Origin of the sequence: Fibrobacter sp. UWB11, assembly GCF_900143015.1 — a bacterium.
Classification (GTDB): domain Bacteria; phylum Fibrobacterota; class Fibrobacteria; order Fibrobacterales; family Fibrobacteraceae; genus Fibrobacter.
In genome coordinates, this window is the sequence record NZ_FSRT01000001.1 from 1,845,490 (window position 1) to 1,903,160 (window position 57,671).

Annotated in this window: 49 protein-coding genes (2 of these 49 only partly in view); 21 read left to right on the forward strand and 28 right to left on the reverse strand. The window is 47.4% G+C overall.

The genetic code is table 11. The features are described 5' to 3' along the window. Positions 1 to 527 carry the 5' end (the start) of an AMP-binding protein gene (locus tag BUQ91_RS07675; RefSeq protein ID WP_254842282.1) on the reverse strand. It extends 2,398 nt beyond the left edge of the window, so the window shows 527 of its 2,925 coding nt (coding positions 1–527); it begins with the start codon at positions 525 to 527; its stop codon lies beyond the left edge, outside the window. A 110-nt stretch (positions 528 to 637) separates the two neighbouring features. Continuing rightward, the gene (locus tag BUQ91_RS07680; protein ID WP_074208763.1) at positions 638 to 3,769 is read right to left on the reverse strand and encodes an FtsK/SpoIIIE family DNA translocase; all 3,132 of its coding nucleotides are present in this window, start codon (positions 3,767 to 3,769) and stop codon (positions 638 to 640) included. A gap of 102 nt (positions 3,770 to 3,871) precedes the next feature. On the opposite strand from BUQ91_RS07680, the gene BUQ91_RS07685 reads away from it, so the two are divergent. Continuing rightward, positions 3,872 to 6,991, forward strand: a complete 3,120-nt coding sequence (locus tag BUQ91_RS07685; protein WP_074208764.1) for a CHASE2 domain-containing protein — start codon at positions 3,872 to 3,874, stop codon at positions 6,989 to 6,991. On the opposite strand, the gene panC is transcribed toward BUQ91_RS07685, so the two are convergent. The 3 genes from panC to folK are packed head-to-tail and all read right to left on the reverse strand — an operon-like array spanning position 6,992 to position 9,002. Continuing rightward, the gene (gene panC, locus BUQ91_RS07690; RefSeq protein WP_072826959.1) at positions 6,992 to 7,840 is read right to left on the reverse strand and encodes a pantoate--beta-alanine ligase; all 849 of its coding nucleotides are present in this window, start codon (positions 7,838 to 7,840) and stop codon (positions 6,992 to 6,994) included. 2 nt (positions 7,841 to 7,842) lie between these two features. Beyond that, on the reverse strand, positions 7,843 to 8,493 hold the full coding sequence (locus BUQ91_RS07695) for a deoxynucleoside kinase (protein ID WP_072826958.1): 651 nt from the start codon (positions 8,491 to 8,493) through the stop codon (positions 7,843 to 7,845). After that, positions 8,493 to 9,002, reverse strand: a complete 510-nt coding sequence (folK, locus tag BUQ91_RS07700) for a 2-amino-4-hydroxy-6-hydroxymethyldihydropteridine diphosphokinase (RefSeq protein WP_074208765.1) — start codon at positions 9,000 to 9,002, stop codon at positions 8,493 to 8,495. Before folK ends, BUQ91_RS07695 begins: the two co-directional genes overlap by 1 nt. Before the next feature lie 309 nt (positions 9,003 to 9,311). Here folK and rho point away from each other — a divergent pair, with 309 nt between their 5' ends. From rho to BUQ91_RS07715, 3 genes are all read left to right on the forward strand, one after another. Then, positions 9,312 to 11,366 (forward strand): transcription termination factor Rho, encoded by a 2,055-nt coding sequence (gene rho / locus BUQ91_RS07705; protein ID WP_371590733.1) that lies wholly within the window; start codon positions 9,312 to 9,314, stop codon positions 11,364 to 11,366. Positions 11,367 to 11,663: 297 nt separating this feature from the next. Further along, positions 11,664 to 12,470 carry a pyrroline-5-carboxylate reductase gene (gene proC, locus BUQ91_RS07710; protein ID WP_072826956.1) on the forward strand — a complete coding sequence of 269 codons (807 nt, stop codon included), beginning with the start codon at positions 11,664 to 11,666 and terminating at the stop codon, positions 12,468 to 12,470. 3 nt (positions 12,471 to 12,473) lie between these two features. Continuing rightward, on the forward strand, positions 12,474 to 13,841 hold the full coding sequence (locus tag BUQ91_RS07715; protein WP_074208766.1) for a sigma-54 interaction domain-containing protein: 1,368 nt from the start codon (positions 12,474 to 12,476) through the stop codon (positions 13,839 to 13,841). Here the strand turns inward: BUQ91_RS07715 and BUQ91_RS07720 are convergent. The 5 genes from BUQ91_RS07720 to BUQ91_RS07740 form a co-directional block, all read right to left on the reverse strand. Beyond that, entirely contained in the window at positions 13,822 to 14,775 is a 954-nt protein-coding gene (locus BUQ91_RS07720) for a TraB/GumN family protein (RefSeq protein WP_074208767.1), read from the reverse strand. The two genes, BUQ91_RS07715 and BUQ91_RS07720, sit on opposite strands and share 20 nt — an antisense overlap. Positions 14,776 to 14,810: 35 nt before the next feature. After that, a complete protein-coding gene (locus BUQ91_RS07725; protein WP_083601177.1) occupies positions 14,811 to 15,773 on the reverse strand; it encodes a TraB/GumN family protein in 963 nt (320 codons plus the stop codon). A 34-nt stretch (positions 15,774 to 15,807) separates the two neighbouring features. Continuing rightward, positions 15,808 to 16,554: an ABC transporter ATP-binding protein gene (locus BUQ91_RS07730; RefSeq protein ID WP_254842283.1), complete on the reverse strand. Its 747-nt coding sequence runs from the start codon at positions 16,552 to 16,554 to the stop codon at positions 15,808 to 15,810. A gap of 8 nt (positions 16,555 to 16,562) precedes the next feature. After that, entirely contained in the window at positions 16,563 to 17,522 is a 960-nt protein-coding gene (locus tag BUQ91_RS07735; protein ID WP_254794268.1) for a FecCD family ABC transporter permease, read from the reverse strand. 66 nt (positions 17,523 to 17,588) lie between these two features. After that, positions 17,589 to 18,116: a hypothetical protein gene (locus BUQ91_RS07740; protein ID WP_074208769.1), complete on the reverse strand. Its 528-nt coding sequence runs from the start codon at positions 18,114 to 18,116 to the stop codon at positions 17,589 to 17,591. A 123-nt stretch (positions 18,117 to 18,239) separates the two neighbouring features. Between BUQ91_RS07740 and nspC the strand changes: the two genes are divergently transcribed. Beyond that, positions 18,240 to 19,367, forward strand: a complete 1,128-nt coding sequence (nspC, locus tag BUQ91_RS07745; protein WP_074208770.1) for a carboxynorspermidine decarboxylase — start codon at positions 18,240 to 18,242, stop codon at positions 19,365 to 19,367. 106 nt (positions 19,368 to 19,473) lie between these two features. After that, complete coding sequence (gene tsaE / locus BUQ91_RS07750) at positions 19,474 to 19,890, forward strand: tRNA (adenosine(37)-N6)-threonylcarbamoyltransferase complex ATPase subunit type 1 TsaE (protein WP_074208771.1); 417 nt, start codon at positions 19,474 to 19,476, stop codon at positions 19,888 to 19,890. 90 nt (positions 19,891 to 19,980) lie between these two features. On the opposite strand, the gene BUQ91_RS07755 is transcribed toward tsaE, so the two are convergent. The 3 genes from BUQ91_RS07755 to BUQ91_RS07765 are packed head-to-tail and all read right to left on the reverse strand — an operon-like array spanning position 19,981 to position 22,330. Then, positions 19,981 to 20,670, reverse strand: coding sequence for a hypothetical protein (locus tag BUQ91_RS07755; protein ID WP_074208772.1), 690 nt, complete (start codon positions 20,668 to 20,670; stop codon positions 19,981 to 19,983). Between the two features lie 9 nt (positions 20,671 to 20,679). After that, on the reverse strand, positions 20,680 to 21,126 hold the full coding sequence (locus tag BUQ91_RS07760; RefSeq protein ID WP_072827180.1) for a SufE family protein: 447 nt from the start codon (positions 21,124 to 21,126) through the stop codon (positions 20,680 to 20,682). 7 nt (positions 21,127 to 21,133) lie between these two features. Continuing rightward, on the reverse strand, positions 21,134 to 22,330 hold the full coding sequence (locus tag BUQ91_RS07765) for an NAD(P)/FAD-dependent oxidoreductase (protein ID WP_072826947.1): 1,197 nt from the start codon (positions 22,328 to 22,330) through the stop codon (positions 21,134 to 21,136). Positions 22,331 to 22,452: 122 nt separating this feature from the next. Here BUQ91_RS07765 and BUQ91_RS07770 point away from each other — a divergent pair, with 122 nt between their 5' ends. Next, positions 22,453 to 23,766 (forward strand): pentapeptide repeat-containing protein, encoded by a 1,314-nt coding sequence (locus tag BUQ91_RS07770; protein ID WP_072826946.1) that lies wholly within the window; start codon positions 22,453 to 22,455, stop codon positions 23,764 to 23,766. Between the two features lie 77 nt (positions 23,767 to 23,843). On the opposite strand, the gene radA is transcribed toward BUQ91_RS07770, so the two are convergent. Then, positions 23,844 to 25,232, reverse strand: coding sequence for a DNA repair protein RadA (gene radA / locus BUQ91_RS07775; RefSeq protein WP_074208957.1), 1,389 nt, complete (start codon positions 25,230 to 25,232; stop codon positions 23,844 to 23,846). Positions 25,233 to 25,723: 491 nt separating this feature from the next. On the opposite strand from radA, the gene BUQ91_RS07780 reads away from it, so the two are divergent. Then, positions 25,724 to 26,503, forward strand: a complete 780-nt coding sequence (locus tag BUQ91_RS07780; protein ID WP_074208773.1) for a hypothetical protein — start codon at positions 25,724 to 25,726, stop codon at positions 26,501 to 26,503. Positions 26,504 to 26,795: 292 nt separating this feature from the next. Here the strand turns inward: BUQ91_RS07780 and BUQ91_RS07785 are convergent, their stop codons facing one another. Together BUQ91_RS07785 and BUQ91_RS07790 are read right to left on the reverse strand one after the other, a co-directional pair. Then, positions 26,796 to 30,356 (reverse strand): EAL domain-containing protein, encoded by a 3,561-nt coding sequence (locus BUQ91_RS07785; RefSeq protein ID WP_254794267.1) that lies wholly within the window; start codon positions 30,354 to 30,356, stop codon positions 26,796 to 26,798. Between the two features lie 241 nt (positions 30,357 to 30,597). Then, positions 30,598 to 31,335 carry an SDR family NAD(P)-dependent oxidoreductase gene (locus BUQ91_RS07790; protein ID WP_074208774.1) on the reverse strand — a complete coding sequence of 246 codons (738 nt, stop codon included), beginning with the start codon at positions 31,333 to 31,335 and terminating at the stop codon, positions 30,598 to 30,600. 188 nt (positions 31,336 to 31,523) lie between these two features. On the opposite strand from BUQ91_RS07790, the gene BUQ91_RS07795 reads away from it, so the two are divergent. The 5 genes from BUQ91_RS07795 to argC all read left to right on the forward strand — a co-directional run bounded on the left by BUQ91_RS07795 (position 31,524) and on the right by argC (position 35,342). Further along, the gene (locus tag BUQ91_RS07795) at positions 31,524 to 31,889 is read left to right on the forward strand and encodes a helix-turn-helix domain-containing protein (protein ID WP_074208958.1); all 366 of its coding nucleotides are present in this window, start codon (positions 31,524 to 31,526) and stop codon (positions 31,887 to 31,889) included. A gap of 40 nt (positions 31,890 to 31,929) precedes the next feature. After that, entirely contained in the window at positions 31,930 to 33,003 is a 1,074-nt protein-coding gene (rlmN, locus tag BUQ91_RS07800) for a dual-specificity RNA methyltransferase RlmN (RefSeq protein ID WP_072826943.1), read from the forward strand. Then, positions 32,997 to 33,617 carry a methyltransferase gene (locus tag BUQ91_RS07805; protein ID WP_074208775.1) on the forward strand — a complete coding sequence of 207 codons (621 nt, stop codon included), beginning with the start codon at positions 32,997 to 32,999 and terminating at the stop codon, positions 33,615 to 33,617. Before rlmN ends, BUQ91_RS07805 begins: the two co-directional genes overlap by 7 nt. Before the next feature lie 149 nt (positions 33,618 to 33,766). Next, the gene (locus BUQ91_RS07810) at positions 33,767 to 34,264 is read left to right on the forward strand and encodes a YchJ family protein (RefSeq protein ID WP_072826941.1); all 498 of its coding nucleotides are present in this window, start codon (positions 33,767 to 33,769) and stop codon (positions 34,262 to 34,264) included. 112 nt (positions 34,265 to 34,376) lie between these two features. Continuing rightward, positions 34,377 to 35,342, forward strand: a complete 966-nt coding sequence (gene argC, locus BUQ91_RS07815) for an N-acetyl-gamma-glutamyl-phosphate reductase (RefSeq protein ID WP_072826940.1) — start codon at positions 34,377 to 34,379, stop codon at positions 35,340 to 35,342. An 81-nt stretch (positions 35,343 to 35,423) separates the two neighbouring features. Here argC and BUQ91_RS07820 read toward each other — a convergent pair whose 3' ends face one another. Beyond that, a complete protein-coding gene (locus BUQ91_RS07820; protein ID WP_074208776.1) occupies positions 35,424 to 35,975 on the reverse strand; it encodes a GNAT family N-acetyltransferase in 552 nt (183 codons plus the stop codon). After that, complete coding sequence (locus BUQ91_RS07825; RefSeq protein WP_074208777.1) at positions 35,957 to 36,175, reverse strand: hypothetical protein; 219 nt, start codon at positions 36,173 to 36,175, stop codon at positions 35,957 to 35,959. The genes BUQ91_RS07820 and BUQ91_RS07825 overlap by 19 nt, the downstream gene beginning before the upstream one ends. A gap of 299 nt (positions 36,176 to 36,474) precedes the next feature. Here BUQ91_RS07825 and obgE point away from each other — a divergent pair, with 299 nt between their 5' ends. Genes obgE through BUQ91_RS07845 form a run of 4 tightly spaced genes read left to right on the forward strand, consistent with a single transcriptional unit; the run spans position 36,475 to position 39,461 of the window. Then, complete coding sequence (obgE, locus tag BUQ91_RS07830; protein WP_012820189.1) at positions 36,475 to 37,476, forward strand: GTPase ObgE; 1,002 nt, start codon at positions 36,475 to 36,477, stop codon at positions 37,474 to 37,476. A 32-nt stretch (positions 37,477 to 37,508) separates the two neighbouring features. Beyond that, on the forward strand, positions 37,509 to 37,862 hold the full coding sequence (locus BUQ91_RS07835; protein WP_072826937.1) for an HU family DNA-binding protein: 354 nt from the start codon (positions 37,509 to 37,511) through the stop codon (positions 37,860 to 37,862). After that, positions 37,843 to 38,313, forward strand: a complete 471-nt coding sequence (gene smpB / locus BUQ91_RS07840; protein ID WP_072826936.1) for an SsrA-binding protein SmpB — start codon at positions 37,843 to 37,845, stop codon at positions 38,311 to 38,313. Before BUQ91_RS07835 ends, smpB begins: the two co-directional genes overlap by 20 nt. 59 nt (positions 38,314 to 38,372) lie before the next feature. Continuing rightward, positions 38,373 to 39,461 (forward strand): N-acetylmuramoyl-L-alanine amidase, encoded by a 1,089-nt coding sequence (locus tag BUQ91_RS07845; RefSeq protein WP_074208778.1) that lies wholly within the window; start codon positions 38,373 to 38,375, stop codon positions 39,459 to 39,461. Here BUQ91_RS07845 and BUQ91_RS07850 read toward each other — a convergent pair. The 6 genes from BUQ91_RS07850 to BUQ91_RS07875 form a co-directional block, all read right to left on the reverse strand. Then, a complete protein-coding gene (locus BUQ91_RS07850) occupies positions 39,437 to 40,243 on the reverse strand; it encodes a hypothetical protein (RefSeq protein ID WP_072827177.1) in 807 nt (268 codons plus the stop codon). The genes BUQ91_RS07845 and BUQ91_RS07850 overlap by 25 nt on opposite strands. Before the next feature lie 103 nt (positions 40,244 to 40,346). Beyond that, complete coding sequence (locus BUQ91_RS07855) at positions 40,347 to 41,336, reverse strand: hypothetical protein (RefSeq protein WP_254842284.1); 990 nt, start codon at positions 41,334 to 41,336, stop codon at positions 40,347 to 40,349. 199 nt (positions 41,337 to 41,535) lie between these two features. Then, entirely contained in the window at positions 41,536 to 42,576 is a 1,041-nt protein-coding gene (locus tag BUQ91_RS07860) for a hypothetical protein (RefSeq protein ID WP_074208780.1), read from the reverse strand. A gap of 172 nt (positions 42,577 to 42,748) precedes the next feature. After that, positions 42,749 to 43,492: a YebC/PmpR family DNA-binding transcriptional regulator gene (locus BUQ91_RS07865; RefSeq protein WP_072826933.1), complete on the reverse strand. Its 744-nt coding sequence runs from the start codon at positions 43,490 to 43,492 to the stop codon at positions 42,749 to 42,751. Between the two features lie 42 nt (positions 43,493 to 43,534). Further along, complete coding sequence (locus BUQ91_RS07870) at positions 43,535 to 44,257, reverse strand: hypothetical protein (RefSeq protein ID WP_074208781.1); 723 nt, start codon at positions 44,255 to 44,257, stop codon at positions 43,535 to 43,537. Between the two features lie 29 nt (positions 44,258 to 44,286). Further along, on the reverse strand, positions 44,287 to 45,900 hold the full coding sequence (locus tag BUQ91_RS07875) for a phosphohexomutase domain-containing protein (RefSeq protein WP_072826931.1): 1,614 nt from the start codon (positions 45,898 to 45,900) through the stop codon (positions 44,287 to 44,289). Between the two features lie 340 nt (positions 45,901 to 46,240). Here BUQ91_RS07875 and dapA point away from each other — a divergent pair, with 340 nt between their 5' ends. Beyond that, positions 46,241 to 47,197 carry a 4-hydroxy-tetrahydrodipicolinate synthase gene (gene dapA, locus BUQ91_RS07880; protein ID WP_074208782.1) on the forward strand — a complete coding sequence of 319 codons (957 nt, stop codon included), beginning with the start codon at positions 46,241 to 46,243 and terminating at the stop codon, positions 47,195 to 47,197. Positions 47,198 to 47,233: 36 nt separating this feature from the next. Next, on the forward strand, positions 47,234 to 47,929 hold the full coding sequence (locus BUQ91_RS07885; RefSeq protein WP_074208783.1) for a hypothetical protein: 696 nt from the start codon (positions 47,234 to 47,236) through the stop codon (positions 47,927 to 47,929). A gap of 425 nt (positions 47,930 to 48,354) precedes the next feature. On the opposite strand, the gene BUQ91_RS07890 is transcribed toward BUQ91_RS07885, so the two are convergent. The 3 genes from BUQ91_RS07890 to surE form a co-directional block, all read right to left on the reverse strand. Beyond that, on the reverse strand, positions 48,355 to 50,190 hold the full coding sequence (locus tag BUQ91_RS07890; RefSeq protein WP_074208784.1) for a glycoside hydrolase family 11 protein: 1,836 nt from the start codon (positions 50,188 to 50,190) through the stop codon (positions 48,355 to 48,357). Between the two features lie 381 nt (positions 50,191 to 50,571). Next, positions 50,572 to 53,283: a DNA gyrase subunit A gene (gene gyrA / locus BUQ91_RS07895; protein ID WP_074208785.1), complete on the reverse strand. Its 2,712-nt coding sequence runs from the start codon at positions 53,281 to 53,283 to the stop codon at positions 50,572 to 50,574. Between the two features lie 53 nt (positions 53,284 to 53,336). Continuing rightward, on the reverse strand, positions 53,337 to 54,149 hold the full coding sequence (surE, locus tag BUQ91_RS07900) for a 5'/3'-nucleotidase SurE (protein WP_074208786.1): 813 nt from the start codon (positions 54,147 to 54,149) through the stop codon (positions 53,337 to 53,339). 519 nt (positions 54,150 to 54,668) lie between these two features. Between surE and BUQ91_RS07905 the strand changes: the two genes are divergently transcribed. Both BUQ91_RS07905 and BUQ91_RS07910 read left to right on the forward strand, forming a co-directional pair. Continuing rightward, entirely contained in the window at positions 54,669 to 55,529 is an 861-nt protein-coding gene (locus tag BUQ91_RS07905; RefSeq protein WP_072826925.1) for a TIGR02147 family protein, read from the forward strand. A 2-nt stretch (positions 55,530 to 55,531) separates the two neighbouring features. Beyond that, positions 55,532 to 57,331, forward strand: coding sequence for an FISUMP domain-containing protein (locus BUQ91_RS07910; RefSeq protein WP_074208787.1), 1,800 nt, complete (start codon positions 55,532 to 55,534; stop codon positions 57,329 to 57,331). A 111-nt stretch (positions 57,332 to 57,442) separates the two neighbouring features. Here the strand turns inward: BUQ91_RS07910 and BUQ91_RS07915 are convergent, their stop codons facing one another. Continuing rightward, on the reverse strand, positions 57,443 to 57,671 hold the final stretch of the coding sequence (locus tag BUQ91_RS07915) for a TrmH family RNA methyltransferase (RefSeq protein WP_072826923.1). Its footprint extends 527 nt past the window's final position; the window shows 229 of its 756 coding nt (coding positions 528–756); the start codon falls outside the window, past its right edge; the stop codon is at positions 57,443 to 57,445.

A 57,671-nucleotide genomic window follows, 5' to 3' on the forward strand; every position in this document is an offset into this window, starting at 1 on the left:
GGTTCCATGAACCCACAGCATCCTTCAATCAAATTTTTATAAATTCCGTATTCCTGAGCCAAGCCCTTGGGGGTTCCCGTACTGCCCGAGGTGTAAATGTAAAAGGCAAGATCATGAGGCTTAGCTGTTTTTATTTCGGCACAGGGAACCTCCTTCATCGCCTCGTCCCAGCATTGCATGGTGAATTCGAGTTTGCAGTTGCAGTCTTTCTTGACAAAGGCAATACGCTCTGGCCCCATCATATCTTCTAGCGAGACCCAGGCAGCCCCCGCCATAATGACTCCCACACGAATAGCCATGTATTCCATTCCGCGCGGGACATGAATTGCAACCGTATCTTCACTCCCAATCCCTTTTTTACGAAGGTAGGCGTTCACCTTCTTGCTGTTTTCATAGAATTGCCGATATGTCGTATTCCGTTCGCCGTCATGGTCGACAACGGCAATTCGTTCAGAAAAGAGGTCTAACTTATCAAAATAAGCGGAAAGACTTTTTATTTCTTTTTGTTCTGAAAACAACTTTTTCACCTTCTTACGGAAAACAATCCCAACTTCAAATATAATCCATAACATTACAAAAAATAAAAAAGCAACTCCCATAGAGTTGCTTTTTCATTTAAAACAATTTTCAGGGAAGCCTAGCCGAATCTCCCGGAGCGTTCGAGTTGCATGAGTTCGTCCATTCCGATAAGCATGGCACGCGGTTTCGAATTGCCCTTGCTCGGGCCGCACACGCCAAGGCCATACAGCTGGTCCACAATCTTCCCGGCTCGGCTGTAACCCACGCTAAAGTGACGTTGCACCGCCGAAGTCGAAAGGCCGTTCACGCTAATCGCCCATTGCGCGACTTCGAAAAGCAACTTGTCAAGCTTTTCGTTTTTCAGCGAACCGCCGCCTTCGTCGTCGCCATCTTCGCCGCCCGAGACATCGAACGATTCCACCTGCGGGTAGAATACGTTCTGGTCAGAGCAGGCGTCGGCCAAGCGTTCGGCTTCTTCATCGCTCAAAAACGCACCGTGTACGCGCACCGGATCCGGATCGTTCACGGCCTTGTAAAGCATGTCGCCACGGCCCAAAAGCTTTTCGGCACCGGCATGGTCCATTACCGTGCGGGCGTCAATCTGCGATGCCACCTTGAAGCTGATTCGCGTCGGCAAGTTTGCCTTGATGATACCCGTAATGACCTTCACGGACGGACGCTGCGTTGCCAGCACCAAGTGGATACCCACGGCACGAGCCTTTGCGGCCAAACGAGCTACAGACTTTTCGATTTCCTTGCCGGCAACCATCATGAGATCCGCCATTTCGTCGATAATCACGACGATAAACGCCATGCGATGGCCGCGGTCTTCTTCAGGGACTTCATCCGGCAATTCGCCCGCTTCAAACTTTGCGTTGAAACCGCCAATGTTACGCACCTTTGCAGATGCCAAGACTTCCGTACGGCGGTCCATCTCGTAGCAGAGCCACTGGAGCGCCTGGATAGCAATTTCGGGCTTCGTGATGACAGGCGCCAAGAGGTGCGGGATGTTTTCGTACATCTTGAGTTCCACCGCCTTCGGGTCCACAAGAATCATGCGGAGTTCATCCGGAGTCTTGCTGAATAGCATCGACGCCATGAGCGCGTTAATGCAAACAGACTTACCGGAACCCGTCTGACCTGCAATAAGCAAGTGCGGAGCCTTCGCCAAATCCATCGTGAACGATTCACCTGTAATGTCCTTGCCTAGCGCCACGAGAATCTTGTCCGGCGCGGGCTTAAACTTTTCGCTCAAGAACACATCACGGCAGAACACCGTCTGGAATTTGCGATTCGGGATTTCAACGCCCACGGCAGCCTTGCCAGGAATCGGCGCCAAAATACGAATCGACGAGACCTTCAGCGGGAGCGCCAAATCTTCTTGCAATGCCGAGAAGCGACTCACCTTCACGCCCGGCCCCGGTTCCACTTCAAAACGGGTAATCATCGGGCCCGTTTCGCAACCAATCACGCGGCCCTTGACCTTGAAGTTTTCAAGCTTTTCTTCAAGCATCTTGCCGATGGCATTCAGCTCTTCTTCAGTGTAGTCGGCCGTCTGCACTTCGTGCGTGTCGAGAATCTTTGCAATTTCCGGAACTTTGTATTCATCGTAAGAGGCTGTAGGCGCGGGCGGAATTTGAGCAGACTGGACAGCCTTCGCTGCTGGGCGCGCACTTTCACCAGCATTTGCGCGACCTTCACCACCGCGAGAACGGCCAGCAAACTCACCTTCACCAAAAGTCGGGTCCTCGCCTACTTCGTCCGCAGTCACAACTACAGGAGCAAAGGTTTCATCATCTTCAACAGCCGGGCTTCCCGGGAAATCTTCAACGTAGGCACCATCGCCACCCAAAAGATCTTCGGCATGGATTGCAGCACGCGTTGCTACAGAATCCGAAAGCGTTGCATCACGCACCACCGTATTCGCCATCGTTTGCGGTTTCGCGGATTGCGGCACATCAGCACGACCAACAACAGTCCTTTCGGCAGTTCGGCGTGCAGCCACATTCGCTTCATTTTGAGCAGCGCTAGCAGCATTGGCTGTAGCATTCAGAGTTTCGGCATCACCGTTACGGCGCACATCGCCCTTAACCTGCATACGACCACGATGACCTTTTTCCCAATCAATCAAGTCGCGCGCACGGCGCAACGCCCCAATGCGTTCCTTGATTTCCAAAATCTGGAGCGCATTCATGTGGCGTTCATTCAAGCGAAGTTCTTCTTCCAAACGACGAATTTCCGGATCTTCCATTCCGCTAGCATCGTCAGCACCACCCAACGTAGCCCCAGAAGGCACAATCCCAATCGGCGCATTCGCCGCAACATTTCCCGGCACAGCGTTACCTGGAACATTTCCCGCCGCATACTGAGGTAATCCAAACGCATCGTTCCCGACTTGAGTCTGCATATCCGAGCGGCTTACATCGAGTTCATCCGTGAGCCAGTTATGGCGACCATTGAACGGTTCGACCTTTCCGCGCCTGCGCATTTTCACGGAATCCGGAACAAAAATCATCGTTTCGTCTTCCATCACCACGCCTTTGCGGAGCGTCTTTTTCTCGGATTCCTTCTTATCCTTTACTGTCGGGACTTCAACCGTTTCCACCTCAATCGTACCCTGCGAACGGCGTTGTCCAAATACACCGCACATGTACCGCATCGTCTGTGCTACAAACTTAAAGTGACGCGGACGCACGCCAAACGAAAGAACAAGAATCAACGCCAACGTTGTCAAAAGCAAAATCAGCGGAGCAACAAACGAAACACGCCCAAACACGGGTATCGCCAAGTTCTGCAAAAAGAACTCACCCAAGACGCCACCGCTCATCGAGAGCGCATCATTCGAAACACTCTTAACGCCAAAATTCTTGAGTGACATGAGGAACGACACGTTTACCACAAGCAAACTTGCGCCCACAGCAAATCGCAACAACTTCGTCCGGAGCGATGCAATCGCAATAAAAAGTCCCCAAAGGACAAGCGCAGCCGTAAACACGACAACCGCCACACGCCCAAACAGGAACGTCATAAAGCCCGGGAACATAACCCCAAAATAATTGCCAAGCCAGTTTTCATTTTCGCCCACAATCGAAATCGTAATGCAGCCAAGCAACAGGACGACACCGGCAATCAACACCAAATAACCCACCATCATCGTGATAAAGTACGAATCCGGCTCTTGAACATTCTTTTTCGGTTCAACTTTAGTTTTCTTCGGTTTCTTTACAGTTTTTTTCTTCTGAACAGCCAAAAATACGCTCCTCTATTTACATATCTAAATATAGTCTAATCTAGGCCTTAATTTTTGCTCAAAAAATGACACTATTTACTCAATTATTATTTTTTTCATGACATGAATCAAAAAAATTTAAAATTTCTTAAAAAACTTATTTCGGGGCTCTTCTTTTCGGCTATCGCCGTAGTCCTCATCATTATTTTCGGAGATCCCCAAGATAACTACACCGCCGAATCGGCAGAAAATATTTTCTACGACCAGTTTTTCAAATTGACAACTGGTGTTAGCGATTCCATCATCATAAAGACCGATGAAGGCGATACAGCCACAATAGCAACAAGCGACCTCGGGAAATACCAGGAAGAACAAAAAAAAGAGACAATCAAAGTCCTAGGAAACAAGGATAACAACGATTCAAATATCGTTATCGTTGATATTGACGAAAAATCGTTGCAAAAACTAGGCAGCTACTACACTTGGGACAGATCCATCCATGCGCAAGTCATCAAGAATTTAAGCGAAGGCGGAGCTGCTGCAGTTGCATTCGATATTCTCTTTAAAGATGCCGACTTCGGCAAAAGAAGAGCAGAACAATGCCAAAACATTCTCACAACATTGGCCCCCGATACAAGTCACGTCAACCTTTTTTCGCAAATCCAGTCCTATTACAATTTTGATTCCATGCTCGTCGAATCCACACGCAATTCGGGAATATGCATCGTCAGTTACTTGTTGAACTTCACCTCGTACTATAAGAACAAAAGCGATTGGTACCCACTAAGCACTTGGGATCGAGCCAAAAAAGTCGGTTTCTCGTCTACATTCCAATTAAACCAAGCCGATAAGCCCGAAGAGATTGAATCACGCCAACTTCTCGACAACATTTTCCCAGAACTCGCTCAAGCCGGAGCTCGTCTTGGAGCCGTAAACGCTTACCCCGATAACGACGGAACCATTCGTCGAATCAACATGTTGTACAAATTCCCAGATGTCGAAAATGAAAAGCTCGCCCCACAGCGCATTTATTCGACGCTTTCATTGATGACCATATTGCACCTTTTCCACAAGAATCCCAAAGATGTTAAAATCAAAATGGGGCAATACATTGACATCGGAAAACCGTTCGGGATTTACCGCGATTCCATCGGCGAATTCCACACGACATATCCAAACTTTACATACCCCATGTTTATCGGCTTGCGCGACAAGATGAAAGAAATTAAAGAAAGCGGGGTGCAAAAAATAAGTCTCGTCGAAACATCATCAAAAATTACCGCAAAGAGAAACAATAACGGACACATCGTTTTTGATTTCTTTGTCGATGATGACCAACATGCAAACGACACGCTCTCAAGAATTTTACGAAAACTTTCAGAAGACATTTTTGAAAAAGTAAATGAAAGCGAATCCGTTGATTTAGGTCATGGATTTGCAATGAAAAAAAGCGAAGATGACGAAAACATTTACATCATCACGGATAAAGAAGATAACGAAATCAGTATTACGCCAAGCGTTCTCAAGACAATTCATTTTTACGAACCCAGCTACCGCAAAATCAGAATCGGTGAGCACAAGCATTTGTCTCACTACATGAATATAAGTTACAACAAGGCAAAAAATGAATGGTCCGCTTCATTCAGCTTTTTCACGAATAGAATCCTGAACGAAATTTCTAGCGTTACCGATGCGCAAATCAACAATCTAAAGCCCGGCGAAGAACTCCGATTTGGCCCATACAAGCGCATTCCCATTGACAAGCACGGCAAATATCTTATTAAGTACAAAGGTCGATTCAACCTCATTTCGCCAGAAGCAAGAACTTTCAAGCATGTATCCTATTATGATGTTTACAAGGATTCTACAAATATCGACCAACACGCCGGAAAAACGTTTATTCTCGGTTCCTCCGTTTCTGCACTTCTTGATATTGTAAATGGCCCCCACGAAGAAAATCTCCCAGCCATTCTCGTCCATGCCAACATTATAAAGAACATTCTCGAAGACGAATACTTAACGATTTTAAAAGAAGATTACCAATGCTACATAGTCATCTTAATCGCTATTATCTGTATGCTCATCGGGCTTTACTGCAGTAGCATTATATCACTAATTTCGGCAGTCATCATAATCATTCTTTATACATTATCAGCCTACATTTGTTTCAAGCACAACATCTACATCGGGGTATCAAGGCCACTACTCACAATAATTGTGACAAACACCTTTGCCATGGTCGTGCAAGCATTTTTTGAAAATAGAGAAAAGAAATTTATTACAAATTCTTTCAAGCAGTACATGGCTCCGGAACTCATCGATGAAATTGTCGATAGCGGAGACATGCCGCAACTCGGCGGTGAAGAATCCGTTATTACCGCATACTTTACCGACATTCAAGGATTCTCGACTTTTTCCGAACAGATTGGCAGTGCAAGCAAACTCGTTGAACTGTTGAACGAATACCTGACTGCAATGACCGACGTGCTTACGGTCAAAAACAAAGGCGCTCTCGACAAATACGAAGGAGACGCCATCATCGCCTTCTTTGGAGCTCGATGGGAAAAGAAGATTAAGGACCTTGATGACCCCGCCATGCGCGCCTGCGAAACGGCTCTCGACATGCAACGCGAGCTATTGAGGCTCCGCAAAAAATGGATTAGCGAAGGTAAAAAATGGCCCAAGGTTGTACACGAGATGCACATGAGAATCGGTATCAACACAGGTTACATAGTGACGGGTAACATGGGTTCCAACATGCGCAAGAACTTCACCATGATGGGTGACGAAGTGAACCTCGCCGCTCGCCTAGAAAGTGTCGCAAAGCAATACGGCGCGTACATTCATGTATGCAAGAATACAGTCGATCAACTTGTGGAGCAAGGTACAAACGGCAAATACATCTACCGCTCACTTGACTTTATCCGCGTTGTCGGTAAAGATAAGCCGGTCGAGACATTCGAATTTTTGGCCTACGCAAACGATGACAATGCAATGGTTTTGAATAAGCTTGTTTCAATTTGGGAACAAGCTCGTGGAGCATACCTTGCCATGGAATGGGACAAGGCAATCGAGCTCTTTACCCAATGTTTGGAATTTGAGCCGCATTTACCGGAGCGCGATCCCGGAAGCAAGACATGCCCAAGCCTAGTCTATATCAACCGCTGTACCGCCTATAAACAAAAACCGCCCACAATCGCGGGCGATAAATGGGACGGTGTGTTTACTGCTACTGAGAAGTAACTAGTTCAATTCCATATTGTCAATAAGGCGCGTCTTGCCGAAGAATGCGGCAGCCAAGATAACAGCTTTATCTTCGCCCAAGGCGCCATTGCACTTCTGCAAAGTTTTCTGGCTTGCGACTTCGACATACTGAACGACGCCGCGAGCAGCCACGATGGACTTCACGACAATGTCACGAATTTTCGAAACGCTGCGTTCACCCGCTTCGTAAGCAGCCTTAGCAGCCTTCAAACCATTGTAAATGCCAAGAGCCTGAGCGCGTTCTTCGTCGGTCAAGTATTCGTTACGGCTAGAACGAGCAAGGCCGCTTTCTTCACGAACAATCTTCACGCGGTGAATCTTGATGTTAAAGTTCAAATCCTTCACCATCTTTTCGATCAAGAACACCTGCTGGTAATCCTTTTCGCCAAAGAAGGCATCGTTTGCACCCGAAATCAGGAACAACTTGGAAACGACCGTCAACACGCCACGGAAGTGTCCCGGGCGGTAAGCACCGCAATACATCGATTCGAGTTGTTCATCACGAACAAGCGTCATCGGATCGCCATCAGGGTACATTTCTGCGACAGACGGAGCAAAAACAAAGTCGGCACCTATCGATTCCGCAAGTTTTGCATCGGCTTCCAAGCGCTTGGGATACTTGTCCAAATCCTCGTTCTTACCGAACTGGATAGGGTTTAAAAACACACTTACAACAGTCACATCGCACTCGCTCACGGAAGCCTTGATAAGAGCGCCATGACCTTCATGGAGTGCACCCATCGTTGGAACGAGACCGATTCTTTTCCCTTCTTTCGCAAGAGGTGCAAGCGTTTGACGTAGGGAATCGATAGACTTAATTATCTGCATGATTAGATACCTTCTGGAACAAAATAAGTCGTTTGACTTGGGCAGGACGCAATCGCGTTCAATACCATTTGCAAATGGCTTTCGTTATGAACAAAATCAATATTATCAGTGTTGATTATCAGCACAGGAGCGTCGGTATAATGCCAAAAATGATGGTCGTAGCGGTCCTGCAAATCGCTCAGGTAGTTACCGTCAATGGTCTTTTCCATCGCGCGGCCACGGCCCCTGATGCGTTTCAAAAGTGTAGAAACACTCGCCTGCAAATAGACAACGTAGTCCGGCTTGCGGATATCGTGGTTCAAGGCGTTCGACACTTGGTCATACATTGTAAGTTCGTTTTCGGTGAGGTTCTGCGAGGCAAAGATGCGGTCTTTGTCGAACGTATAATCGCTCACCAGCAAATCGTGGAACAAGTCACTCTGCAGCGCAGAATTCTGAAGTTGCTTAAAACGGTCAAGCAAAAAGAACAACTGCGTCTGGAAGGCGTACGCCGAGCGGTTCTCGTAAAATTTGGGCAAGAACGGATTGTCAGCAAAATTTTCTTCGATAAACATCGCGTTCCAGCGTTCACAAATGGCGCGCGCAAGCGAAGTCTTACCAACGCCAATCACACCTTCAATTGCCATAAAATGAATGTTCTTGTCTGCAAGCATCAGGGTTCCTCCCCTTTTATGACACGGAACGGAATTTTATCTTCACGCTGAAGCAGTTCTGAAAGCAAGTCCTTTACGGCCTTGTTCGTCTTTGGGTCCACCCAGTCCGGAGCAATGTCGTTCAACGGCACGAGCACGAACTGACGGTTGTAAACCTGCGGATGCGGAATTGTCGGGCGTCCTGCGCAAACTTCACGTCCAAAGAACAGCAAATCCAGGTCTACTTCTCTAGAATTCCAATGTCCGCGGTCCTTACGCCCAAGAATAAGTTCGGAACCCTTTAAGTAATACAAGAGTTTCGTCGGGTCACCATCGTACCAGAAACTCACCACCTGATTAAAATAAGGCCCTTGACCAGCCGGTCCAACAGGAGGAGTTTCATAAATCGGGCTTTCGACCCAACCACCCGCGCTCACGCGGCAGAGCATATCCCTCCCAGCTTTCAAGTGGGCCGAGCGGTCAGGAAGGTTGCTTCCAAGTGCTATATATACTCTGTTTAAGGATTCCACGCCCCAAATATAGTCATTTTTTAGTTAATAGATACTAGTCATTGGTCGTTAGTTACTAGCGATTAAAAAAAAGAAATTTTCTAAGAACCAATAACTAGTGACTAAGAACTAAGAACTCGCAATATTTTTCACAAAAAAAAATTTTTTTATGACATTTCGCAAATTATTATGTATCTTTTAACCCGTTCCGCCATTTCGGAACGTAATAATTTTAATCATCAATAAATTTTAAGGGGCTGCAAGCCCTTATTATCCATTCACTATATTAGTCTATTTCATTTTATTGAAATTCAATTATAGGACGCTATCGTGCCCAGAACACCTAAGAATCAGAGTTTAGAACAAAATAGTCAGGAAAAGTCCTTGACCGACATCGTTTATCCCGAAAGCACAGGAATTCTAGTTCCTGAATACCTCGGCACACCCGACAAGCTCCCTGAAAATACAGAAGAAGCTCCGCAGCCGAAGCGCCGTGGCAGAAAGCCAAATCCCAAGACAAAGGCCCGCAAAGAACCCGAATTCGAACAAAACGCTCAAGCCGAAGTCGAACCTGAATTTCAAGAAAAGAGACAGCCGGTTGATGGCATTGCCGCAGCCGAAAAGCGACTCGCTGAACAATACGGCGTAGCAAACATCGACGCTATTTCTGAACCGATTTACACGAATACCGCACCTTACAGCGAAACATCGAACGAGCAACTTGGCGAACAAACAATCTTCACCGCCGAAAACGCAGGCGAGCAAGCTGTTCAAGCAACAGAATCCGCTCCGATTCAAGGTGAAGCTACAGCAGACCCGAACGCTCAACAGCAAGGTGAAGCACAGGCTCAAAACGGCGAAGGTCAAGATGACCGCCGCTTCAACAACCAAAACGGAAAATTCCAGAACGGTAAGTTCAATAAGAACAACAAGTTCAACAAGAACAACCGCAACAACCGCAATTTCCAACAAGAAGAATTTGTCGATGATTCTGCAACGCTCCCGGCTCCAGGTTCCGAAGCTATTTTAAAGGCAAAGGAAAACTGGCTCAAGTTCCGCAAGCTATCCATGAGCGAACTCCAGGAACTCGCCGTGCAAAAGGAAGTGGACTTCCGCAGAATGCGCAAGCAGTCCCTCAACTACATTTTGCAGAGCCTCGAAAACGAAGGCAATATCATTTATACGGAAGGCGTTCTCGAAGTCACGCCGCAGGGTCACGGATTCCTCCGCATGCCGGATCAGAACTACCAGACCAGCACGGATGACGTTTACGTGAGCCAAAACCTTATCCGTAAATTCAACCTCAAGATTGGCGATACGATTGAAGGCCTTGTGCGCACGCCTCGCGAACAAGATAAGTACTTCTCCATGCGCCGCATTGACCGCGTGAACTTTGAAGAACCGGACAAGATGCGCCGCCGCGTGGCATTCGAATATTTAACGCCGATTCACCCGGAAGAAAAGATCCACCTCGAATGGAACGAAACGGAATACAGCACCCGTATCATGGACTTGTTCTCCCCAATCGGTAAGGGTCAGCGCAGTATCATCCTCGCTCCTCCGCGTACCGGTAAGACCGTTCTTTTGCAGAACGTGACCCGCGCTATTGCAAAGAACCATCCTGAAATCATCCTCATCACGCTCCTCATTGACGAACGTCCGGAAGAAGTCACCGAAATGCGTGACATCATCACGGACATCAAGGAAAAGGCAGCCGAAAAGGGTATCGAAATCAAGGCCGAAGTCGTCGCCTCCACGTTCGATGAACCGCCCGAGCACCACACCCGCGTGGCAAACATGGTCTTGGAAAAGGCAAAGCGCCTCGTCGAAAGCCAGAAGGACGTCGTGATTTTGCTCGACTCCATCACGCGTTTCGCTCGTGCAAACAACGTTGTGATTCCGCACTCCGGCAAGATTTTGTCTGGCGGTGTGGATGCCAACGCCATGCAGTTCCCGAAGAAGTTCTTCGGTGCCGCCCGTAAGATTCAGGACAAGATCCGCACCGTCAAGAACGAAGACGGCTCCATCACAGAAGAAGTCCAGAAGAATGGTTCACTCACCATCATCGGTACCGCCCTTATCGAAACGGGTAGCCGCATGGACGAAGTGATCTTCGAAGAATTCAAGGGCACCGGCAACATGGAACTCGTGTTGGACCGCCGCATCGCAGAAAAGCGCATTTGGCCCGCCATTGACGTGTTCAAGTCCGGCACCCGCAAGGAAGAACGCTTGCTTACGCTTCTCGAACAGAATGCCGCTTGGAACTTCAGACGCGGTAGCCAGAACGAGACGGAAACAGGCATCATGGAGAACCTGCTTAAGCTCATGAGTAAGCTCAAGACCAACGCAGAACTCCTCGCCGTTCTCTCCAAACCGAAAGTCTAAAAAAGAATTTAGCGGAACGCTCACAAGGCGTTCCGTTTTTTTCATTACGACGTCCCCCAGTTTGTCATCCTGGAGCCGAAGGCGATAGGATCTATAATTTCTGGAGACCTCATTTGGGACGGCATCCCCTTTTTACCACCTCTGTCATGCCGGACTTTGTTCCGGCATCGCCTTTTTACAAACAAAAAATTTTTACGTTTACAATCGTAACGTCATTGCTAAAAGCGAACACAACTTTCGTCATTACGTGAAGCGAAGCGCCGAAGCAATCCATTAAGCTTTAAAAAAGGAATAAAAATGAACAATACGATTTTCTTTGCCGGTACTGGTAACATGGGCGGAGCCATCCTCCGCGGTCTTTTGAACGCAGGCACAGATGCCAAGAACATTTTCTTCTTTGATCCAAGCGACAAGGCTGCCGAAGCCGTAAGCGCCCTCGGTTGTGTCCGCGTTTCTAGCTTTGCCGAAGGTATCGAAAAAGCAAACGTCACGTTCCTCTGCGTCAAGCCGCAGATTTTCAAGCTCGTCGCTGCCGAATGGAAGGCTGCAGCAGCAACGCTCAAAAGCGAAAAGACCTTCATCAGCATCATGGCTGGCGTTGTCCGCAAGAGCCTCATCGAAGTTCTTGGCGAAAAGAATCAGGTTCTCCGCGTGATGCCGAACTTGCCGCTTACCGTTGGCAAGGGCTCTGTGGGCCTTGCTACCGACGGAGTTTCCGAAGCAACGCTCAAGATTGCAGAAGAAATCTTCGGTAACATCGGTGTGACCTGCCGCGTTGCAGAATCCCTCATGGATGCTGTTACTGGACTTTCCGGCAGCGCTCCGGCATACGTCTTTGAATTCATCGAAGGACTTACCCGCGGTGGAGTGAAGGCTGGCCTCACCCGCGATGTCGCCCTCAAGCTCGCCCTCGGCACTATCGAAGGTAGCGTTGAACTCGTCAAGCAGTCCGGCAAGAGCCCCAGCGACCTCTGCGCTATGGTCTGCTCTCCGGCCGGCACGACAATTGCAGGCATCGACGCTCTCGAAGAAGGTGCATTCCGCAGCACGCTTATCAAGGCTGTTGTCGCCGGCACGAACCGCAGCAAGGAACTGGGCAAGTAAAACGTGCAATCTTCCATCGATTTTTTCACAAAAGAAACTGCAACATCCTCGTTCATCTTGGATGTGCTTTCTTCTGTGGACAACAAAGTCGATGTTCATTCGCCCCTAAATGACGATGTCTCCGAAATAGCAAACGCGCTCCGCGCTACACTTGCCCCCATCGTCATTTGGGACTTAGATTCCTTTACTGCAAAAAATGCAGAACTGCTTTCGGAGCTTCGCGAATACAATCCGGACTCCATGATTCTCGCCTATGCAGAATCACCCGAAAAGCACACAAACATTTCAAGCAAGCTCTACGACGCCATTCTCTCGACCGAAGCGCTCCGTTTACACTTGATGAGCAAAATTTCGCGTCTCAAGGAAATCTATAACGCAAAGCGCATTTTCCGTGAAAGAATGTCGCACCTCGTCGGTAAGAGCGAAGCAATGCAACGTTTGCGCAAGAACGTCGAACGCGCTATTTTGCACACAGGCCCCGTACTCATCCAAGGAGAATCTGGAGTCGGCAAAGATCTCATTGCTCGCGCCATCGCCTGCGTTTACGACAAATTCGTCACAGTCAACTGTAGCGCCATTCCCGAAGCGCTATTTGAGAGCGAACTTTTCGGCCACACACGCGGAGCGTTCACTGGAGCACAAAACGAACGCATCGGGCTTTTCGAAGATGCGAACGGCGGTGCCATATTCCTCGACGAAATCGGTGACATGCCGTTGCACGCTCAAGTCAAGCTTTTGCGTGTCATCCAGAATCACGAAATCCGCCCCATCGGAGCCAACAAAACCCGCCACATAGACGTACGCATTATCGCTGCCACGAACCGCGATTTGAAAGAAGAAATTTTCGAGAAACGATTCCGCGAAGACCTTTATTACCGTCTGAACGTTATCCCGATGCAGCTTTCACCGCTCCGCGATCGAAAAGAAGACATCGAAGATCTCGCCAATTACTTTATCCGCCAATATGCGCCCGCAGGCGAACCGTACACGCTCTCGCCCGAAGCCTTGAAAAAACTTCAAAATCACAATTGGCCAGGCAACATCCGTGAACTTGAAAACGTCATTCAACGCGCGCTCTGCTTTACGGACCCCGGCGTTTTAAGGCCCGAAGACCTGCAAATTGACGAAGACAACCACAAAAAAACAGATTTTTCAAGCGCTAGCCACGCGGCAATCAAAGCATTCAACGCCGATAGCTATGATGATTTTCGCGACATGCAACTCGACGAAGAACGAGAATTTCTAAAAGCAACTATCCGCAATTGCGATGGTTCCGTAAGCCTTGCCGCCGAGCGGCTTCGCATGAACCGCACCGCACTTTACAACCGTCTTGCACGCCTTGGCTTAAGCGTCAAAAACGTTCAATTTTAAAGCCGCGTTTGCGCAAAGCGTCTATGACGTTATCCTTTTCAAGCGCCAAATGCGCAACGCCAACAACTACAAAAACGTTTCTATCCTCACGCAAAAATGCCGCAATGGACTCCGCCATTTTTGCATTGCGGTTCACATAAATACGTTGTTCAATTTCATCCTTGAACTTCTGATCGCTAGAAGACGATTCCTCGCTTTCGTATTCTTCATCATCTTTGTTCAACAAGCTACGCAACAAATCGTCATCACCCGTTTTCCAGGCGTGAATCAAGTTTTTCACAAGCGTTTCAAATTCAGCAATTTCTCGCAAGGTTGTCTTTAAGTAATACACACCCGCCGAATCCGATTCCGTTGTATCAGCAAGTGCGCTAATCTGTTCTTCCGCAGTTTCCAAGTCCACAATAGCCTTGCCATCTGACGCCGCTCTATCCAAAAGCACATAGTCAATCCCGTATTCAGGATTCAATCCAGCCTGTTCAAATGCATACGCACTAAGCGTTGTCGCTACAAGCCAGGGGCGCATTTTTTCAAATACCACCATAGGAATATCCCAGACCGCACAAAGGCTATCTAAAGACTTCCACATTTCTGGCGGCAATATATCACGGAGCAACTTATCTTCAAGCATTCCCTGAGAAACCGATTCCTTACCAATCTCTTTCGCGACTTCTTCATCGTTCATGTTGATTTCAACAGCAAGTTCCTCAGCACGAGCAAACGCAGAATCAATCACAGGTGCAAGCGGATAAAGCGAGGAATCCGCCAAATGGATACTCCCCAGCACCCACACCGAAGAATTTTCATCAGAAATTTTCCACAAAAAATGTTTGCTTTCAGGCTGGACTTCATTTTTTTTTGAAGTTCCCGAACATGCGATTAAACAAGATGTCCAATACGCACAAAGCAAAGCAAACAAAATGTATCGTCTATTCATAATATAATTCTACAAAAAACAACTACAAATAGACTTTAGTAGCGTTCAATAATATAGCCACGATTTCTAAGGTTTTCAATCACATTATTTTTTTCAAAAGCCAAATGAGCTGTACCCACTACGACAAAAACATTTCGATCGTCACGCAAAAAACTTGCAACAGAATCAGCCATGTTCGCATTACGATCTACAAGAATATGTTGCGTCAATTCTTCCATAAATTGCAATTCGCTTGGCGTATAATCTTCTGTATTATCTTCACTCAACAAAAGATTCAACAATTCATCATCGCCAGATTTCCATGCGTGTACAAGATCCCTCATCATAGTTCTAGCTTTGGGAAGTTCACGCATGGTTGACTTCAAAAAACAGATGCCTGCCGAATCCGAATACGAATAACCAGCAAGAGCATCAATCTGTTCCTCAACAGTTTCTAAACTGATGATAGGTTTGCCACTCGCATTTGCATTTTTTATAAACACATTGTCAATTCCATATTCCGTTTTCATTCCTGCCATCATATACGCATAAGTGCTGATTGTCGAAGCAACCACCCAGGGGCGTTTCGTTTCAAAAGCACTTATAGGCAAGCCCCAAGACTTACAAACACTATCTAAAGAGTTCCACAATTCCGCAGGCAATACATCCCGCAACTTTTCCCCGGCAAGTTCTCCCCGCACTTTCACCTGCCATTGAAGGTCATTCATAACTTTTTCATCACTTGTATTTAGTTCAACAGCAAGTTCACTTGCGGTCGCAAAAGCCGAATCAATCACCGAAGGGAGCGGATAAAACGAAGCATCTGCTATATGGATACTTCCCAACAGCCACACAGAAGAATTTTCATCAGACACTTTCCACAAGAAATGTTTTTCGCCCCATGATTCCGACGGAGCCGATGGTGTTGAGGACTCCGAGCACGCCACCAAGATTGTAATAAAACTAAATATCAAACATGTGGCAAGAAACGAACGAAGTAATTGTAATTTATTCATCATAAACAAATCCTCTTTAAAACAATTTAAATATAAATTATTCGAAAGTTTCCGTCCAATCTAACAAGCCCGTTTTTCGAGCATCGGCTGTAGGCGCCACACGCACAGTACCTCCATTCACAACCATCATTTTATCGCAATAGCGTTCCGCGTATTCCACAGAATGAGTCGAAACAATAATGCCCATTTGACGTTCCATAGCAATTTTCTTGAGCAGACGGAACAGCGCATGACTACGCGGAATATCCAAGAACGCATTCGGTTCGTCAAGCAACAAAACCTTTACCTGTTGCGCGACCGCTTCCGCCAAAAACACACGGCTGCGTTCACCATCACTCAATTCAGCAATCGGACGATTTGCAAAAGCAGCAACATCCAAAAGATCCATCGATTCTTTGACAATGCGGTTATCTTCATCCGTACGGCTGTCAAAAATTCCAGAATACGGCGAACGTCCCAAGCGCACAAATTCGCTCACACTCATGCGAGGCGGTACCGCGCTCGACATCCGCACAAGCGAAATAGCCTGAGCACGTTCACGCGGAGCCCACTCTGTAAGCGTTTTGCCCTCTAGCGAAACCTCGCCTGCCACCGGCGAAAGCAAACCAGCAAAAGTTTTCAACAACGAACTTTTGCCGCAACCATTCTCGCCCATCAAAGCAACAACCGTTCCCGACGAGAGTGAAAAATCAAACGGGCTTTTCATTGTTTCAAGCGCCTTACCATAGCCGACAAGCAAATCCTTACATTCCAACAAAGCGTTCTGCGATTCAACATTCGTCATAAAGCCCCCTAAATCCGCGAACCGGAACCGCGCACAAGAACCCACATAATCACAGGAACACCCACCAGAGAAAGCACTGCATTCAGCGGCACCGAGGCCGGGAAAAGTCCACCCAAAAGCGCAAGCGCCATTCCACACAAAGCAGCCCCCGGCAAAAGCACACGATGATTTGTCGTCTTGAAAAGCAAATAAGCTAAATGCGGCACCGCAATTCCGATGAACGCCACCGGCCCGCAAAAAGCGGTTGTCGCACCCGCCAAAAGGCTCGCCCCAAGTAACACACAAATCTTAGAACACTTCACGTTCAGCCCAAGCCCATGTGCAAAATCATCTCCCAAAAGCGCAGCATTCAAATACCGCAATGAAACGCCAATCATCACTAATCCCACAAGCACAGCGGCCACAAAAATCCAGACATCACCAAGCGTCACGCGCCCAAAGCTTCCCATGCCCCACGCTACATAAACGCGCAACGATTCCGAAGAGTTCCCTGCAATCAAGACGCTTACAATCGAATCGATAAAGTACCCCGTTAAAAGCCCAACAATCAAAAGCACGCCCGTCTGCGCAAAACGCGTCGCCGCAAACATCACAACAAGTGTCACAAGCAAAGCCCCGAGCGCCGCCGAACCCAGCACGCCCACACTTCCAAAGCCAATACCCGCCAAAAGCGCAAGCGCCACACCGAGACTTGCGCCACTGCTAATGCCAAGTACAAACGGCCCCGCGAGCGGATTCCGGAATACCGTCTGTAGCGACAAGCCCGACACAGCAAGCGATGCACCCGCCAAAATCGCCGCAATCATTCGCGGGATTCTCAAGTTCCACAAGATGTTCGACGAAACATCCGCACCTGGGCTAAACAGCGCCTGCACCACCGACGAAAACGGGATATTCACCGCACCAAAGCAAAGCGTCGCTACGCACAGCAACACAATCAAAATCACCAACGCTATAAAACCAATCAACAATCGCCGCAAAACAAGCCTCCAATTATTCGAACATAACCATAGAAAATTTTGAGAGTTTCAACTTTATTCCTTTAAAACTTTTCTAATGATATAGATTGAATTTTGTACAAGAGAATAGAAAAAGGCAAAAACACACCCAAACTCTAACGCAACATAAAAATCATAAGAACCGCCCCATTGCGGAAAGTATCTTTTCCCTATATAAATCAATATAAAAATCATAACCGCCACAGGCATAATAATCCAACTTTTTTCATTTAATCTATTCAGCCTTTTACAAAAAGCAATCGGAATTAAAATCAATGACATGATCACTAAGGGCAAAGCAACATAAACAGATGCAGTCTTAATATCAACACTCGCTACAATAGCAGAAACAAACAATGAAGAAGCCAAAAGTAAAACTAGATGAATTAATTTTTTAAAAAAAAATGGTCGCAATGAAAAAATGGCAACCGTAGCAAACAATAGGTAACCACTTACGATATTATGGTCTACTTTAAACGGAATAAAATCATAGGGCAAGTTCACTAAACTACATGTCAAATAGACATTATAAAGAAGCAAATAAAACCACAAAGCGACATTCATTCAACGCCCTCAAAATTAAAGTTCATTATTATCAATCATACAAAAAAATAACCACATCATTTAGCATAGCTCAAATAATAAAAAACAAATCAGAATATCAATGAAATTTCTATCTTTCTTGCCATGCTCGACTATTCTCAAGTTCCAAGTCCCTGTTTCGTACTTGACGAAACGCGTCTCCGCCGCAACATGGAAATCCTCGACGATATCCAGAAAAAGACCGGTGTTAAAATCATCTGCGCCCTCAAGGGTTACAGCTTCTGGCGTTCCTTCCCGCTCATCGGCGAATACCTCGCCGGCGCCACCGCCTCTAGCCTCAACGAAGCCCGCCTCGCACGCGAAGAGATGAACAAGGAAGTCCACGTCTTTGCACCCGTCTACGAAGACGACGAAATCGACGCCATCCTCGATGCAGCGGACCACATCACGTTCAACAGCTTTTCGCAGTGGCAGCGTTTCAAGGATAAGACGCTTGCCCACGGCGTCAGTGCCGGCATCCGCGTGAACCCGGAATTTTCGACAGTAGAAACCGACATTTACAACCCTTGCGGTAAATATTCCCGCCTCGGCGTGACCGAAAAAGAATTCAAGCCCGAACTCCTCGACGGCATTGACGGTCTCCACTTCCATGCACTTTGCGAACAAGACGCTGACGCTCTCGAAGGCGTTCTCGCCGCATTTGAAAAGCATTTCGGCAAGTATCTCCCGCAAATGAAGTGGGTGAACTTCGGCGGTGGCCACCACATCACCCGCAAGGACTACCACCGCGACGAACTCGTGCGCATTCTCAAGGATTTCTCCGCACGTTACCCGCACTTGCAGGTCATCATGGAACCGGGCGAAGCCATCGGCTGGCAGACCGGAGAACTCGTCGCAAGCGTTGGCGACATCGTCCACAACGAAATGGACATCGCCATACTCAACGTTTCCATCAGCGCCCACATGCCGGACTGCCTCGAAATGCCGTATCGTCCGAGCATCATCGGCGCCGCATTCCCTGGCGAAAAGGCTCACACGTACAAGCTCACGGGCAATTCCTGCCTCGCAGGCGACCAGCTCGGGGACTTCTCTTTCGACGAACCGCTCAAGGTCGGTGACCACATTATCTTCGAAGACATGATCCACTACACCATGGTCAAGACCACGTTCTTCAACGGCGTACGTCATCCGAGCATCGGCAAGTTCGACGAAAACGGCAAGTTCCACCTGCTGCACAAATTCACGTACGAGCAGTTTAAAGAGAAACTATAAGGTTTTAGGCAATAGGCTTTAGGAATTAGGTTATAATAATCGCGCCATAGGCGCCTAATTAACCTAAAACCTACAACCTAATACCTATTCCCTCCCATTTACTATCATGCATTTTTCATCCGAAGACGACACATACAACTGGGCGCTTGAATTTGCCAAGGAACTCAAGGTCGGCGACAAGGTCGCCCTCTACGGGAACCTCGGTGCAGGCAAGACCGTCATCAGCCGCGGCATCTGCAAAGGTCTCGGCTTCGAAGGCACAGTCTGCTCCCCGACCTACACCATCCTCCACGAATACCCGAACAACCCGCCCATTTTCCACTTCGACCTGTACCGTCTCGAAGGCGGTGCAGACCTTTATGAAGTCGGCATGGACCCGGACTACCTCGAAAGCGGCATCAGCCTCATCGAATGGCCCGAGCGCCTAGAAGAAAACGACGCAGGCATCACCCACGTCGTTAAAATCCAAATCGTTTCCGAGACCGAACGCGAAATTACAGTTGAAAAGGTTTCTAGGGATTAGGCTTTAGGTCTTAGGATTTATAATCGCGGCTTCGCCGCCAAATTTAATACCTAATTTCCCTAACCCCTATAACCTACAACCTATTACCTATTAAGCCTTCTTGCGCTTACCCTTACGAGCAAGTTTCTTGTTTGCTTTTTCAATAGAATCAGCAACAGCCTTCGCACGGAGTTCAGCAGCCACCTGAGCCAAGGAATCAGCAATTGCTTTTTCCCTTGCAATCGAATCTGCACGAGCAGCGGCCGCAGCAACACAAGCCTTGACGGCATCACTATTGACAATCTTTTCCCAGTCCTTGCGATCTCCCTGGCTTAAGAGCATCGGACCCTTGTACGCATTCACAACGTTGTATGCAGCAACGGTATCACGGGCTGCCATGGCGCCCATAGCATCAGCATAGACGTCTTTCTGCTGGTTGCGCAAGTCTTCAATAGAGCCCAAGCGATTCTGGCGGAGAATTTCCATGGAATCGCTAACAAAGCTCAAATCCCATGTTTCGTTATAGCAAACTTCGGCATCCGCGTACTTCGAAGGATTCGATTCTGCAGCGACATACAAAGCGTCGCACGTGGCAAATACTTCTGCGCTTTTCTGCTTTGTATACTGGTACCAGTAATACACGCCCACGATTAGGCCGGCAAGCACCAGCAAGAACACACCGTCCTGCCAGCCCATAATCGGCGCCTGCGGAAGCTTCGGTCTCCCGTTAACGGTTTCACCAGCTTCCAATTTTTCTTCAGCCTCGTCAAACGGGCTCTTTCCATTCAAAAAACTAAACATAGATTAGTCCTATTTTTTTGAAATTGCGTCAAAGACGCGTGCATATAAATAAATCTGTTTCATCAGGCTTGCAAATCCGTTCGAGCGTGTAGGTGAAAGCCCTACATTCAAACCAATCTGCTGGAAAAATGTCGGATCCACCGAAAGAATATCAGCCGGAGTCATGTCATTGAAAATCTGCAATGCAAGCGCACCGAGACCACGGCTAATGAGCGGATTCGTCGTACCGCCTTCGACATCCATTTCAAAATGAATCTTTCCATTTTCAAATTTCGGCACAAGATACATCGTCGAGGCACAGCCCTGGATAATGAACTTTTCCGCCTTAAGCGAAGCATCCATGCCCTTGTGCTCGCGAGCCAAATCCAAGAGGAATTTCCACTTGTCATCGGGGTCGCTAAACGAGGCGAACTTGGCCCTAATTTTTTCTTGACGATCAACAATACTTTCTGACATACTCATACTAATGCAAAAAAGAACGCATTTTCCAAATTACAGACGGGCAAGACCACAGCACAGCAAAGAAAATCCGGAGCAACGTCTGCTTTTCGCGCGGGAGTTTCGACAAGCGTTCCGCCGCCTTGTCAAACTGTTCATCCTTGATTTTGGCAAGCCCGGGCTTTGCCCTTGCAATCTGCAAATGAGACTTGCCCAAAGAGGCCATCCAGCGGTCAAGGACAGAAGCTTCGATGCGAACTCGGGCATCATCATCAGAGGCATTCAGCCACTCATAAACAGCTTCCGCCGTAATCTTTCCGCTCAAAAGAGCCTCGACAATCCCCGAACGGCTCATCGGGTTTACGCAACTTGCAGCATCCCCCGCCTTAAAGAGTCCGCACTTTGCAAGCGGTTTATTGGACTGCCCGCAAGCAATCATGCCACCATAAATAGCCTTGATACTTGCTCCAGGATAATGGGTATCAATAAAATGTTTGAGTTTTTCACGCAAAGGCATATCGGGCTTTGCATCTTTCGCAAGAACAAAACCAATATTCACTTCCTTGCCATCACGCGGGAAAATCCAACCGTAACCACCCGGGAATTCACTTCCGTAAAACAGGTCGATATGGTCACGCTTGTGCTCAATACCCTCGGCCACAGCAAAAATACCCGGTTCCAAATCGGTATCGCCCGATTCAATCCCTTCTAGGCACGGGATTCCTCGAGTGAGGCGGCAGCCCGGCCCAGTTGCATCAATGACCGTTTTTGCAGAAATTTCAAAGAATTCTTCGCCCACCTGGACATTCAAATTCCAGCCATTTTCGCTACGCGAAATACTTTTGACAAGAGCGTCAAAGCGACATTCCACCCCCGCTTCAACGCAGGCATCGGCAATCGCATGATGGAATTTGGATCGATCGAGCAAGCGACCGCAATCTTTACTGTAAAATTCAGCCTTGTAACCCTTGGGCGATGTAAAGTAAATACCGGAGATACTTCCACGCACCCAGGACTCGTCAATCGGCCACAATTCGTTCAAACGATGGGTAGATACAGCTTCGGCGCAAAAAATGGGCTCTTTCCAAGGTTCTTTTTTGTCCAAAAGAAGAATTCGTCCGCCACAGCCTGTCAATTTTCCTAGCTGGTAAGCCGCCATAAGACCGGCCGGACCTGCACCGCAAATCACCGCATTGTAAGAATTTGAACGAAAAGTTGTCATTTCAACGTAAAATTAGTATTTATTTGGTCACTTTTTATTTTTCATTGGTAGTTTTGCAATTTTTTTAGTTATTTTAGGGCTATCCGTTATTTGATTTACTTTTTCATAAAGGGAATTTGACTATGAATATGAAGAACGTCTATAAATTTGGTCTCTGCCTCCTTAGTGCTCTTGCGCTCAACGTCTCTGCGCAAGACTTCAGAGGCAAGGACCTGAATACATCCTTCCGCGATAAGAAGATTACCAACTACCAGTTCCAGAAGTCCAGAGCCGTCAAGGGCGTTACCGACTTCCAGCGCTGCAACGGTGAATCCCCGGACTTCGAAGAAGCAAACCTTCCCGAAGTTTCGTTCCGCAATGCCGTGATCAGCAAGGCGAACTTCGAAAACGCCAACCTCAAGGGCGCAACGATTAGCGGTGCCGACATCCGTTCGACATCCTTCGAAGGTGCAAACCTCGAAGGCGCAAACCTCTATCGTGCAACTCTTCTTGACAGTAAATTCCCGAAGGCCAACCTCAAGAACGCTCGTATGGACGCCATGAAGGTTTCTGACGAATGCGACTTCAGCAAGGCTGACCTCACCCAGGCTTCTGCAACCGACATGGACCTTACCCGTGCCGACTTCAGCAAGGCAAACCTCACCAACACGAACTTCTCCCGTTCCTTGATGGCTAACAGCGACCTCCGCAAGACCACCATGGAAAAGACGGACTTCACGGCTTGCAACCTCATCGCTGCAAACTTCAAGGGCGTCAAGCTCAACAACGTGAACTTCGCCAAGGCCGGTCTTTCTCAGGCTGAATTCGGCGGTGCAACGTTCAACAACGTGAACCTCCAGGAAGCAGACCTTTCCTTGACCACCTTCAATGACGTGGACCTCTCCAGAACGCAGCTCCAGAAGGCCAAGTTCGCCCAGTCCAAGGTCAAGAACATGAAGTTCAACAACCAGGACTTGAACGGCGTTATCTTCGACAAGGGCGATGTTTCCAAGAGCTCCTTCGACAAGACTAAGCTCAACAAGGCTTCCTTCTTCGATGCCAACGTGAGCAAGAACGTGTTCAACTACGCAGAACTCATGAAGGCCGTGTTCGATGGGGCCTACGTCTTCAAGGACATCTTCGACAACGCCGACCTCACCAAGGCAGTCTTCGCCAACTCCACCATCGAACGCTCCGCATTCAACAATGCTCAGCTCTCCGGTGCAAACTTCTCTGGTGCAAAGCTCATCAAGGTTACCTTCCTCAATGCTAAGATGGAAGGTGTCAAGATCGACGCAGACACCAAGATGGAAGACGTGGACTTCTCCGGTGCAGACTTGACCGGTGCAAAGATTGAAAAGTTCACCGCCAAGAAGGTGTTCTACAACGAAAGAACCAAGTTCCCGGCCGGTTTTGACCCGCGCGCTTACGGTTTCAAGAGACCGGGCGAAAAATAAGGCCAATTGAATAACGGAAATTTAGGACGCTCAATCGAGCGTCCTTTTTTTGTTTTGTATTGGGCGCCGAAGGCGCCTTACTTTTTATCCATGAGCCAGTTAATCGCGTCGGCAAGCGAATGGACACGAACCACCTTCATTGAGCCCACATTCTCAGAAAGTTTGCAACTTGCAGGCACCACCGCTTCGGCCATACCTAAGCGATGAGCTTCTTTTAGCCTTTGGTCCAAAAGACTTACTCCACGCACCTCGCCCGACAGTCCCAGTTCGCCAATAGCAATCGTCTGCCTAGATATCGGGATGTTCAAATGATTACTCGCCACGGCAAGCGCAAGCGCCAAGTCTGACGAAGCATCGTTCACCTTCATACCACCAGCGATACTAGCAAACACATCCGAAGCACCTATCGTAACCCCTCCGAACTTTTCCAAAAGCGCAAGAATAATCGTAAGGCGTTTCGGGTCAATCCCAGCCGCCACACGCTGCGGTACTGCAAAATTCGTCTGGTTTACAAGAGCCTGAGTCTCGAACAGAAGTGCACGGGAGCCTTCCATCGTACAGCAGACGGCACTTCCCGGCGTAGGTGGCACGCCTTCCTGCAAAAAGACCTTGCTCGGATTCAGTACGGGGTTCAGCCCATGACTTGTCATCTCAAAAACACCGATTTCATCGGTCGCGCCAAAGCGATTCTTGATGGTGCGCAATAGCCTGTACTGATGATTTCGGTCGCCCTCGAAATACACAACAGTATCGACCATGTGTTCCAAAATCCTCGGACCGGCAATCTGCCCGTCCTTCGTCACATGTCCAATCAATATCGTAATGCAACCGGAGTTTTTCGCAAAGACCATCAAGTCTAGCGTGCACTCGCGCAGCTGCGTTGCGCATCCGGGCGTACCCGCAAGGTCACTTTTATAGACCGTCTGGATGGAATCTATCACAAGCACCAGAGGCTTTACCTCTTTAGCCTGTTCCAAAATTTTTTCGAGATTCGTTTCGCAAAGGAGCATCATGTCGCTCCCCGAAACGTTCAGACGCTCGCTGCGAAGCTTCACCTGACACGCGCTCTCTTCGCCGCTCACATATAGCGCTTTGACACCCGCCGCATTCATCGTCGCAAGAGTCGTAAGCACAAGCGTTGATTTACCAATTCCCGGATCACCACCAATCAACACAAGGCTCCCCGGCGCAAAACCGCCCCCAAGCACTCGATCAAATTCTAAATTTGCAGTACTCAAGCGGCGTGTATCTTCCGTTGCCACATCCTTCAGCAGAACCACTTTATGCACTGGGCCACCGAGCCCACGACCTGCACGCCCCGCCTCAACAACTTTTTCAACTACATGTTCCTTAAGGGAACTCCACGCTCCACAAAACGGGCACTTACCGGCCCACTTCGGAGTCGTATTGCCACATTCCGTACAGAGATACTCAATTTCTTTCTTAGACTTATTTAGTGCTACCATGAGCACCAATATAATAAAAACAGCATGTCAAAAGGTGACATTTTCAAAATATTGCACAAAAAAGCAGTAAATTTATGGCTATGTAGAACTTTAATGTTGAAGCACCGCCTGATGTTTAAAATTTTAAACAAAAAGGACTTTAAAAGGGCTTTGGGTGATTCAACAGGATTCAATGACACTTAAAAGCACGGTTCTTGTCAACATTCCATTAACAACAAAAAAGTTCTACTTATCCAAGATTTTCTTAAAAGCATGTTGGAATTATAACAAATCGTGGATGTTCAACGACTTAAAAATATTTTAATACAGGTGAAATAAAGAGAAAAAAAGTTTACAGAGCGTGGGATGCGCGTCCTAGGGCGGATGTCTAGGTAAAATGGGTGAAAAAGTCTCTAAATCCCCCGTATTCTTTTTTTATTACAAATCGAAAATCGATGCTTTTTTGTAAAAGAAAAGTTTATATTGCGCTTTTGTAAAGGAGGTTTTGTTGTATGGGTACGCATCGTCGTATTTTATCCATTTTTGCAGTCATTTTTGCTGCTTCAATCCCATTTTCGTTTATCGCCTGTAGCGATTCCAATTCAACGTCCGCGTTTGGTGAAAATCCGCAGGCTTATTCTGAACCTGCGCTGGAATCATCTTCGTCATTGGCACCTGAATCGTCGTCAACAATTCCAGAGTCTTCTTCAGTTGCTCAATCCTCGTCTTCATCGATTATTGCTCAATCCTCGTCGTCAGTTAAGAACGTGCAACTTGTGAATGACAAAGAATGCACTGCCGAAAACGAGGGCGTTGTAGAAACCGAATGGAAGCGCCTCTTTAATGGCGGACCTACAATGGTAATCCCTGTTTATCCTAGCTATTATAGATGTGAAAATGGTTCTTGGAATCCGAAAGAAGCGTCTGTTACTTGCGATACTACAGGTGTGACAGTTGATGCTATTTGCGGTAAAGTAGGAAGGCCGCAGGAAAGCCCGGAGACCGGAGATGTCTTGTTCTTCATCTATGAAGGTGATGGAAATTGGAAAAGGCTGTACGTAAATGAAGAAGCTCCGAAAAAATGTACTGCAGACAATGCTGGCTCCGTCGAAGAATTTACTTTTGGAAATGAACAAAGTAATGTTAAGTTACACTATGAATGTGATTATGATGAGTATTTAGTTCCTCCTGGTCGGTGGAGCTATCTTAGCAAAGAAGAATATGAAGAAATGAAGCGCTCATCATCGTCTTCTTCGTCGTTTGCGAATTCGCTATCGTTTGAACCGTCGTAAGAGCCGGATTTGCTCTCGGTGGTTGCAGATGGGTTGGAATCGTCAGAAATCCATTCGTCATCATCGGAATTTTGAGCGAAAGCACTCGTGGAGAGCGCTAAAACCATGGACGCGAGAAGGCAAGATTTTGGCTATGTAGAACTTTAATGTTGAAGCACCGCCTGATGTTTAAAATTTTAAACAAAAAGGACTTTAAAAGGGCTTTTGGTGATTCGACAGGATTCAATGGCTCTTAAAAGCACGGTTCTTGCCAACATTCCATTAACAACAAAAAAGTTCTACTTATCCAAATTTATTTTTCTACTTTTTTACTCGTCTCAACATTTTCGTTTTGAAGTTTCAATATGATATCTCCAGAATCCGGGTCCATTATCATATCAAAACTTGACCGTATGGTAAACAGGATATTGTCTATATCATAAGTCACATCCAACGGCGGGACAATACACTTATTCATGAAATCCAGAATCAACTTTTCACGAGTGTAGTCCGATGCTTTGAGAGTGTTATCTTTCAGCATAAGAGTACTCAAGAAACTATAATGGGTCTCATAAGTATATTTACCCTCTAATTCCTTGGGGATATACGAAATTCCGTCCATCCGGATTACCGGTGAATTTTTCGTCAAGTTCCAGAACAAGAATCCCTTATAGCCTGGTTCATACGATTTTGTATGTGTCGCTTCACCAGAAGCCATAAATTCGTTAAAAGCATCCCTGCGGGTAAAATAGCTCTTCATCGCCATGTCATCTTCCGAAATGAATGCGGAGAAGACGCTTCCATACGGCGTATCTTTAAAGACTTTTCCAACATGGTAAATGCGCTTGACTCGGCCTTTAGCCGTTTTGGCACGATAAGTCACCTGCTTTGTTGCAGTGCTGCCGCTGCGCACCTGCTCTTTGAGTTCCCTATCCGTCTTTGCATAATCTTCGGGAAGAATCGTATTTTTAAAATCGACACCGATAAACTCGCGAAATTCATCGACGCTATCGCACTCAAAAATATCAAGTACGCGGGCATTCACATAAAGAATATCCGCATTTGATGCATCAAAAACAATGATGCCACCAGGGACATATTCCATGTAATTCAGCGCCACCTGATGGAGAAATTCTGCATTCTTGATTGAACCATCAATTTTGGCCTTAATCAATCCCTGGTCTTTGATAGGCGTGTGGATAAACTGGTAGGCACCCAAGCGGATACTTTCCTTTGCGAGTTCCATATTATCCGTCATGATGATAAAAGGAATCTGGAGATCGCGCCGATCACATTGGAATTTTTGAATAATCTTGAACCCGTCAATTTTAGGGAGGTCTGCATCAATCAATACAAGCGATATGCGGTTACCATATTCAAGCAAAATGTTCAGAACCTGTTCGCCATCTTCGGCAAGCAGCAAGTTATAATCTTTTCTCAATACGCTTTCGAGGAACGCCCTATTTTGCGGATTGACATCGGCAAGCAATATCGTCTTTGTCTCAGTCGGGAGAGAAGCCTTCGAATCTACTACAGAGCTATCAAAAGCACTGACATGTGTATTGCGCAAAGACATGTCATAAATATGACTACCATTAATATCGGCAATCAGGCTTCCGCTCAAAAAGACATACGTGCCATGAGCGGCGTACGTCATTTCTTTTGGTGCTTTATAAGCAGCCTTTTCCGCCTCATGAAGCGTGTAATAAGCAGGATCTTTAGGATCGTTGATTGAATTTTCAACATCTTCGATATTGGCAAAACCAATACTCAGAACTTGTTCTTCAAGTTGCTTATTTACAAAGAGGAACTTAAACAAACCATTTTTATATTCCAGAATACCCTTAGGAGAATCCACCAGGTAATCAAGGCGCCCCAATTTCGAATAAACAACACGTATATCACTGTCCTCGATAAGCATCCCGATGGATTTCATGTGCTCCATGGTATCTTTCAAAGGTTGCGGTTTTCCGTAATAGTAACCCTGAACCTTTTCGCAACCAATGCCCTTCAAGAAATCCATTTGTTCCTTAGTTTCTACACCTTCGGCCAAAGTCTTTAACCCAAGATTTTTCGCCATGCGGACGGTCGAACGGATTATCGTACGGGAAGCATCGTTAAAATTCGAGAGAAACGCCATGTCAATCTTGAGTTCATCGAACTTGTAATCCTTGAGGGTATTTAACGATGAATAACCACTTCCGAAATCGTCCATCCAAACTTCGTAACCCACCAGACGGAATCTTTGAATTTCGCTCTGGACATAAGAATCCGAAGCCATGATACTTTCTGTAATTTCGACTCGAATATACTCGCGTTCAATGTTATACTTCTGAAGAGCTTTTTCGACAACATCAAAAATATCGCAACCGATAAAGTCCAGACGCGAAAGGTTAAACGACACAGGAACCACAGGATGCCCCTGGTCAAGTTCCTCGCGCATTTCCTTACACACAAGCTCTACAATATGGCTATCGAGTTTATGGATTTGGCGAGATTCTTCGAGAGCTCCGATAAATACGGCCGGATTCAAAAAACCATATTGCGGGTCTATCCAACGGGCAAGCGCTTCCATGCCACAAAACGTTTCCGTAATTGTACGGACAACCGGTTGGTAGTAAACCTTGATATACCCCTTCGCAATAGCTTCGTCAATATGATTTACAACGTAGTTCTGGAGCAAAAGAGCTTTGCGCAAATCATCATCGTAATAGCGGATAAAGGTGTCGCCATTTTTCTTTTGTTCATGGCAAGCGAGTTTAGCCTTTTCACTTGTATCGAGGATTGCATCAAATTCGTCAATCTTGCAAATACCTACATAAAGGTCCATCGATATTTTCGAGATAAACCCCTTAACATTTCTACGGATTTCATTGAGTTTATCTTCTACATTACGGACATCTGCAATGACTGCAAAATGATCATTGGAAAAACGCCAAATCAAATTTTTCGGGAACTGTTTTTTAAGAGACGCCGCAAAATTGATCAGGAACTCGTTTCCCATATTGAAACCGTTTGCGCTATTGTACAGTTTCATCCCGACAATATCAAAAAAGATAATGGCAGGCTCACCGCCAGCATTCCTGATTTTATCTGCAAAGTTTTCACCGCACACGCGGCTATATTCCATATTCGGAAGGCCTGTCAGAGAATCGAAATAGCGGTCGGCATGTTCACTGACTCGCAATAAAACGGAATTCTTACCGTGCCAGCGCATCAAAGTTGCGCTTAAAATCAAGTCTTTGCCCGTGCGGGGATTTTGAACAATAGCTTCGCCCTTTTCGAGAATATCATCCACGGTAATCAGGCTCGACTCGCCGGCATTGAAGAAATACTCTTCAAACAAAATCCCGGAATCAAAAGCCTTTACCGGTTTCAAAATTCGTTCCACGGATGCGCTGACCATGTAAATTTCGTGAGTCTTGGCATCGAGAATAACATAGGGATTAACTTTATCTGTATTCAGATATTCAACAAGGCTATCATCAAAAATTAATCGATTTCCGCGGTTTGATTCTAGCGCTGCAGTCACGTCATCGTAAACAACGACTACATAATCATTTCCATCGTCGAATTGATCGTGGTACCCTACCGCATGGAGCGTGCGGAATTCTTCTTTACCATACAATTTTTGACGATAAACAACATCGTAATGGCAATTTTTCGCTTTTGCAAACTCTTTTGCCTTAGTCGCAACAAGCACGACATCTTCACGATGGACATCCCTGTACATGTCCGTATCAAGTAAAGAAATCAGATTTTCACGAGTGCAACCTGGAGGAAGCCAGCGAACAAGACCTTCTGAGACTAAAACCGTTTTAATGTATCCATCAACAAATTGATAGACAGCTATAGGGATCTCAGATTTTTCCAATACATCTCGCACCGACATAACCACACGCCTCCGTTAGCACGGGGGTGGATGCAAAATCCAACAACAATAATTCCGCTATCCACTCTCGAAACGACTCCATATACCACTCCCCCCCCCCAAAAAACGAAAATAACCTCTAATAATTAAAATAGTTTAAAATCCGCTGATTTGCAAGTTTTTTATCATATTTCCGTAATAAAATTAGAGGTTAGTGTGATTATGCGCAAAGCGATAAACAATCCTAAGCAGAAACCTTACGCCCCGCTTCGACAGCATCGGCAATGGCAAGCCCCGTAAATTCTTGAGCACTAAACCACCGACCACTCTTTTTGTCATCGAGAAGGACGCTCACAAGGGCTCCCGGGATAACTGTTTCCGGTGCATTCGGCGCATTCGGGCCACCGAGATCCGTACGGAGCCACCCCGGATCCATCACGTTCATCATCACGTCGGTTCCATTGAGTTTGCAGGCGAAATCCTTCACGAACTTGGTGAGGGCGGCCTTCGCGCAAGCATAACCGGCAAGTTCAGGCTCGTTGGCGATACCGCTCGTAGTGAGCTGCATGCGACCAAAGCCGCGCTTGATCATTCCCGGCAAAAAATGGTAGGCGATTTTAATCGGAGCAAAGAAATTTACCGCCATAGCCTGACGGAAGTCGTCCATCGTATTGGTCGTGTAGTCCGAAAAATAGTGGCTCATAAGGCCAGCATTGTTAAAAACAAAATCGATTTGCACGCCCAGGGCATCAATTTCTGCAAGAGCTGCATCAATTTCGGCTTCATTTTCGAGATTGCAACCCACAGCCTTCACCTGGACTCCATACGGAGCAAGTTCCGCAATTACCTTTTCGGCATGGCTTTTATCGCGCCCCTGCAAAATGAGATTTGCACCGAGTTTTGCCATTTCTATGGCAATAAGGCGACCGACACCGCGGCAACCACCCGTAATAAGACACCATTTCCCTTTCACGTCAATCATTCGTACTCCTTTGCGCCATGCGCAGAAAATTGGATATAATTCATTGCTTTTTCGAAAAATAAACAATAATCTCGACACCAAAACTCAAAAAAAGTCCATTCATGTACACATTTGTAAATGTATTTTTAGTCATTTTGACAACTATCGCATGCACTATTTTTTTTAAAGTTTTCATAAACTTGGTCTCGATGTACTACGAGACACTCCTACTACATGAAGCAATAAGGCTCCTTCTAATTTCGATCAGGCAATCGCGGCAACATACACAGCAGTCGCTATCCATCGAATCCGGGATATCCAGACAATTCATATCCCAAATGGAATGCGGGAAACGAGTACCTTCTCTCGACACCCTATCCCAGCTATCCATAGCCCTGAAAACAAACATCAGTTCACTCATGGTGGAGCTAGACCGCATTTACCAGCACCTATTCCGGCAAAGACAGGCCAAACAAATCGAGAAAATTGAGGAATTTTCTGCACAGAGCGCCGCTGAGCCCCGCAACCTAGGCCTACAATACATTCGCAACGCCAAAGGATTCCATCAGCCCTAGCCCTTAACAAAAAACTTAAAATTTTCTATCTTTGCGTCTGATGGAATGGCCGCGCAATATAAAAACTTTGACAACCGACGAGCTCAAAGCTTGGCTTCGGGATGTAGACGAAAAGCCCTATCGCGCTGATCAAATTCAAAAATGGCTATTCTGCCAGCAGGTGCGTTCTTACGACGACATGGGGAATATCTCCCCCACCCTCCGCGAAAAAATGGCAAAACAGTTCACGCTTTGCGGTCTCAAGGAAGACCAGCGTTCTGTTTCTGTCGATGGAACGGTAAAATGGCTGTTCCAGACCGAGGACGGTCACCACATCGAGACCGTGATGATTCCAGCAAATGGTCGCTATTCCGTTTGCGTATCGACTCAGGTTGGCTGCGCCATGAACTGCGCATTCTGCCGTACCGCCAAGATGGGATTCACCCGTAACCTCGAAGCAGGCGAAATCCTCGAAGAAATCATCAATGTGAACTGGTACCTGAAGGACAACGGCTTCATGAACGAAGAAGGCGGAGTCGCACAGGTGACAAATATCATTTTCATGGGCATGGGCGAACCGCTCAACAACCTTGAAAACGTTCACCGCGTCTGCTGCACCCTGCACAATCAGAAACTTTTCAACATGGGCGCAAAGCGCATGACCGTGAGCACTTCGGGAGTTGTCCCGAAAATCAAGGAGCTCGTGGACCGCAATACGCCCTGCTGCCTCGCCGTAAGCCTCAACAGCACGAACAACGAATACCGTTCGTCCGTGATGCCGGTGAACAAGACGTGGCCTATCGAAAAACTTTTGGAAGCGGTAGATGAATACATCCGCCGCACCGATAACTACGTGACGTTCGAGTTCGTGCTCATCCAAAACATCACCTGCACTCCCAAGGCCGCCAAGGAACTCATCCGTATTTGCGCCCCTCGCCGAGTGAAAGTGAATGCAATCGTGCTGAACGATGGCGATGACCCGACACTCCACGCCCCCACCCCCGAAGAGGTGGAAGACTTTCTCGCCGCTGTGCGAGCTGCTGAAATTCAAATCACGATCCGCAATCCGCGCGGTAGGGATATCCTTGCCGCATGTGGACAATTAGCGTACAAAAAGGAAGGTAAAGAATGTTAACGCAAAACCTCCCGGAATTCTGGGACAATCTTTATGCCGAAGGCAAGGACTACTGGAATTTCAAGAAGGCGACCCCGGCCCTGCTCGAATTTTTCAAGCACCCCTCCTGCCCTGCAGAGGGTTCCGTGCTGATTCCCGGTGCCGGATTCGGATACGATGCCGAGGCTTGGGCTTTGCGTGGACATGATGTTTTGGCTGTAGATTTTGCACCGACCGCTGTCGATGAACTGGACCATCTGAGCCGCAAACACAAGAATCTGCGCTCGCTCGACCTTGACTTGTTCACGCTTTCACCGAAGGACGCCAAGCGTGGCGGCCAGCTGTTCGACATCATTTACGATTACGGCACATTCTCGGCAATCCATCCGGGCCGCCGCGATGAATTCTTCGAAGTCTGCTACAAGATGATGAAGGATGACGGCATATTCATTTGCCTCATGTACCCGCTCATGAACGGCAAGACCATGCAGGGCCCTCCGCACTGCATGAGCGAAGGCGAACTCATGGCTCGTCTGGACGGCGTGTTCGACATTGTTGAACGCGTGAAGCCGACGAACAGCATTCCGGGCCGCGAAGGCAAGGAAGAATTCTGGCTCATGAAGAAGTGTCTGTAATTATCACGCAGCTATTTTAGTTGTCACCCCGGCCTCTGTGTCGGGGTTTTCTTTTTATAGACTTTGGGCTTGTAAAAAATGAACGGAGCACTCCACACGCGCCCCAATTTTTTGTATTTTTGCACCAGTTTTAAACAAGGATTTTTACTATGGCAAACGATTTATGTCCCTGCGGTTCTGGCAAAGCATACTGCGACTGCTGCGAACCAATCATTAAGAAGACAGCTCTCGCCCCGTCCCCCGAAGCATTGATGCGCTCTCGCTATACCGCTTACGCAAAGCACGAAATCGCATGGCTCAAGGACTCCCTCGAAGCAACGCAGCGCGACGACTTTGACGAACCGAGCGTAGAAGCTTGGAGCCGTCAGTCCGAATGGCTCGGCATCGAAATCAAGCAGACCAAGACCGAAGAAGAAAAGAACATCGGCTGGGTCGAATTTGTCGCTCGCTTCAAGCAGGGCAACATCACCCGCAACCACCACGAACTTGGCGAATTCCACAAGGTCGGCGGTGCATGGTTCTTCTATGACGGTCGTGCCGTGAAGCAGGAAACCATCCGTCACGAAGGTCCGGTTGTTGGCCGTAACGACCCGTGCCCGTGCGGTTCTGGCAAGAAATACAAGAAGTGCTGCGGCGCGGATAAGTAGGAAGTTAAGAGTTCTGAGTTACTAGTTACTAGAATTTCTAGTAGCTGTAATCTATAAACTAATAACTTAATAATCCTAGTAACTATCAACTATTAACTAGTAACTAAATCAAATGTTCAAGATATTTGTAGATGGCGAAGCAGGAACAACCGGCCTGCAAATTTACGAACGCTTAGCCAAGCGTAACGATCTCGAAATTCTCAAGATCAATCCGGAACTCCGCAAGGACGTGAACGAACGCCAGAAGATGATCAACGCTTCTGACGTGACCTTCCTCTGCCTCCCGGATGCCGCCTCCATGGAAAGCGCCGCCCTCTGCACGAATCCGGACACACGCATCATCGACGCCTCCACGGCTCACCGCGTGAACCCGGCTTGGACATACGGTATGCCGGAACTTTCGACCGCCCAGCGCGAAGCGATTTCCAAGAGCAAGCGCATTGCAAACCCCGGTTGCCATGCCTCGGGCTTTATCCTCGGTGTGCACCCGCTCATTGCATCGGGAATCCTCCCGAAGAGCGCAAACCTCGCCGCTTACAGCATCACCGGTTACTCCGGTGGTGGCAAGAAGCTCATTGCCGAATACGAAGCCGAAGAAAACTTAAGCCACAAGGCCGGTGAATCCAAGGCAATCATGGCTCCCGCCCCGTACGCGCTTGCGCTCGCCCACAAGCACCTCCCTGAAATGAAGAAGTACTGCGAACTTGAAAATGTTCCGTTCTTCAACCCGGTGCTTGGCCCATACTACAAGGGTATGGCCGTGACGGTCGCTATCTTCCCGAACATGCTCACGAAGAAGGTCGGTCCGCAGGACTTGACCGAAATCCTCGCCAAGCATTACGAAGGTTCGAAGTTCGTGAAGGTCTTGCCGTACGAAGCAGCTCCGGTGCTGTTCAACGGCCGCTTGGACCCGACTGTCTGTAACGATACGAACAACGCCCGCATCCAGGTATTCGGCAACGAGAACATGATGCAGGTGACAACGATTATCGACAACCTCGGCAAGGGTGCTAGCGGCGCTGCTATTCAAAACATGAATATCGCGCTCGGCCTCGATGAAACGATTGGTTTGGTCTAATCCGCAATCGTCATCAATCAAATTTCACAAAAGCGCCAAAACTCTATGAGTTTTGGCGTTTTTTGTTTTTGGAGGTGAAATTTATGCAACCAAATCCATAAGGTCAAAGTACATCAACCTTGTATGCGGATCGTCATCTTCAGAATTCATAAACCGAAAGCCATTCTTTTCATAAAAAGGAACAGCGTTCAAATACGCATCCACCGTCAAAAATCTACAACCAGTCTTGTTGTCAATAACAAACATAGACTTAATGTAATTGAGGATTGTTGTCCCAATTCGCTGTTTCTTAGCCGACACATCAACACCCAAACGGCATAACTTGACCGCAGGATAGCTTTTTAAACGTTTTTCATTTGGAAAACCGTTCTTTTTTCGGAATCGATTGAATTCTGTTTTATCCCTGAAATTATCCAACGCAACTCTGTCATTTGCAAGGCTGCAATAAGCCAGCATTTTACCAGTATCTGCATCGGCATAAGCATAACTCACAGAGAGTAAATGTTTTTGAAATGCAGACGCTCGATTCAGAATGAAATCATCCAAATCGTGATCGCCACAATTAAAGTTTCTGACAGAATCTGATTGATCTAAACGAATAAATCTGTATCTTTTTATACCTTCTTGAACCACGGATCAATACCTCCATTAGCTTCTTCTCGGGCACGCTTTTCAGCCATACCACGTTCGTAAGCCTTTTTCATAAACTCGTAATCGCGCAAACGCTGGGCACGAGCTTCTGGAGTTTCCGGTCGACGAATTTTCATGTTTTCAAGAAAACGACGAGCATCCTCGCCATAAAGAATCGGAGTTTCACGAATCGGTCTAGCCATAGCATTGTCCTTTATTTTTCATATAAGTAACGCATATAATAACTATGGAGAATCACTAGACAGGTGAAACCCGGCAACACACTACTAAGGTGTGTTCCTATAATATAAAATGATGAAATTTCAAAAACAAGGGGTCGTTCGTCAAGCGATTTATTTTGTCAACAACCGTTTGCAAGAATCAAAAGATTTTACAAAAGATAAAGTGAGCCCGAGGCTCCACCAAAGGAGATTGCCCATCAAGTAGGGAATGACAAGCCCTCCCCTCTTCCACAAATCGCAAAAATTTCTAAATTTGGGCTATGTTCTTAGACGAAAAAAATATTGAAGTTCGCTCCGGCAGAGGCGGTGACGGCATCTGCAGTTTCCATCGTGAAAAGTTTGTACCCCTCGGCGGTCCCGATGGCGGTGATGGCGGTCGTGGCGGTCACGTGATTTTGCAGGTGAACGAGCAGTACACCACGCTTCTCGACATGGGCAACACGCACATTTACAAGGCAAAGAGCGGTCAGCCCGGTGGCGCAAAGCGCTGCTCCGGCGCATCTGCCGAAGATTTGATTATTAGCGTTCCGCGTGGCACAATCGTCAAGGACGAACAGGGCCACATCCTCACGGACTTGACCGAACCGGGCCAGAAGTGGATTGCGGCTCGCGGCGGCAAGGGCGGCATGGGCAACCAGCATTTCGCAACCCCGAAGGTGCAGGCTCCACGCAAGTGCACTCCGGGTGAAAAGGGCGAAGTCCGCCAACTGTTCCTCGAACTCAAGCTCATGGCAGACGTGGGTCTCGTGGGCTTCCCGAACGCAGGCAAGTCGAGCCTCGTGAACAAGATTTCTAGCGGTCGCCCCAAAGTTGGCGACTATCCGTTTACAACGCTTGAACCGGTGCTCGGTATCGTCCAGGTGAACGGCCACAGCTTTGTGGTTGCCGATATTCCGGGTCTCTTGGAAGGCGCAAGCGAAGGCAAGGGCCTTGGCCACCAGTTCCTCAAGCACATCGAACGTACGCACACGTTGCTCTTTGTGATTGACGGCTTTGCCGAAAACGCCTACGAACAGTTCAAGGTTCTCAAGGAAGAGCTCAAGGCATTCCACCCGAAGCTTGCCGAAAAGAACTTTGTCGTAGCGCTCAACAAGAGCGACCTCGGCATCGAAAACGCTATCAAGGAATTCAAGAAGCACCGCCAGAAAGTGGTCATCACATCGGCAGTGACAGGCGAAGGTTGCGCCGAATTGCAGCAAGCCTTGGATGCTGCAGTGCCCCATATGCACAAAAAAAGCATCGGTTGGAGCAAAAAAGCGTAACAGTTGCTTAAAATTATTGTAAATTCTTTAATATGAAGGCGACTCAGTCCAACATAACTAAGAAGGAACTCGTTGATGAAATCGCTTCCCAGACCGGTTTTACGCAAGTAAAAACCAAAGTCATCGTGGAAGAACTCATCAACGCGATTTCTAATTCCGTTATCGAAGGAAGCAATATTGAATTGCGTGGATTCGGTCGCTTCAAAAATAAACAGCGCAAGGAACGCCGCACCCGGAACCCCAAGACTGGCGAGCTGGTCAATATCCCCGCCCAAACGCGTCCGGTTTTCGAACCTAGCAAGGATTTAATCGAAAAAATCAATAAGCTTCCTTTCGACTTAGAAGAAGAGGCTTTTGTTCCTAAAGATGGCAAAGAAAGAATCTAGTACGCCCGTTATCCAGAACAGAAAGGCAAATCACCTTTACTTTGTGGATGAAACTTTTGAAGTAGGAATCATGCTTATCGGGTCGGAAGTCAAATCTATCCGCGATGGCAAATGCACACTGGGCGAAGCATGGATCGATATCGACGAGAACAAGGACGAACTTTGGCTTGTCGGTGCACACATTGACGAATACCTTTTCGCGAATCGTTTCAACCATTTCCCTGCACGCAGAAGAAAGCTCCTCGCCCACACGCACGAAATCCAGAAGATGCGTAAGGCAAAGGAATTGAAAGGTTGTACCATCATTCCGCTGAAAATGTACTTTAAGAACCGTATTGCAAAACTCGAAGTAGGAATATGCCGAGGCAAGGATCAACACGACAAGCGACAGGACATTCTAGTCCGCGACGCCAAAATGGAAATGGCTCGCGCTGCAAAAGCCCATCGCTAATTATTGCTTTGCTACTGTTCGCATGTAGCCTCACCCTAGCGGCATCAGCCAGGGTCGATGTGGAGTCGATTGCTCGCGAAGTCAAGGGGTCGTTCCGCTGGTATCCCGTACAAAAAACTTTTTCGATTGTTTCCGCCAAGGATACGATCAAGTTTGCCGTTGGCATTCCGTACATGACTCGCAATGGTCGTACGACAGAACTTTCGCAAGCACCGCAACTTGAAAATGGACATATCTGGATTGCAGAAAACGATGCAAAAAAGATTTCCAATAAAGTCGCGGCAGTCCCTGTCACAAAGACCGAGACCGCACAAGCCAAAGCAAATGAAACTGCGCCGGCGAAGCCTGTTACAAAGCTCGCCGAACAGAAACCTGCACAGCCAGTCGTTGTCAAACCGAAGGCTCCCAAACAAGAAATTGCAGGCAGCCGCGAAGTTCGCACCATCGTAATTGACCCCGGACACGGAGGCAAAGACCCAGGCGCTTCGGGCAAGAAGTCCCAAGAAAAAGATATCGTTCTTGCCGTCGCAAAGCTTTTGCGCAAGAACCTTGCAGACGAAGGCTTCAACGTGAAGCTCACCCGCAGCAAGGATGTTTTCATTGAACTGCGCCAACGAGCAAACTTGGCGAACCAATGGGATGGCGACCTTTTCATCAGCCTGCACTGCAATGCCATCGATGCAACCGAAGAACGTAAAAAGATAATCCAAGGTTACCAGTTCTACGTACTGCGCGCCCCGGAAAGCGAAGAAGACAAGGCTATAGCCCGTCGTGAAAACGCAGTCGCCACGCTCTACGGCGAAAAAAATGCCAAGGACGAACTTTCACCGTTGGAATGGTTCAAGCTCGAAGCTCGCCTCGAACAGTACAAACAAACTAGTTACCTATTCACGGAAAAATTGCTAGACAGTTTCGATGGCGGGAAAATCAAGAAGATGAACACAGGCGTCGGCGGTGCCGGATTTATGGTTCTCGTCGGTGCCATGATGCCTGCAGTGCTCATTGAACTTGGCTTTATCAGCAACGAAGAAGACGAAGCCTACATGATGACCAAGGCTGGCCAGCAAGACCTCGCCGACCGCATTGCAGAAGCTGTGAGCAAGTACAAAGACGCAGTCCACAGCTACCGAGAAACGCTGGGACGATAAATCCGTTCTTTTTCAACGCGGATGCCGAAAGCGGCATTCCCTTTAGCAGTTTTTCCGTTGACTAAATACGGTTTTGCAACTGGCTTAACTTTATTCCTATTACGAACTGGTTTTACAATAGGTGAAGGCGGCAAAACACCTTTTCCAACAGGCAATTCGCCGCTATATGACGGAATTTTGCTAAACGTGGGCGTTCCGTCATCTTGGAAAATACATTGGTGAACATAATAAGCCGGGAATCCTTGCTTTGTCACCCTATAATTCCAATCATACACCGTATCGTACACAGTTATATATTGGCACAACGCGTAATACGAAGAGTCCTTTTTATACACAAAATAATTCGTATCATTCGCCGTACTATTTTTTAATGAGTGCTTATATGATTCCGTCAAGGAATGCCAACTACCGTCCCGTTCCTCATAAAAAGCCAAAGAATCATTCAAATCGAGAGTAGTCCCTTCTTTTAAAGCATCCTTTGAATTGACACTCCAAAAATTTTGGTCATATTCAAAAAAGGCGACGTTTTTCATTGTAAAATTACAAGCCCCATATAAAATGCCACAAACGCAAGCAGCATCCCACTGCCAAACACTATAGCCTTTGCCATTTTCAAAAACAACGCTGTCTTTAGAAAATCCCCAAACAGGATTATCAATATAATCCGAGGAACTCAAATTCACTATAAAAGACTGTTCCCATTCTTTTGCTTGAGCCGTACCAAGTCCCATCACAAAAGCAACAGCCAGTCCAGACAAGAATAAACTTTTTATGTTTCTCATTCCCATTTTCTCCTTTTTTAACAATATACAATTTGCTCAAATAAATTCATACGCGAGATGTTTTATTTTACAAATTGAATTTCCAGGAACATGAAACAAAATTTTATTCAGCCTTTTTTAATTCTTTCTCAATAAGCTCAAGGCATTCCGCAAGAATCGCATCGTATTTTTCCTGATAGATTTCAGTCGTTGCAGGAGCGCCGTCCGCACAAGTTTTTGTTTTGGCGATATAGCCATCAAACCAGTAACCAGAATACATTCTCAACCGAGAATCATTCCCTTCCCCACTATCTTCAGTATAGGGAGCTAAGCGTCCTTTCAACGTTTTGTTTTCACGATCCAAAAGACTCCCTAAATATTTTTGTTCGGCTTCGGGTCTTGCAATATTTTGTATGAACTTTTCAGAAACAATCTCATACAATTTTTTCTGCACATCAGCAAGGACATCCGTAAATAAGGCAAAATCTCCCTGCGGGCAATTTTTTACAATAACATCTGGCGCGACGCCATGAGCCTCATCATATTCTTTTTGGCTCGTATAGAATTTTTTCCCATCTAATTTAACATCGCTATAAGAGCTGTCATTAGAACATTTCATGTCCACAAACATACGCATTGGGCAGCCCCCATAAGAGATGCCATAAAGCGGTTCTTCCCGAAACAAGTCCTTAACAGCACCGCAAGACTGGAGAGCACTTTCCCATCTTGAGATAATTTTTTCGGACAACGTTGTATCCGAACCCAAATACTTTTTATAATCATCACAAGAAATATCTTTTGTACTACTGCAAGCCGTCATTCCCATATAAGAATTAGCATAACAAGTCACAGAGGGATCTCTAGCCAAAACATAGCTCGCAGCACTAGATGAGCTTCTAGCTATTGAAGAACTACTCAAAGAAGGCGTTTCGCTAGATGAGCTCATCTCTGACACTGTAGACGAGGAACTAGGAGGTGGCGGAGCATCAGACGAACTTGATTCAGAAACAATCGCAGAACTCGATTCAGGCGCTACGGCAGAACTTGAAGATTCATCGCCCAAACCTCCCCTATTCGCATCCGCCGATGAATCTGGATTTGCCGCCTGAGCCATGGGGAACTGCGGATTTGATTCCGAGCAACTCGCCCAAAAAAACGATGCAACAGTCAAGCAACTCAAGCGCCAAAATTTTCGAATATTCATAAGATTCTCCTTTTTTCTTCAACATATAATTTATCAAAATCGATTTTTCAAAAGACATTCAAAACAAACAAAAAACGTTGACATTCCGTCAATATCGCACAGCAACAATCTATTCTTCAGCGCTAGCAGCCTTGACTTCATTTTCGATAATTTCAATACACTCGGCAAGAATTGCATCGTATTTTTGCTGGTAGCGTTCCGTTATTACAGGCGTGCCGTCTTCGCAAGTTTTGGTTTTGGCAATATAACCATTGAACCAATTTTTCGAGGCTTGTTTCATTTTGTAGCCATACCCACTATCTTCATAATAATCAAACAAATAAGGATATAAAAACCCCTTCAAAGCTTTTTTCTCTTGGTCCAAAAGTCTTTCCAAATATGCCTTGCCTTTTTCAGTCAAAGATGAATTTTCTTCAAGTTGCTTAGACAACTTTTCATACAAAGTTGTCTGTACGTCCGCAAGAACATCAACAAACAAAGCATACTCTCCTTGCGGACACGATTCTGTTAAATTCTCTGGAACAATTCCTTGAATTTCATTGTATTCTTGAATGCTTGTATAAACTTTTTTATTTTCATCGGTCACATAGTGAGCGTAAGTGTCGCCATTTGAACACCACATTTTGGAAAACAACTTAGTAGAGCAACAAGGACTACAGCCATAAACCGCCGGAGACATTTCAGAGATACCTTCACACGATTCCAATTCTTCTTCCCAAGAAGACAGAAGTTTTTCGGAAACCGATTGTTTTTTCTCTAAAATAGTTTTCAGTTCATCACAAGAATATTCTTTTGCACAAATAGAAACTTGTTGCCTTACTTTTTCACAACTCACAGAAGGGTCTCTCGCTAATACATACTCAGCAGAACTTGAACTGCTAATTGGACTATGACTAGACGAGCTTTCAACGCCCGACGAACTCGATGCGGATTCAGAAGAAGAACTTTGCGGTGGCGAATCGGAAGAGCTTGATTCAGGCGCTACTGCAGAACTTGATAATTCGCTAGAGCTACTTTCATTTGCATCAGACGATGAATCAGGATTTGCTGATGGCGACATCGGAAATTGCGGATTTGAATCCGAACAACTCGCCCAGAAAAGCGAAGCAACAGTCAAACAAGTCAAACGCCAAAATTTACGAATATTCATAAGATTCTCCTTTTCCCTTAATATACAAACAAGCTATCGCAAAACAAAGCGTTTCTAAAGGAGCTTTCAAAATCTCCGTTGACGTTAAGTCAATAAAAAAACCGACTGCTTTTTAGCAATCGGCTTTTGAGATTCCCGCCTTCGCGAGAATGACAAGCACATATCTCTCGTCTTACTCAGCGTCCATGTCAGCTTCGTCGATTTCGGCGTTGTGATAGACTTCCTGAACGTCGTCGTGATCTTCGAACTTGTCGATGAGCTTGAGGAGCTTCACAGCGTCATCGTGACCGAGTTTAACCGGATCATTCGGAACGTAGCTGAGTTCAGCGCTCATCATTTCGATGCCAGCAGCTTCGAGAGCCTTGGAAACAGCATCGAAAGCTTCCGGAGAAGTGGAGATTTCATGAACGCCATCTTCCGTGCTCATGTCTTCTGCACCAGCTTCGAGAACGAGGTCCATAATCTGATCTTCCGGATACTTTTCAGCATCAACGACAATCACGCCCTTGTAGGTGAATGCCCAAGAAACGGAACCAGATTCGCCCATGGAGCCGTTGTTCTTGTTGAAGATGTTACGGATTTCAGCAACCGTACGAACCTTGTTGTCGGTCATGCACTGCACCATGATAGCAATGCCTGCCGGGCCGCGTCCTTCGTACAACGGTTCCGTCATTTCGGTACCAGAGTTAGCACCCGTACCCTTGGCGATTGCACTTTCGATGTTCTTAGTCGGCAAGCTCTGGCTCTTGGACTTGAGGATTGCAGCACGGAGACGCGGGTTAGCGTCAGGGTTGCCGCCGCCGAGCTTTGCAGCGATGGAGATTTCCTTAATAAGCTTGTTCCAAGCCTTGGCGCGAGCAACGTCGGTTTTGGCTTTCTTGCGTTTGGTGGTGGCCCATTTGGAGTGACCTGACATAATTTACCTCTAGGTGGTTTTTGATAAAAATTTAAAAAAGTTCTACTTCTTGTTCATTTTGCAGAGGCGTTTCTGCTTTGCGCTAAGTTTGCGGCTAGAGCAATCCAACGAGCTATCTTGCTTTTTGGACTTGATTTTCACCTTTTCGCTCTGCATCCTAGCTCTACGTTCAGACTCTTCGCGAGCCTTACGTTCTGCTTCGAGAGCCTTCGCCTCTTTGCGCTTCTGCTGCATATCGACAAGCTTTGTCTTGTCTATAGGAACAGCGGACGCCCTTGTAATTTCACGTTCGTACTTACCGCTCCAGATTCTACCGAGAAGCGAGCCAGACTGGAGAGCATCATCCAAAATGCTCTGTGCCCAGCTGTCGTTTGCAGGCGGCAAAAGTTTGAACGACAAGTTACGAATTCTAGTCGGTTCTTCGTCGTAATAAAGCATCATATCGAAGAAGCCCACGTTGTATTCTTCGCCATCGGAACCGGCAGCAATCTTGTCCGGAATGTAGGCAAGCACAGCGTAAAGAGCTCTATCGAAAAGAGCCGTTATAAGGACATCAGAATCTCCACCGGGGGCCTGGACTTCACCTTCCGCAAGGAATGCCCAAGGAGCCACATCGACTCTGAGCCTGAACTTGTGGAAGCCGTGTTCAGCCTTCTTGAGCTTGATCAAAGCACCAGAGAAAGCCTGGAATCCCGGCTTAAGAGAGCCTTCCTGCGCGAACACGAATGCACACGCAAGGAAGATGACCGTTAGAATTTTTTTCATTTCCCTAATCCAATTCGCTTAATTTGTCCTTAGTTCTTGAAGAACAAAGCCTTTGCAGCTTCGAACATCGGATCCTTTTCATCCGGGTTACGGCATTCCGTATAGATACGAACCTTCGGTTCCGTACCGGACGGGCGCACGAGCATCCAAGAATCATCGTCGAAGATGACCTTCACGCCATCGAGCGTGAGGAGCTGCTTCACAGTCTTTTCATTTGCACCGACCATGACCTTTGCACCCGGCTTAGCGATATCGGCAATGGCGTTCACCTTAGCCTTGAGCGGTTCGCCAACGAGGGACTTGTCCACTTCGAAACCAGAACGGGTCGGATAGAAGCGGCCGTATTCTTCGTACAAAGCATCGAGGTATTCGCCGAGGTTCTTGCCTGTCGTAGCAAGAATTTCGAGAGCGATGAGGAGACCGAACTGAGCGTCCTTTTCGAGCGTGTTGTTGAGGCCAGAGATACCGTCAGATTCTTCGAATGCAACGAGAGCCTTCTGCTTGGCATTGCGAGAGAGCCACGGGCGGAAGTTCTTGAAGCCCACCGGAGTTTCCATGACAGGCACGCCAAGCTTTTCAGCGATGATGTTCACGAAGTTGGAAGTTGCAACGGACTTAGCCACGCAGCCCTGTTCCTTGCGCCAGGTTGCCATGTAGTGGAAAGCGATTGCACCGAACTGGTTCATGTCGATTTCGCGAGTGCCATCGTAGAAACGGATACGGTCACCATCCGGGTCAAAGATTGCACCAAGACGGAACCAGGACTTGCTTTCGTCGAGGACCTTGCGAACCTTTTCAAGGTTCTTGCTGGACGGTTCCGGTGCGATACCACCGAACAAAGAATCGTCTTCGTTGCGGAGCGTGATGAGGCATTCCGGATTGTCGAGGAGAGCAGCCGGGCGGCGACGGGTAGAACCGTGAACGTGGTCGCACACAAGTGTGAGGCGCCCCTTCTTGATGAATTCCTTGATGCGGTCGAACTTGATCGTTCCCTGCTTCACGAGGAATTCCTTATAAATCTTGAGGGAGTCGATAATTTCCCAGTCAACCTTGGAGACCGGTTCAAACTTCCAAGTAGCCATCATTTCGTTAGAAAGCTTGGTGATGACGTTCGTGATTTCCGGACCAGCAGGACCGCCGTCAGCCGGATTGAACTTAATACCATTGTAATGGCTCGGGTTGTGGCTCGGAGTCATGTTGATGGAGCATGCGGCACCGAGCATTTCAATTGCAGCGGAGAATTCCGGAGTCGGCATTTCGCCACCGTAGTAAACCTTCACGCCAGCCTTTGCAAACTGGTCTGCGACAGCTTCGCAGAATTCGTGACCGAGCAAACGGTTGTCATGGCCAACGACCACACCGCGCTTCTGAAGTTCAGCAAAGTCCTTGACACCCAGAGCAGCGAAAAGTTCCGGAGTTGCTTCCTTGTACAAACGCACAATAGCAGCACCGACAACCTGCAAGTTGCGGAGCGTGAATTCAGAACCGATTTCACCGCGCCAGCCGGAGGTACCAAAGCTGACCTTAGCCGGTTCCTGGGAGGTCAAAGCGACCTGCTTCACGGTTTCAACCAGGTTCATATCGGTAGCCGGGTTGAATTCGGGGGACTGAATCTTTTTCCAAATCTGGGTAATGTTTTCCATAACGGTTCCTTTTTAGTTTTAACGCGCAAAATTTAGAAAAACTACAGCAAGAAGGAGACAAAAGATAGGCGGAAGAAGCGCAAAATTAAGGGGGTTACAATTCCTGTAAAAATTTCAAATTTCAGCAAGCCTCATTTCGAACAAAGTCTCAAAATAAAACTACCCCATCCACCTTAAATAGATTGCCGCCACCACGCTTTGCTCGTGGCAGGCTCTGCTTCGCTCCTCGCAATGACGTTTTTTCAAGCTACAACTCTTGATTTACAAGCCTTTAATTTCGCCATATTTTTCGTTCATATTTCGTCCTTTGTCTTCCTTCTAATACTATATTTAGGTCACTATGCAAATTACAAACGCTTCTCAACTTACTGGTGTTTTCCCCGCGTTGTTCACCCCGCTCAAGAACGACGATCCTAAGAACCTTCGCAACTCCATCGACTACAAGAAGATGGGGCAGATGATTGACGATGTTATTGCAGCTGGTGCTAGTGGTGTGCTCCCCGCCGTGACGACGGGCCAGAGTGCAACGGTCTCTCCGCAGCAGCACTTGGATATCATTAAGTTCACGCTCGACTACGTTGACGGTCGCGTTCCTGTGATTGCAGGCGCAGGCTCCAACTGCACGCGCGAATCTATCGAGATGATCGAAAACGTTTTGAAGATTGCTCCGGTGGCAGTCCTCTGCGTGACAGGCTATTACAACAATCCTCCGCAAGAAGGTTTGCTCAAGCACTACCAGACGCTCAGTAGCGAAACGGGTGCAAAGATCGTTATTTACAACGTTCCGGGCCGTACATCCAGCTATGTCCATCCGGACACCTTGATTGCTCTTGCCGAAGACAAGAACATCATCGGTCTCAAGCAGGCGGTTGAATTTGGTTTTGGCGAAAAGTTCCACGAAGACACGATGCGCGTCATCAAGGAAACAAAGGGCAAGGACTTCGCCGTGATGAGCGGTGAAGACGGTCTCTTTGCTGACCTCCTTGAAATGGGCGGCACGGGTATCGTGAGCGCAACGGGCAACATCCCGGAAGCTTGCAAGACTTTCGTTGACCTCTACAAGGCTTTCCAGGCTGGCGACAAGGACAAGGCTCACAACTTGCAGAAGGCTGCACGTGACTACATCGACGCCACGTTCTGCCGCAAGAACCCGATTCCTCTCGGAACGCTCTTCAACAGCCCGTTGTTCCAGCCGCTCGTAAGCGTGAAGGACACGGCTAACGGTGCTGACGCTGTTGCCCGCATCATGAAGCTCATCGACGAGAAGGCAACCAGCTTGAAGAAGTATCACGCCTAATAGGCAGTAGGAAGACTTTTTAACAGGAGAATCACAATGGCTAAGAATGAAAAATCCGTTACCGACTTGGTCTGCGAACACATCAAGAAGCAGAAGCTTCTTCCGATCCCGGTGCAGACTCTGAACGAAGAAGCCGAAGCCACTCGCTACTTCGGCGGCGACCTCAAGGAATTCTTGGCAGCAGCCAAGACTCTCGGCGCAAAGGGAATCTTCGTTGAAACACTTTATCTGGAAGACGACGAATTCTACTACGACAGTGGCATCGACGATGAAGAATATCTCGCCATGAACAGCGATTTCAACAACGAATGCTGCTGCGGTGAAAACTGCAAGTGCAAGAAGGGCGACAAGAAGTCCAAGAAGGCCGAAGATGACGATAAGGTCGACGGCGTTCTCTTGGAACCGGAAGATCTCGAAGGTCTTGACCTCTCCCTCCTCCGTCCGGAAATTGCAAAGTTCCTCGACCGCGTTGGCGAAAGCTGCGGCGTGCGCTTGACCGTTCCGGGTGTGGATCACCTCGAAGTCGAAATTTTCGCTGACTGGTACGACGAATTCGCAGAACTCGTGGACGAAGCTTCTGAAATCATCGAAGAAGATCCGAACGGCGCTCTCGAACAAGTCGAAGCCATGTTCAAGGAAGCTGAAAAGGCTGCCAAGGAAGAAGACAAGAGCGTGAAGAAAATCGCCGCTCATCCTCCTAAAAAGACCGCAAGCGCTAAAGCTAAGAAGTAAATCCTTCAGAGCGCTTGCTCTCGCAAAAGCGTGCAAAACGAGCGTCGCGAAATTATGCTTGCATAATTTCATGACCGAGTAAAGCCGCGGACGCTGAAAGCGTCAATCACGACCCGTTAATACGGGTCGCTTTTTGCTCACGGAAATCTAAGAAGTAATCTTCGACTTTAGACAAAGTATTTACGCGAGTTCCGTTTCGGGACCCGCGTTTTTTTGTATGTAAAAACGTGCGATATCTTCGAACTATTCCCGTAGCGTTCCCGCGGCATTATTAAGCAGTTCACGCCGCATTTTAACATTTTCCATTTTTCTCATTTAACGGATTTTTCGCAGTACGCTCGCAAGCATCTGGAGCACATGTCGATATATGCAAAAACGCTCCCCGGCGGGGAGCGTTTTTTACAGTCTTAGGAGGAGAGACTAGTTTACTTCACGGAGAAGCGCTGCATGTATGCGCCCTGCTTCACCATGTAAATGCCGGAGTTCTTGAAGTTAGCCTTGAGCACTTCGTTCACGGTAGCACCAGCTTCGACCTTCACGTTGCCGAGGTAACGGCCCTGCATGTCGAACACCTGGAAGTTGCCGCTCTTGAGTTCCATCTTCGGAGTTGCATGGATAGCAACCCTAGAGCTAGAAGATTCAACCTTCTTCGAAGAGCTAGACTTAGCTTCGCTAGAGCTGGATTCAGGCTGCGGAAGCGGATGAGCCTTATCGGTCATCTTGAAGTAGGTCACGTCGAAGGATCCCGAGCCACCACCGGCTTCCACGAGCACCTTGGCTTCGTACATCTTCCCCATCTTCATGCCGAGTTCTTCCCACTTCTTCATGTGGGCAGTGATGTCGATATGGCCGCAAGAACGAGCACTCTTACGAACGCTGAAGTATTGCGGGAAGGTCTGCGTACCCTTAATGGAGGGCTGCTGGACACGGGTATTCTGCCAGATTTCGTAGGTGTCACCATCAACCGTAAATTCGCCCTTTCTCTGGCCGAGGAGGTTTGCACCCGGCTTATTGAACCAGTCATCAACAATGTAGTATTCTACGAGCGGATCCACCGTCCAGCCATAGATACCGATGTAGTTGTAGCCACCTGCACTACCCTGCTTGCTCCACTTGAAATAGGCATCGATAGGGCCAACCTGTTCATAGGTCTTATCTTCGTTATACTTGAAGCCGACACGAGCAAGGAAGTCGTTGGTACCATTCCAGCTTGCCTTATAAGTACCGTTGTCATAGAACGTCATGGAGTTGTTACCACCCTGATACCAAATTTCATAGTGGTACGGAGAGCTGCCGACGTTACCCGTCACGCTAGAGTTGTTCTGACCCTGAGTTCTCGTTTCTTTGCCTTCATGGCCCATAGCGTCCTTGCAGGCGTCAATTTTACCAGAAACGTTGCCGTTACCCTTAGAGGAACTGGATTTCGGTGCATCCGTAGAAGAGCTAGACTTCACAGAAGAGGAAGAAACCGGATCAGAGCCGTTTTTCACATAGACCTTGGCATGCGGGAAGTCCATGTGACCACCGCGGACTTCGCCATTCACGTTACCAGCTTCACCAAGCACCTTGGCTTCGTAGAGCTTACCCATGGACATGCCCATCTTTTCCCACTGTCTCATGTGTTCGGAAATATTGATGGTACCGCAATCGCGCGGAGAGGTACGAACGCTGAAATACTGATAGAACGTCACGTTACCGCTGTTCTTAATAGCCGGACCTGTACGGGTATTGCGATAAACAGTATAGGTACCGCCGTCAACCGTAATGGTACCCTTTCTTTCGTTACCAATCCAGCTACCCGGCATATCATTGGCGAGGGTGTTATCAATCACGTAGTATTCGACCAACTGGCTAGGCGTTCCAGAAACACCTTCCATCCAGCCATAGATACCGATATAAGAGTAACCCACATTCTGGGCACCGCTCTTCACAAGCTTGAACTCGGCAATCATATCACCACCAAGTTCCTTATAAGTCTTGTTACTGCCAAGAGAAAGACCTGCACGGCAAAGATAGTCCTTAGCACCAGTGATATTGCAATCCATGGAACCATCGCTATAGAAGGTAGCACTACCACCATGACCGTTTTCGTCCCAGAGTTCGTAACCGATATCGCCGATTTTGCCAGTCTGGTTCGAGGTAATCGTCACTTTCTGACCGGAATGCTGAGCATTGGTACAGAAATCCTGTGCAAATACACCGGAAGCTAGTCCAAATGTTAGAGCTAACCCGATCTTGGCTGTACTAAAATATTTTTTCATATTAATGTACTCCTCACATTATAGTTATGCTGAACATAATATATGAGAGGCAAAAGAAAAAAGACCTACGTTAAGCAAATGTTTGTTGTTGAAAAAAACAACGACAATAAGTTTACATTTGACGACCGCTCGGCTCTTTTGAAATACAAGACTCCGTACTCGCCTCGCTCTCGCCTTCACGACCCGTCAACACGGGTCGCTTCGGGCTCACGGATACGACCGCTCGCCTCGCTCTCGCAACCACTCGAGTTCAAAAGAACTAGGGCTTTGTTGCTCACGGCACGCCCGCTCGGCATAAAAAAAAGCCTCTTCCCGGAAACTCCAGGAAGAGGCTAAAGCGACGTTCGGGAACTAAAGTTCCACTTTTGCAAGGTTTATTGATTATTCTTCCGTTTCAACCGGTCCGACATCCTGCTTTTCAGCATCGTCCTTCACAACGGAATCATCGTCGACTTCAACGCCCTTGACCTTGTCGAAAGTTTCCTTGGCGTCAGCGCTATCCTGTTCGATATCTTCGACGCTCGGGAGTGCGGTTGCATCCTTCACGACGTCGCCATCGCGCAATGTAATCGCCTTGACGCCCTGAGCATTACGGCCCGTGAGGCGGATATCAGCAGCCTTGATACGGATGACCTGACCATCCTTACTCGTGATGATCAAATCGTAGTCGTCAGCAACGCTTTCCACGAACACGGCGGCACCAATCTTGTCAGTAACGTTCAAGTTGCGGACACCCTTGCTACCACGGCGGGTCACGCGGTAAGAACCCGGTTCAGAACGCTTGCCATAACCCTTTTCGGTGATGGTCAAGATCTTGTTGCCAGCCTTGAGCCAGAGGAGCGAAATGACTTCGTCACCTTCGGCAAGCGTAATACCCTTCACACCGTGAGTGCCACGGCCCATAGCGCGGAAGCAGCTTATCGGGAACGTGACGGCCTGACCGTTCTTAGTCGCAATCATCAAGAGGTCCTTCGGAATCGGGCGATTGGCGAATTCTTCAGCATCGCCAGATTCAGATTCTTCGGCAACAGCGGCTTCGGCTGCCTGAGCTTCAGCAGCATTTTCAACGGCTTCTGCAGAATCGTCATCAGAAGCATTCTTGCTGGCTTCGTATTCTTCAGCAGACATGCCCACGAGCTGAACCTTGACCAATTCGTCGTCATCGTCAAGACTAATGGCATTGACACCAGCCTTGCGCGGACGGCTAAAGAGCGTGAGGTCCATCTTGTTGATGATACCCTTCTTCGTAGCAAACACGAGGCAGAAGTAACCACCGAACTTGCGCACCGGCACAATAGCCTGCACCTTTTCGCCTTCGGTGAGAGCAACAAAGTTCACAATCGGGCGGCCCTTGCCATTGCGGGCGCCTTCCGGCAAGCGGTAGACCTTCGTCCAATAAACGCGACCCTTGTTCGTGAACACGAGCAAATAGCTGTGCGTACTAGCCGTGAAGATCTGTTCCACGTTGTCTTCGTCCTTGAGGCCGGCACCGATGATACCCTTACCACCGCGGTTCTGAGCCTTGAACGTATCAATCGGCAAGCGACGGATATAACCTTCCTTGCTGAGCGTAATGACTTGTTCTTCTTCGGCAATGAGGTCTTCGTCATCGCTATCGTCAATAGCTTCGCCAATCGTGGTGCGGCGTTCATCGCCATACTTGGCCACAACGGCATCGAGCTTTTCGAGCATGATGGCAATGCGACGTTCGCGCTTTTCAAGAATATCCTTCAAGTCAGCAACAGTTGCAATGAGTTCGTTGTATTCAGCTTCCAACTTTTCGATATTCAAGCCGACCAACTGAGCAAGGCGCATGTCAACGATTGCCTGAGACTGGATTTCGTCCAAAGTGAAGCGATCCTGCAAGCTCTGCTTTGCAATTTCGGTCGTCTTGCTCTGGCGAATAATTCTCACAACTTCATCGATGTTCTGCGTAGCAATGCGCAAACCTTCGATGATGTGGAGACGGGCTTCGGCCTTCTTCAAGTCAAACTGCGTTGCACGCGTAATCACATCAAGGCGGTGGTCAATGTAAACCTGCAAAAGATCCTTGAGTGTCAGGAGCTTCGGGAGGTTATTGACAAGAGCCAAGTTGTAAATGCTAAACGTTGTCTGGAGCTGCGTGTACTTGAACAAGTTATTCAAGACAACTTCACCCACAGCATCGCGACGGAGTTCAATCACAATGCGGATATCGCGGCTAGATTCATCGCGAATATCAGTGATGCCATCAACGCGCTTGTCGCGAACGAGGTCTGCAATCTTCTTGCAGAGTTCAGCCTTGTTCACCATGTACGGAATTTCCGTCACAATGATGCGCGGCTTGCCCTTTGCATCCGTTTCAATTTCGGTACGGGCGCGCACGCGAACACGGCCATGACCCGTGAGGTAAGCTTCGCGAATGCCAGAACGACCACAGACAATAGCGCCTGTCGGGAAGTCCGGGCCCTTCACGTATTCCATGAGGTCTTCGCCAGTCAAGTCTGGATTTTCAGCCAAAGCATGGATAGCGGCACCGACTTCGCGCAAGTTGTGCGGAGCCATATTCGTCGCCATACCTACTGCAATACCCGATGTTCCGTTCACAATCATGTTCGGGAGCGCAGACGGGAGCACCAGCGGTTCTTCGAGCGATTCATCGTAGTTCGGGCCCATGTCGACCGTCTCTTTTTCGAGATCTTCGAGCATAAGGGCGCCAAGGTTGTTCATCTTCGCTTCGGTATAACGCATGGCAGCCGGGCTGTCACCATCAATAGAACCGAAGTTTCCCTGACCAAACACCAGCGGATAGCGCAACGAGAAATCCTGCGCCATACGGGCAAGAGTATCGTAAACAGCAACGTCACCATGCGGGTGGTACTTACCGATAACATCACCCACGATACGGGCGGACTTGACCGTTCCCTTATTCGGAACCACGCCCAACTTGTGCATACTGTACATCACGCGGCGGTGCACGGGCTTAAAGCCATCGCGCGCATCCGGCAATGCACGAGCGACAATAACGCTCATCGAGTAGCGAAGATAGCAGTCCTGCATGTCTTGTTCGACAAGACTCTTGAACTGCGATCCAGGTACCATTTCTTCTGACATTAGTTAACCTCAAATTAGTGGGAAGTAGACAGTAGGAAGTAGGAAGCATTTTCCTAAATCATTCCGCCTCCTTCTAACATTTCATTTATTACTTCTAAACTTTCCTGGTCGGTCTGGTCTATGCGGTGTGGAGTGATGGTTGCATACCCTTGATTCAAGAGATAGTCATCGCTATCCTTAGGTTGCTCATTCCACAGCTTGTCGCCATCCAGTTGCCACAAGTTCCCCTCATGGGAATAGTGGTCCGTAAACATTCCAAGGGCCATCTTTGTAGCCTTAAACCCTTTGAAGGTTTCGGCGGTAGCCTTTGGGAAATTCACGTTCCAAAACGTTCCTACAGGAATCTGTTCAAACAGGCGATTTTTCACAACAGACACGGCAAATGACTTAGCGACATCTAGCATATTCGCATTCGTTCCACGGAGCGAAAGCGCAATCCCCGGCACGCCCCAAAGAGCAGCCTCACGAGCACCAGCAACCGTCCCCGAATAAAGCGACGACACGCCAGAATTTTCACCAAGATTCACGCCCGAAAAACACACGTCAAACAGCCCCGGACCGGCCCCCTCAGTGGAAAGCCCATGAGTTGCAAAATGTCCCAATGCAAATTTGACGCAATCCGCCGGCGTCCCCGACATCGAATAAAACTCGACATGACCTTCAGCGACATCAACTGGATTTCGCTTTTTTAGAGCAAGCCCACGACGGACTGTAAACGCATGCCCGACACCACTCTGTTCCACTTCTGGAGCAAACACAAAAACCTCCGCGTAGGGTGCAAGAGCACACGCCAGAGCGTGCATGTAGCCACTCTGGATTCCATCATCATTAGCGATGAGGACCCTAGTTTTTGAATTGTCGTGCATGTAAGATAAAAGATAGAAAAAACTTACCAAAATCACTTAGAATCAAGCATTTTTCAGCAAGGAATCAAGGCGCGCAGCAAGCATTTCTGCGGTTGAGCGACGCATGCCATATCGTCCAAAACACCCCGTATTTCGACAATACGGACTTATCGAGAAAACGCCCCCAAAAACAACGACATTTTGCCTTTTCGGACCCCATCACCATACGCCGAGTAATCCTCTAAAACTTCAATTCTTTCGCACGTAACGAAACATCGTTTTCATAAACATATTCCACGCAATACAGGTTACATAGAACAGCAGATAAGTTAACAACATTAAGTCAAACATGTGTATACAGTCCCCAAATGACATACACCACCAGCAAAAATCGATTTTTGTTTTATAAAACTTCAATTTTGTTTTATAAAATCAAAAATTTTTAAAATCATATATCAAAAATCAAACTTTTTTGAAAAATTTTAAGTTTTTTGTTTTATATCTATTGACATTCCAAACAAATTTCTTTATTTTATTACCATGCTTAAATCAGTCATCGAATATCAGAATTATCACCAATACATTCAAGACTACTACTCCGAAAAAAAGAGTAGTTCCGCATTCACATGGCGAGAGTTTGCAAAGTTGGCCGGATTTGCCTCCGGTTCCTACCTCAAGCTCGTCAGTGACAACAAAGCAAAGCTTGTAGAAGAAGGCGCGCAAAAAACCGCTTTAGCCATGGGACTGCAAGGCTTCGAATACGACTATTTCATGTTGCTCGTTCAATACGAAAACGCAAAGAACGACCAACAGAAAAAGAAATTTTTTGAAGAAATCCAAGAACTTTCATCGGCACACAACGTCAAGTTGCTCGGCAGCGAATCCTACACTTACTACGAATCCTGGCTTCATTCCGTAGTCCGCGAACTCGCACCCGCGATGCCTGGCTCCAAGCCATTAGAAATTGCCAAAGCGATTCGCATTCCGGTCACCGCCGCCGAAATAAGCGAAAGTTTGCATTTCCTTGTCAAGAACAATTTCTTGAAGATGGACGAAAACGGCAACTACCATCAAACCGATAAATTGCTCACCACAGGGCGTTTAGGCTTTGTTTCCGTTCCCGTTCATTCCCTTATTCGAAAAATGGGAGAATTCGCATTGCAAGCATTCGAAGACCTTCCCATTTCAGAAAGGCACTTCAGCGGCCTTACCATGGGCATGACAGAGAAAAGCTACAACGAAGTCATCGAAACCCTTAAGGAATGTCGCAAAAAAATTTTCGCCATCGTTTCAGCCGAAGAAGATGTCGAAAAAATTTGCAGACTCAACGTACAGCTTTTCCCTTTAACAAAGAATATCAAAAAACGTTCCAAAGAAGACACATCGAACAGCGAGGTTTAACAATGAAGAATTTTTCTTTAAAACTCTTTAATGCTGTTGCTCTTATTGCAGGCATCAGCGCCTGTAGCGATATCAACACCGCCGGCGGTATAAGCGAAGAAACCGAAGGCGTTACCGCTCTCTTGGGCAAAAAATTTTCCGGCGCCGTACAGAAAGGTCCTTTTGTAGAAGGTTCCAGCGTAGTTCTCAAGGAAACTTCGGCAGAAGGTAACCTTGAGCCCACCGGCAGGGAATTCGAAACAAAGGTCCTTAACGACGATGGCGATTTCAAGTTTGGCGACTTAGATTTGGAATGCCAATACGCGATTCTCACCGCCGAAGGCCACTACACTCGCGAAGTCAACGGTGAACGCTCCCACTGTTCTCTGCGCCTCAACGCGGTATCCAATTTGGAAAAACGCAACACAGCAAACATCAACCTCTTGACACATTTTGAATACAAACGTGTTTTGAATTTAGTCAAATCAGGCAAGACATTCGCTCAAGCCAAGAGACAAGCCGCCACTGAAGTTCTTGGTGCATTCGGTGTCAGGATAGAGGTCCCCGCAGCAGAAGATTTGAACATCTATAATTCTTCAGATGCCGATAGAACACTCTACCATATCAGCATCTTTGTCGATACCCAAGATTTCACAGATCCCTGGAATGGAGAAGGCGACAAATGGGAATATAAGATGGACCCAGCCAACATAAACTGCTCCAAATTGCAAGCATACGTCGATAAGTATGCCGATGACTTTGCTGAAGATGGCACACTCAACGACTCTTTGTTGGCACCACTTGTCGGAAATGCCTACATAACAAACAGCTATTTTGGCAACGTGATGTACGAAGGCGAAACCGGAGCAAAAGGCAGAGATAAGTACGAGCTCATGGCAGAAAGAACTCAATTTTACAGGTTGGTTCTCGCGCAATATTTTGATTTCGAAAGTTGCACAGAAAATCGCTGGGGCGAAACAAAAAGAATTGACAAGCCCCTTGAAGTTTACGACGACGAGGAAGACGAAAACAAGCTCCAATCTCCAAACTACTTCCTCTGCGATGGTTTCGACTGGCATCTGACTACAAAACAGCATATCGATTCACTCAAGATGAGAATCGACCATGAAATAGGAAGCATGACCGATCCTCGAGACGGCCACAAATACCAAACCGTAATTTTCGAGCACAACGGTAAAACATACGAATGGATGGCAGAAGACCTAAGATTTGTCACGCTTTCGGATTTACCCAGTAACGGCAAAAAGTCTCCATTTATTACAGATGGCATTTATAGCTGGACCAATGCCATGCAAATCGATGTCAAATACTTGTGGGAGCCTGTTGAAGAAGGCTTAATCGATTCAGTTCATCAAGGCATTTGCCCCGACGGTTGGCACATCGCCAGCACCAACGATTGGAAAAACTTAATCAACTATGTCGGTAATGCCGGTAACCTGCTTGACGAGACTTGGAGAACCGATAAAGAAACCGCTATGGCAAAAGATATGACAGGCGTATTCTTCAACAAATTCGACTTCAATCTAAAACCGATGGAAAAGAAATACCTAAATGTCACTTACAACACCTACTCTCACAATACATTCACTAGAGACAAGGAGATGGAACTCGATTCATTGCTGCATCATTACACCGCTGTCGGAGATACCGAAGGTGTGGAATGGGCGAAAGCGAACTTGAATTCCCTCCGTGACTTTCAGGAACTCCAAAGCTCTCTTAAGATTTCTGTCAACAGTGGCAGAGGTATTGACGGGCCTTCAGGCCCGCAACAGAGAGCACGCGTACGCTGTGTAAAGAACTAAAAAAATAGCATCCCCTAAATTTGGAACCCATGTGTTTGGGCAAGGGGAATGTGAGGAGGAAAATCCCGCGGAGAAATCCGCGGGACTTTTGTTTTAACAATTCTATCTGAATTACTCGCCCTTGGCGCTTCTCAAGCAAAATGCCATGATGGCAAAAGCGCCAGCCACATTCATGCTCGCCTTTCGGCCAGCCATCGGAATCGTGACTTTCATGGTCGCCTGTTCCATAATTTCGGGAGCAATGCCGAGCTCTTCATTACCGAGCACAATCAAGCCCTTTTCAGGCCATTTTACGTTGTTTATACTCGGAATATCTTCGCCAGTTTCAAGCGCAATAATT

What these genes read in the sequence shown, in the direction of transcription:
- BUQ91_RS07910 (WP_074208787.1), top strand. Translation starts at nt 55,532, where the DNA reads ATGAAGAATTTTTCTTTAAAACTCTTTAATGCTGTTGCTCTTATTGCA.
- BUQ91_RS07810 (WP_072826941.1), top strand. Translation starts at nt 33,767, where the DNA reads ATGGCAAACGATTTATGTCCCTGCGGTTCTGGCAAAGCATACTGCGAC.
- BUQ91_RS07805 (WP_074208775.1), top strand. Translation starts at nt 32,997, where the DNA reads ATGTTAACGCAAAACCTCCCGGAATTCTGGGACAATCTTTATGCCGAA.
- dapA (WP_074208782.1), top strand. Translation starts at nt 46,241, where the DNA reads ATGCAAATTACAAACGCTTCTCAACTTACTGGTGTTTTCCCCGCGTTG.
- BUQ91_RS07795 (WP_074208958.1), top strand. Translation starts at nt 31,524, where the DNA reads ATGTACTACGAGACACTCCTACTACATGAAGCAATAAGGCTCCTTCTA.
- argC (WP_072826940.1), top strand. Translation starts at nt 34,377, where the DNA reads ATGTTCAAGATATTTGTAGATGGCGAAGCAGGAACAACCGGCCTGCAA.
- BUQ91_RS07790 (WP_074208774.1), bottom strand. Translation starts at nt 31,335, where the DNA reads ATGATTGACGTGAAAGGGAAATGGTGTCTTATTACGGGTGGTTGCCGC.
- gyrA (WP_074208785.1), bottom strand. Translation starts at nt 53,283, where the DNA reads ATGTCAGAAGAAATGGTACCTGGATCGCAGTTCAAGAGTCTTGTCGAA.
- BUQ91_RS07730 (WP_254842283.1), bottom strand. Translation starts at nt 16,554, where the DNA reads ATGACGAATGTTGAATCGCAGAACGCTTTGTTGGAATGTAAGGATTTG.
- nspC (WP_074208770.1), top strand. Translation starts at nt 18,240, where the DNA reads ATGCTCGACTATTCTCAAGTTCCAAGTCCCTGTTTCGTACTTGACGAA.
- BUQ91_RS07855 (WP_254842284.1), bottom strand. Translation starts at nt 41,336, where the DNA reads ATGGCTCAGGCGGCAAATCCAGATTCATCGGCGGATGCGAATAGGGGA.
- BUQ91_RS07890 (WP_074208784.1), bottom strand. Translation starts at nt 50,190, where the DNA reads ATGAAAAAATATTTTAGTACAGCCAAGATCGGGTTAGCTCTAACATTT.
- BUQ91_RS07870 (WP_074208781.1), bottom strand. Translation starts at nt 44,257, where the DNA reads ATGAAAAAAATTCTAACGGTCATCTTCCTTGCGTGTGCATTCGTGTTC.
- rlmN (WP_072826943.1), top strand. Translation starts at nt 31,930, where the DNA reads ATGGAATGGCCGCGCAATATAAAAACTTTGACAACCGACGAGCTCAAA.
- BUQ91_RS07875 (WP_072826931.1), bottom strand. Translation starts at nt 45,900, where the DNA reads ATGGAAAACATTACCCAGATTTGGAAAAAGATTCAGTCCCCCGAATTC.
- BUQ91_RS07835 (WP_072826937.1), top strand. Translation starts at nt 37,509, where the DNA reads ATGAAGGCGACTCAGTCCAACATAACTAAGAAGGAACTCGTTGATGAA.
- tsaE (WP_074208771.1), top strand. Translation starts at nt 19,474, where the DNA reads ATGCATTTTTCATCCGAAGACGACACATACAACTGGGCGCTTGAATTT.
- BUQ91_RS07770 (WP_072826946.1), top strand. Translation starts at nt 22,453, where the DNA reads ATGAATATGAAGAACGTCTATAAATTTGGTCTCTGCCTCCTTAGTGCT.
- BUQ91_RS07825 (WP_074208777.1), bottom strand. Translation starts at nt 36,175, where the DNA reads ATGGCTAGACCGATTCGTGAAACTCCGATTCTTTATGGCGAGGATGCT.
- BUQ91_RS07905 (WP_072826925.1), top strand. Translation starts at nt 54,669, where the DNA reads ATGCTTAAATCAGTCATCGAATATCAGAATTATCACCAATACATTCAA.
- surE (WP_074208786.1), bottom strand. Translation starts at nt 54,149, where the DNA reads ATGCACGACAATTCAAAAACTAGGGTCCTCATCGCTAATGATGATGGA.
- obgE (WP_012820189.1), top strand. Translation starts at nt 36,475, where the DNA reads ATGTTCTTAGACGAAAAAAATATTGAAGTTCGCTCCGGCAGAGGCGGT.
- radA (WP_074208957.1), bottom strand. Translation starts at nt 25,232, where the DNA reads ATGGTAGCACTAAATAAGTCTAAGAAAGAAATTGAGTATCTCTGTACG.
- BUQ91_RS07765 (WP_072826947.1), bottom strand. Translation starts at nt 22,330, where the DNA reads ATGACAACTTTTCGTTCAAATTCTTACAATGCGGTGATTTGCGGTGCA.
- BUQ91_RS07885 (WP_074208783.1), top strand. Translation starts at nt 47,234, where the DNA reads ATGGCTAAGAATGAAAAATCCGTTACCGACTTGGTCTGCGAACACATC.
- BUQ91_RS07695 (WP_072826958.1), bottom strand. Translation starts at nt 8,493, where the DNA reads ATGCTTGCAGACAAGAACATTCATTTTATGGCAATTGAAGGTGTGATT.
- BUQ91_RS07740 (WP_074208769.1), bottom strand. Translation starts at nt 18,116, where the DNA reads ATGAATGTCGCTTTGTGGTTTTATTTGCTTCTTTATAATGTCTATTTG.
- smpB (WP_072826936.1), top strand. Translation starts at nt 37,843, where the DNA reads ATGGCAAAGAAAGAATCTAGTACGCCCGTTATCCAGAACAGAAAGGCA.
- proC (WP_072826956.1), top strand. Translation starts at nt 11,664, where the DNA reads ATGAACAATACGATTTTCTTTGCCGGTACTGGTAACATGGGCGGAGCC.
- BUQ91_RS07760 (WP_072827180.1), bottom strand. Translation starts at nt 21,126, where the DNA reads ATGTCAGAAAGTATTGTTGATCGTCAAGAAAAAATTAGGGCCAAGTTC.
- BUQ91_RS07865 (WP_072826933.1), bottom strand. Translation starts at nt 43,492, where the DNA reads ATGTCAGGTCACTCCAAATGGGCCACCACCAAACGCAAGAAAGCCAAA.
- BUQ91_RS07755 (WP_074208772.1), bottom strand. Translation starts at nt 20,670, where the DNA reads ATGTTTAGTTTTTTGAATGGAAAGAGCCCGTTTGACGAGGCTGAAGAA.
- BUQ91_RS07685 (WP_074208764.1), top strand. Translation starts at nt 3,872, where the DNA reads ATGAATCAAAAAAATTTAAAATTTCTTAAAAAACTTATTTCGGGGCTC.
- BUQ91_RS07850 (WP_072827177.1), bottom strand. Translation starts at nt 40,243, where the DNA reads ATGAGAAACATAAAAAGTTTATTCTTGTCTGGACTGGCTGTTGCTTTT.
- panC (WP_072826959.1), bottom strand. Translation starts at nt 7,840, where the DNA reads ATGCAGATAATTAAGTCTATCGATTCCCTACGTCAAACGCTTGCACCT.
- BUQ91_RS07720 (WP_074208767.1), bottom strand. Translation starts at nt 14,775, where the DNA reads ATGAATAGACGATACATTTTGTTTGCTTTGCTTTGTGCGTATTGGACA.
- BUQ91_RS07860 (WP_074208780.1), bottom strand. Translation starts at nt 42,576, where the DNA reads ATGAATATTCGTAAATTTTGGCGTTTGACTTGTTTGACTGTTGCTTCG.
- BUQ91_RS07725 (WP_083601177.1), bottom strand. Translation starts at nt 15,773, where the DNA reads ATGATGAATAAATTACAATTACTTCGTTCGTTTCTTGCCACATGTTTG.
- BUQ91_RS07780 (WP_074208773.1), top strand. Translation starts at nt 25,724, where the DNA reads ATGGGTACGCATCGTCGTATTTTATCCATTTTTGCAGTCATTTTTGCT.